Consider the following 57,671-nt stretch of genomic DNA (forward strand, 5'->3'; position numbering starts at 1 on the left):
AATATAGGATATATATCTATGAATTGTTCTAATACTAATACATGTGATGACAATAATTACAAGGTATCAACAGATTGGATTCCAAAATCAGCAAGACCATCATCTGGTTCAACAGGTGGAGGATGGAATGGTTCTACAATAGTTACACCACCAACTATACCAACATATTCTACAACTGTTACACCAGCAAATGGTGGAACACTTAATTATACATTTACTGATAATTCTAGTATTACTGTTGTAGTACCAGCTAATACTGTAATATCTAATACCACTATTACTGTAAGCGAAGGGTCATTAAGTACTGATAATACACCAAATAGTAGTACTGGTGCATTTATGATTGGTAATAGTATATTTAATATATCAGCAATTGATATTAATAATAGTTCTATTACATCATTTACTAATAATCTAACTATATCAATAACATTATCTAGTATTCCATCTGATACATCTAATCTAGGAGTATATTATTATGATACAACACTTGATAGCTGGATATTAGTAGAAAATGCTGTATTTGATACAGTTACAAATAAAGTTGTGTTTACTGTAAATCATCTAACAAAGTTTGCAATATTTAACATTACTGGAGTACCAGATACTATAGATACAAATGATGTAGAAAGTAGTATTCCACAATCATTCTGGACTACAGGTAAGTGGGTAAAGACAGAGGATAGAAGTACTGTGTACTTTGTAGATAGTAATAATGATAGACATGCATATCCAAATGAAAGTATATGGTATTCATATTTTGATAATGATTTTTCATTTGTTTCTACAATAACTAAAGAAGAACTAGCTACTTATACACTAGGAAAGAATGTTCCATATAATACTGGTATACTATTTAAAATACCAACAGTAGCTAAAGTATATCTAGTAGGAGTAAATGGACTTATACAATGGATAAAGACAGAAGAAAAAGCAATAGAACTATATGGAGCTAATTGGAATAAGTTAGTTCATGATTTACCAGATGAATTCTTTGGGGATTATACTGAAGGAGAAGAGATTGAATAATACCACCTCTGTATATAATTTATAATTGTTGCGGGATCCCGCTTCGCGGGATAGTATAATTGCGTAATAGATTAATTGATTAATTAACAAATATATATAATTTAAAATAAATAAATAATAATAAATAATTAATTCAGCTGATAGCTAATTACTAAGAGCTGAAAGCTAAATTTATGAAAACAAAAAACATCTTAAAAAACATTTCATTTGCAGTACTAGTAATACTTATTACATTTAGTATTACAAAGGCAGGAGATCTATTTCCGAGTGGTACAAGTATATTACCAACATTCTATACACTAGGAGATATATACGACAAATTAACAGACAATACAACATCCGCAGATGAAGGAGATCATGATCTTACATCATCAGCCACACCAGCATCTACATTTCATACACTAAAAGATATATATGAAGCAATACCAACTATTGATGCAGATAAAATGCTTACAACTGCAACATATATGGGTGTAACAGGGGCAATAGAAACAAAAACAATATCAAATACAACAGTAGAAATAGGTGGAGGATTTTATGATGCAACCAACTTAACCACCATAGATACAGACCTATCAGAAGGTAATATACTATCAGGAGTAACTATATTTGGAGTAGGTGGAACTGCTTTATCAAATATGTTCAATGGTACGGGACAAGGAATAACAGGCGGAGCAACTTCAACAGGTGGAGTAGATGATTATAATAATGGAGGAGAACCACCAGCAAATAGATATGAAGCAACTTGGACACAATGTAATCTTGCAAATACATATTGTGGAACAGGAGATAGTTTTGCACAAGCAAAGGACAACAATACAAATCTAATATGGGCACTACCATGTGCAGGAGTAGGATGTTCATCAAATAGTACAACAACAGCAACATATTATTCGTGGGATAATTCAGGTGTAGATAATGATGGAATGACCGCTCAAGAATTATGTTCAAGTTTAGGATTAGATTGGACCACATCAGAAACAATTAATGCAAGCATATATAGATGGTTCTTATGGTAATCTTGAATTTCCCGGTACAGGTGACAATTACTGGTCTGCTACGGCGTTTTCGGACTACACTGACTTTGCCTGGTACGTCCGTTTAGGGTACGGGAACACGGACGTCAACGGTAAGGGTGGGGCCGGCAGAGTTCGTTGCGTTCGCTTGGCAAATTAATCACGTGAGATAGGCATATTAAAACCTCATATCATTGTTTATCTTTGTATAATGTTAAAATATCAGTATATTAACAATTAAATTATCTCACGGGATTAATATTTGATTATTTGATGATTTGGATTATTTGATTATTTATTTATTTCATCCCGCTAGAGCGGGATGAAAAATTTAAATTTTATGGCTCAATATGATCATTTACAGATTTTTAGATCTTCATACAAATTAATTATATAAATTAAAAAGAACATTATTTATTGATTTCTTTTTATGTTATACAATATAATTATATAGTTTAATGATTTAAAATATAATATAAATTTATGTCTATTTTGCAAGAATTTAAGCAGTTCGCTATAAAAGGTAATGTTATGGATATGGCAGTTGGTGTAATTATAGGAGCTGCATTTGGAAAAATTGTAAGCTCTCTTGTTTCTGATATTATAATGCCACCTATTGGAGTGTTGCTTGGAGGAATAAATTTTTCCAATTTAGCAATTACATTAAAAAATGAGACTGAATTGGCAACTCCAATAACACTAAATTATGGACTGTTTATAAATACAATTATTGATTTTGTGATAGTGGCATTTTCTATTTTTATAGTTGTAAAACAAATTAATAAGTTAAAGAAAAAACAAGAAGAAAAAATACCTGGACCTAGTGAAGAAATTTTAATATTAAGAGAAATTAGAGATAATTTAAAAAATAAAATATAATTTATTTTTTTGAACTCAAAAAAATATAAAAACAAATAATTATAAAAATATTTAAATTTAATGACCTAATATTTGTTTTTTGTCAACTCTTTAAATTATCATAAAAATTGAGTATAATTATATCTATAATATGCTTTAATTTAGCTATTTTTACTTATTTATAAACCTTTAAAATTATGGAAGATAAGCAACCTATAAATCCTAGTGACGAGTACAAAATCAGAATAGAGAAATTAAAAAAATTAAAAGAAGTTGGTATAAATCCCTATCCAGCTATTTCAAAAAAAACTCATACAATCAATGAAGTTTTTTCTAATTTTGAACAATTTGAAAATGATAAAAAGCATATTTTTTTGACAGGCAGACTTAGAAGCAAAAGATCTCATGGAAATCTTTCATTTTGTCAGTTGCAAGATGATTCAGGATCAATACAATTGGCTTTTTCAAAAAAAGAAATTGGAGCAGATGAATATAAAAATTTTGAAAAATTAATAGATGTAGCAGATTTTATAGAAGTAAAAGGTGAATGTTTTGTCACACATAAAGGTGAAAAAAGTTTGATGGTAAAAGAGTGGACCTTACTTACAAAAACACTAAGACCTCTTCCTGAGAAATGGCACGGATTCAAAGATGAAGAAGAAAGACTTAGAAAAAGATATCTTGATATTTTGTGTAATACAGAAATAAAAGATATGTTTGTAAAAAGATCCAAGTTTTGGAATTCAATAAGAAAATTTTTATTGGACCGTGGATTTTTAGAAGTTGAAACTCCAGTTTTGGAAATTACAACTGGTGGTGCAGATGCAAAACCATTTATTACTCATCACAATGCGCTTGATGTAGATGTGTTTCTTCGTATTTCAACTGGAGAATTATGGCAAAAACAGCTTATGGTTGCTGGATATGAAAAAACATTTGAAATAGGAAGACAATTTAGAAATGAAGGAATGGACAGTGAGCATTTACAAGATTATACACAGATGGAATTTTATTGGGCTTATGCTGATTATAAAATGGGAATGGAACTTGTAGAAGAATTGTACAAATATGTAGCTCAAGAAACTTTTGGAACTTTGAAATTTCACACAAGAGGATTTGATATAGACTTGGGAAAAAAATGGGAAATTTATGATTATCGTGAAACTGTAAAAAAAATTACTGGTATTGATATTTTGAAGTCTGATCAAAAGGAAATAGAAAAAAAGTTAAAAGAATTAAAAATAGATTATGATAAAGATGGTTTCAATATTACAAGAGCTATAGATAATTTATGGAAATATTGTAGAAAGCAAATTGCTGGTCCTGGATTTTTAGTAAATATTCCAGAAGTAGTTTCTCCACTTGCAAAGAAGTTGGATGCTGATCCAAAGCTTACTCAAAGATTTCAGCCAATAATTGGAGGTTCTGAGCTTGGAAATGGCTATAGTGAGTTAAATGATCCAATTGATCAAGCAGAGAGGTTTCAGAGGCAAGAAAAGCTTAGAGATGAAGGTGATGACGAAGCTCAAATGTATGACAAGGAGTTTGTAGAGGCGCTTGAGCATGGAATGCCACCTACGTGTGGATTTGGGCTAAGTGAAAGAGTATTTTCATTTTTGCTAGATAAATCCATTAGAGAGTGTCAGATTTTTCCACTTATGAAGCCGAAAGATTAGTTTTGAATTATGCCTGCCTGTCCGGTAGGCAGGGTAGGCAAGAATTTTTAATTTCGAATAAATTTTAATTATTTAATTTTTTAAATAGATATGAAAAAAATAATTGTATTATCATTGTTTTTATTAATTTTTTTGTCTGGATGTAATAAGGTTAATAATGAAGAAAAATTAAACAAAAATAATATCGAAGAAAAACAAGTTAATAATTTACAAAGTGATAATATTATAATAGAAGAACAAAATACACCATCTTCAACAACAAAAATAATTGATAAAAAAGAAAATATGAAAATTGTAATGAAAACAAATAAAGGAAATATAGAATTGGAGCTCTATAAAGATAAAGCACCGATTACTGTAGAAAATTTTGTTAAATTAATAAATGAAAGATTTTATAATAACATAAAATTTCATAGAGTGATTCCTGATTTTATGATTCAAACTGGAGATCCTGCTACTCGTGGTGTAGAAGGAAAAGATTTTACCTATGATCCATACAACAATCCAAACAATTTACCAATCGCAGGTACTGGCGGTCCAGGATATAAATTTGAAGATGAGTTTAATAAAGATTTATTATTTGATCGTCCAGGAAGACTTGCAATGGCAAACTCAGGACCAAATACAAATGGATCTCAAATTTTTATAACTCATGTGCCAACTGATTGGTTAAATGGAAAACATACAATTTTTGGACAAGTAATAAATGGTCAAGACATAGTAAATTCAATTACACAAGGTGATTATATTGTTAACATCAATGTTGAAAAATAATTTTTGTCTATATTATAGAAACTTTATAACTTTCAACTTTAAACTTAATACTTAATATTATGTTAGACATAAACAAAATAAGAGAAAACAAAGAAGAAATAAAAAAAGCACTTTTAAAAAGAATGGATAATGTTGATTTGGATTTTATTTTAGAATTAGATGATAAAAGAAAAAAATTAATTTCTTGTATAGATGAATTTAAAGCTGAGAGAAATAAATTTTCAAAGACAAAGCCAAGTCAAGAAATTATAGAAAATATGAAATCTCTTGGAGAAAAGATAAAAGGTTTGGAAGAAAATTTAGAAGAAATAGAAAATGAATTCAAAGATAGATTATCATCACTTCCAAACATTCCGGCTGACGATGTTTCTTCTGGTGGAAAAGAAAATAATAAAGTTATTTATACATATGGAAAAAAATCAAAATTAGATTTTGAAATAAAGAATCATATAGATTTAGCTTCTTCTTTAGACCTGATAGATTATGAAAGAGCCACAAAAATGTCTGGATCAGGTTTTTGGGCTTATAAGGGTAATGGTGCTCTTTTGGAGTGGGCACTTTTAAATTATTTTAAAGATTTTCATGATAAAAATAAGTATTCATTTTTATTATTACCATATTTATTAAATAGAGAATCAGCTTATGCATCTGGCCATTTGCCAAAATTTAAAGAGGATCTTTTTTGGACAGATGATGATAAATTATGTTTAAATGCAACTAGTGAAATGATGATTTTAAATTATCATAGAGATGAAATTATAGATTCAAAAGAACTTCCGCTTAAATACTATGCATATTCTCCATGTTTTAGAAAAGAAGCAGGGGCTTATAGGTCTGAGGAGAGGGGAATGATGAGAGGGCATCAATTCAATAAAATAGAAATGTTTCAATTTACTGAGCCAGAAAATTCGTGGCGTGCATTTGAGGAACTAAAAAGAAATGCAGAAAAAATGGTTGAAGGATTGGGATTACATTTTCAAACATCTCTTCTTGCAGCAGGGGATGCAAGTGCTGCAATGTCAAAAACTATAGATATAGAAATCTATTTTCCAAGTTTGAATATATATAAAGAGGTAAGTAGTGTTTCAAACGGATTAGATTATCAAGCTAGACGTGCAAATATTAGATTTTCAAAAAATGGTAAGAAAAATTTTGTTCATACATTAAATGCATCTGGTCTTGCAACAAGTAGATTATTACCAGCAATACTTGAACAAAATCAGATGAAGGATGGATCAGTTGTTATTCCAAAAGTTTTAAGAAAATATTTACCATTTAAAAAATTAACTCCAAAAATTAAATAGAATTGAAATGGAATATCATAATTCTTGGATAGAAATATCTAGAAAAAATTTAGAATACAATATTAAAAGTCATAAAAAACTTTTAGACAAAAATGTAAAATTAATGGCTGTTGTAAAAAGTAATGCCTATGGTCATGGAATAGTTTTGATTTCAAAAATTTTGGATTCTATAAAAGAAGTTGACATTTTAGCTACTGTAAATTTAGAAGAAGCAATATTACTTAGAAAAAATAATATAAAAAAACCAATCTTGGTTTTGAGTTATTATGGAATCACTGAAAATAGAGAGGTGTTTGCTGATCAAATAAAATTTGCAATAAAAAACAATATATCACTTATGGTTTATGATATGAGTGTTGTAAAGATTTTTGATGACATTGCTTCAAAATTAAAAAAGAGAGTAAAAATTCATATAAAAGTTGAAACTGGTATGGCAAGAGTAGGAGTAAAATATGAAGATGCAATAGATTTCATAAAAACTATCAAAAAATTAAAAAATATTGACATAAAAGGTTTGGCATCACATTTTGCCACAACAGAGGAGAGTAATCAATATTTTGCAAATTATCAACTAAATAATTTTAAAAGTTTAATTGATAATTTGGAAAAAGAAAAAATAAATATTCCTATAAAACATATGGCTGCAAGTGCGGCTATAAATATGTCAAAAAAAAATCATTTTGATGCTGTTAGGCTTGGAGTTTCTATGTATGGACTTTGGGCGTCAGAAGAAAACAAAAAATTTATTAATAAGACAAATAATAGTTTCAAATTAAAACCAGTATTATCATGGAAAACAAAGCTATTTCAAATAAAAGATTTAAAAGCAGATGTACCAGTTGGCTATGGTTGTACATATAGAACAACAAGTAAAATTAAAATGGGGCTTATTCCTGTTGGATATTTTGAAGGATTGGATCGTAGATTTTCTAACAATGGGGAAGTATTAGTTAATGGTAAAATTTGTAATATAATAGGTAGAATTTGCATGAATATAGCCATGATAGATATTACTGGCTTAAAAGCTAAAGTGGGAGATGAGGTTGTAATAATAGGAAAGCAAGGTAAAAATATTTTAGATTTAGAATATCTGTCAAAAAAAATAGATACTATAAATTATGAGTTGGTTACAAGATTAAATTCAGAAATTCCAAGAATAATTATTGATTAAAAATTTATATTAATATGTATAATAATAACACTACAATTAGAAAAAATAATTTTAAATCTAGGCGTAGTTTATTTTCAAATAAAAAGAACTCTTTTAATAGAAAAATTGTAAATGAATATTTTTATAAAAGAGATAGTATAAAATGGCAAAGTAAGGTTATGATTTTCTTTTTAATATTTGTTTTTGTTTATTTTATATATTTATTTTTGTTTTCAAAATATTTTAAAATAGAACAGGTTATCGTAAGTGGTAATCAAGATATTCCGACAAAAGATATACAAATTTTGACACATGACTTTTTGAATAAAAGAAGACTAATATTTTTGAAAAATAATAATTATTTTTTATTTAATAGTAAAAAATTGAAATCAATTTTGTCATCAGATTATTCTCTAGTAGAATTAAACATTGATAAAAAATATTTTTCATCTATTTTTATAGAATTAAAAGAAAAACCATGCAAAGTTGTCTATGAGATAGGGGATGGAAAGTTTTTAGTGGATGAAGATGCTATTGTAGCTTCAAAAATAGAAAAATATGATAAAAAAGACTATATAATAATTAAAGAAATACCAAGGAGTATTTTGGCAAATGAACAAGAAATAAAAGATCAAGAATTAAAAATGGTAAATGATCCTATATATCAACATACAAGCTCTACTGTGTTTATAAGTAAAGAGGCAGAAGATGGAGGAGTTGTTATAGAAGAAGTCCCTAGAATACAAGAAGTCATGAAAGATGTTTATCCAGAATATCCAGAAATAGATAAAAATATTTTTGATAAAGAAATTTTAGAGAGAATAATGTATTTAGATAATAGCTATTTTGAAAAATTTGAACAACAGAAAAGAAAACATTATGAATTTCAAATAAATGATAATGGATATATCACAATGATCACTGATGGAGGTATTAAAATATATTTTAAATTAGATGATAGTTTGGATAGTCAATTAACTAATTTATATAGATATGTTGTAGAAGAAAAGAAATATGATCTAAAAAATGTTCAATATATAGATTTAAGACAAAAAAGTCAAATTATAATTAAATAATTCGCATTAAAATCGGGAAATATATTAGTCCCTACAATACAAAAATATGAAAAAAGAAATTATAGGAATTATGGGTTTTGGAGAGATAGGTAAATCAGTAGCGAAGGTTTATCCAAAAAATAAATATCAAATTTTATCAAAAGATTTGGATCATGATTTTTTGAATGATTCTGTGAGTATTTTACATATTGCAATCCCTTATGATAAAAATTTTATTCCTGATGTCGTAAAACAGGTAAAAATTTGTAAACCAAGATTTGTAATTATAGAGTCAACAGTTGATGTGGGAGTTACATCAAAAATAAATAAATTATTAAAAAACAAAATAGTAGTTCATAGTCCTGTAAGAGGTAAACATCCAAATCTTACAAAGAGTATAAAAACTTTTGTAAAATTTGTAGGAGCAGACGACAAAAATATTGGTGAGGAAGTAGTAAAACATTATGAACAAATAGGTGTTAATTCAAAATATTTTGTACCATCTAGTGTCACAGAATTAAACAAAATATTATGTACTAGTTATTATGGTTTGTGTATTGCTTGGGCACATGAAGTAAATGAAATTTGTAAAAAATTTAAAGTTGATTATTCTACCTTTGAAGAATTTAATGATACTTACAATGAAGGTTATAAAAAAATGCATTTACCAAATGTAATAAGGCCAACTTTAACACCTCCAAAAGATGGAATAGGGGGTCATTGCGTTTGGGAAAACGCAGTTATGTTTAATAAGAAAATGAAATCTAAATATTTTGATCTTATTATAGGTTTAGGTAAAGACAAAAATGCAAAAACTTTAAAATTAAGAAAAAAATAGATAATTTATATTAGAACATATTATATATATTTTGTCAAACAATAGAAATAGAGTGGAGTGTTTTATAAAAAATATTTATATAAAATTATAAATTTATTTTTTGCTGGTGTAGAGTGGGGTATTTATAATAATATAGATAATTTAGATATATTTTATAATCAAAATTTAAATTAAATAAATTTTGATTTAGAAATTTTTGAATTATTTTATATAAGTTTTGATATAAGTATCAACTAAGTTTTAAAAATATAAATAAAACCCTTTATTTAAGCCATAAAATAGAGGTTATATAAGGTATTTTAATGAATATTATAGTGATTTAGTTTAAAATAAGTGATAAGTAGTGAGGTAGTGTGGATTTATTATATTTTATTAATTTGAATGTTATTATAGATAATGCTATAATAACTGAGTGTAAGGGATATTATACGCAGTTAATATTATGCAAGTAAATAAGCCAAAAAAACAAAGTAATATAAAAAGTAGACCTACTCTTCCTCTGTTTGACGACTTCTTATTAAATTTACAAGTAAACAACTACTCTACTGAAACTATTTATAATTATGAAAGAGATGTAAATTCTTTTATAAATTTTTTAGAATCTGAAAGTTTGGATTTTGAAAAGCTTAATAAATTACATATTGATAGATACAAGGCCTATCTCTACTCTATCGATAGAACAACATGTAATAATAAATCTCAAGAAAAAAAATTATCATCTTTTTCTATAAATAGAATGTTATCCTCTCTTAGATCTTATTTAAAATATTTAATAGAATATGATTACAAAACATCAATTTTGCCAGAAAATATAAAATTAGTGAAGAATATAAAAAAGCATCCAAAAATTCCTGAATTTGATCAATTGGTAAAGCTTATAGAAGCTCCTACAAAATTAGAAAAAAATGAAATAGTAGCGTGTAGAAATAGAGCTATGTTGGAACTTTTGTTTTCTACAGGAATGAGAATATCAGAAATTGTAAATTTAAACAAAGATCAAATAGATAGTAATGGAAGAATATTTATACTTGGTAAGGGTAAAAAAGAACGTTTTGTTTATATTACAGAAAGAGCTAAAAGATATCTGGGATATTATTTATCTAAAAGAAAAGATAATTGTAAGCGTTTGTTTGTGCCACTTAGAGGTTTGAATTCATCAAAAAAAGATACAAAAGTATCTACAAATTATTTACAAGAAAGAATCAAATTTTATAGAGAAATTTTGAATATAAATGTTCCTATAAGTGCACATTCATTGAGGCATGGATTTGCTACTTATTTAGCAGAAAATGGAGCTAGCCCTGCCGCTATACAAATATTACTTGGTCACGAGTCACTAGATACAACAACTAGATACGTTCATGCATCTGATAGATTTGCAGAAAGTGCACAAAAGAAATTTCATCCACTTAGTAAATAACCAAGTCATCCGACCTGGTTATTTATTTGTAAGAATTTATTTTAATATTATTTCAAGTATATTAAAGGGTTTACTGGTGTACCATTTAACCTTACTTCAAAATGTAAGTGTGGTCCTGTTGTGAGTCTTCCTGCTCCAGGCGTGCCAGGAGTTCCACCAGATTTTCCTATTACATCTCCTTGTAACACAAAGTCTCCAGTTTTAACATTTATTTGAGATACATGTCCATAGACAGTGGAAATCCCATTGTTATGTACTAATGTTATATAGCTATATCCATATCCGTTGTCCTGTGCTATTGCTACATATCCTGAGGCAGTAGCTTTTATTGGGGTTCCTTGTGATGCTCTTATATCTATTGCGGGGTGTTCAAATATATTTCTAAATGGATAATCTGGATCATGAAAATAAGTTGTTACATATTGTGATGGTACTGGCCAAACAAATGTTCCATTATCTTTTATTAAGGTTTTATTGCTTTCAAGCATTCTTCTAGCCTTTTCTTCGTATAATTTTATAATATTATCAGCTTCTTGTTGTTCTTTTTTTAAAGATGATAAAAGATTTTGAAATTGTTGTTCATCGCTTTTGGTTGCTGATAAAAAATATAATTTTGTATCTTGTTCTTGTTTTAAACTTTCTTGCTCATTTACTAGTTTTTCTTGTAAACCTTCTAATTCTGTTTTTGATTGTTCTATATTTTTATTTTTTTGTTCGAGCCAATCTTTTAATTGTTTTAGTTGTTGTATTTTATCTTTTAAATCTGCTTGTAATGTTTTTAATTTATTTACCTCGTCAAAAAAATCACTCAAATTTTCTTTTACTATTAAAATTTTTAATATATTATTACTATCTTCTTCTTTATATAAATTTTGTAATGCCGTTTTAACTCTTTCTTTATTTGTGATTATTTCATTTTCTTTTTTTTCAATTTCAAGTTTAATAGATTCTAATTCTAGCTTTAAACCTTCTATTTGTAATTTATTTGTTTCTAAACCAATAGTTCTGGATGCTATTTGAGTGTCTAATATAGATATTTGGTTTTGAAATGATGCTTTTTCTTGTTGTTTTTTCTTTATTTTATCTTGATATATTTTTTTTTGTTGATTTAATTCATCTATTACTTTCTTTTTTTCTGAAATTAATTGTTCTATTTCTTGAACACTTTCAGATCTTGAAATTATTGGAAATAAAAAAATATTACTCAGTACTAGAATATTAATTAATATTATATTTATTTTGAATTTTATTTTTGTTTTCATTTATTTTATAGTCCCCTATTATATTATGTATTATGACATAAAAATGATAATTAGACAATATTTATTTTTCTAATTTTTCTATAGCTAAGTTTATTCTTTTTAAACTTTCATCTTTTCCCAAAATCCATAATATTTCGGCTGGGCTTGGACTTTTTTCTAGCCCTGAAAGTGCAAATCTAAGAGGCCAAAATATATCTCCTGGGTTTAGATTATTTTGTGTCATTACTTTATTTAATAGAGTATTTATTTGTTCTTCTATTAATTCATCATTCAATGATTCTAATGATTCTTTTACAATTTTTAAACCTTTTATTGTTAATTCTTTATTACTTTTTTTGAATATCAAATGATCTGCATTATAATTCTGTAAATTAAAGAAAAATTGTGAGTCCTCTTTTAATTGCTCAAAATAATTTAACCTACTTGATAAAACTATAAATATTTTTTCAAGCATTTTTTCATTTGTTGTTTCTTTTATGTAATTTGGGAGTATTTTTATAATTTCTTTGTATTTTTCTCCTTTTTCTTTAACAATATTTTTTATATATTCTGCATTTATCCAATTTAATTTATCTACATCAAATACTGCTCCAGCTTTATTTATTTTATCTACTGAAAAATCTTGTATTAATTCATCCATGCTGTATATTTCTTTTGTGGTTTTTGGATTCCATCCCAAAAATGCTATGTAATTTATAATAGCTTCTGGTAAATATCCCTTTTTTAAAAAATCTTCAGCAGCTACATCTCCTTGTCTTTTTGATAATTTTGATCTATCAGGATTTAATAATAATGGGAGATGTATAAATTTTGGAATTTCCCAACTAAACATTTTGTAAAGTATTATGTGTTTTGGTGTAGATGGTAGCCACTCCTCGCCTCTTATTATATGACTTATTCCCATATCATGATCATCTATAACAACTGCTAAATGATATGTAGGATATCCATCGGATTTCAAAAGTACTTGATCATCTAGATCTTTTGTATTTATTTTTACTTGTCCATAGACTTCATCTTCAAATACTACATCCTCATTCTCAGGGAGTTTTAACCTTATTACAAAACTTTCATTGTTATTTAATTTTTCTTGTATTTCTTTTTTTGATAAAGATGTGCAATGTCTGTCATATTTTGGTATTTGTTTGTTTTTTTGTTGTTCTTCTCTTAATTTTTCTAATCTTTCTTTACTGCAAAAACAATAATATGCCTTGTCCTCGCTTATTAATTGTTGAACAAATTTTTTATACAAATCTAATCTTTCTGATTGATAATACGGTCCTATGTCAAAATTGATTCCAAATGTTTTGAGTGTATCAATAATTTGCTTATCTGCATTAGCTATATATCTTTCTCTGTCAGTGTCCTCTATTCTGAGTATCATTTTTCCACCATATTTTTTGATAAATAAATAATTATACAAGGCGGTTCTAAGTCCTCCAATGTGTAGATATCCAGTTGGTGATGGTGCGAAACGAGTTTTATAATTCATAATATTATATTAAATATTTATCTATATTTTCTAAAATTATATTGAGTATTTCTTTTTTATGTGGGGTTAGATATTGTCTTATTTCATCTTTTTTTACCCATTTGTGATCTATTATTTCATTTTCTTCTGGGTCAAATTTTTCATCTTCAGTGTGTCTTAAAAAATATATTATTTGTTTTTGACCACAAAATTTTTGATTATATCTTTTTTCCCACTTTGGTATTCCATACCATTCCATTGGCCAATAATGGAAACTAGTTCTATCTGCCATTCCTAGTATTTTGACTTTTGTAAATCCAGTTTCTTCTTTTATTTCTCTAAAAATGGATTGTTTTATTTCCTCATTTTTTTCTATTCCACCTTGTGGAAATCTATATCCAATTTTATCGTAAATTTCTTTTGTTAAAAGTATTTCATTGTTTTTGTTTATTATTATCATTACAACATTATCTCTAAATGGTTTTAATAGATGTATTTTCCATTTTATTATATTTATACTATATGTTATTGTGGCATCCAATATTCTTTGTATTCTATTTGGTTCTATTATAAGCCTCCAAACCCATTCTAAACCTATTGCTCTTAATAACCTTGGGGCTCTTATGGCTTTTCCTGATATAAAATCTATAGAACCTCCTACTCCCATAGCAACTTTCACCTTTGATATTTTCCCCAAATTTTCATATATCCATTTTTCTTGAAATGGTGCGCCGTATGCTACAAACAAAATTTGTGCACAACTTTCATTTATTTTATCTATAATGTTTTTATTTTCTTCATTACTTATATTTTTTATATTTTCAAACCCATCTTCAGCTCCTACAATTTTTATATTTTTATATTTTAATTCTAGTTTTGTCTTTGCTATTTTTGATGAATTGTCTTTTCCGCCTAGTAAGAAAATTTTATATTCTTTTTGAGATGATAATTTACATATTTCCCAACACAGATCTATTCCTGTAATTTTTTTATATATTGGATTTCCTATTACCCAAGATGCTAGTATTATTCCAGTTCCATCTGGGACGGAAATATCTGCATTGTTTAAGACGGCTCTATAATAAGAGTCTTTTTGCGCCTTGAGAACTATTTCTGGATTTGGTGTTACTATATAATGCTGTTTGTCATCGTCAACAAAATTCTCTATTTTTTTCAGAGTTTCTTTTAATGTAATGTTATCTATATCTATTGTTAATATATTGGTTTTTGACATAATACTAGATTTCTAATTTATATTAGGTTCCTATTTCCCAAGATGACAAATATTTTTTTTGTTCATTTGTGAGCTTATCTATTTCTATATTCATTGAAGCAAGTTTTGCTTTCGCAATCCAATTTTCAATTTCTTCAGAAACATAATATATTTTGTTTTTCAATTTTTTGGAATTTTTTACAATATATTCAGTAGATAATGCTTGAGTAGAAAAACTCATATCCATAACGCTAGCTGGATGACCTTCAGCTGCTGTAAGATTTATAAGTCTTCCACCACCAAGTAAATATATAGATTTTTTGTCGTTTATTACATATTCATCAACAAAATTTCTTACATTTTTGTTTATTTTTTTGGATATTTTTGAAAGTGCATCTATATTTATTTCAACATTGAAGTGTCCAGAATTACATATTATTGCACCATTTTTCATCTTTGCAAAGTGTGTCCCATCTATAACATGTATATCTCCAGTAAGAGTACAAAATAAGTCTCCTATTGGTGCTGCCTCAATCATTTTCATTACTCTAAAACCGTCCATAACAGCTTCTAATGCTTTTATTTGATCTACTTCGGTAATTATTACATTTGCACCCATTCCTCTTGCTCTCATTGCAAATCCTTTACCACACCATCCATATCCAGCTACAACAACATTTTTGCCAGCCAAGAGTATATCTGTGGCTCTTATTATTCCATCTATTGTAGATTGACCAGTACCATATCTATTATCGAACAAATTTTTTGTTCGTGCATCATTTACAGTTATTATTGGAATTAAAAGTTTTTTTTCTTGTTCAAGTGCTTTTAATCTTATAACACCAGTTGTTGTTTCTTCCATAGAACCATAAATTTCTTTTACCTGATTTTTGAATTTTGTATGAAGTAAGGATATTAGGTCTGCGCCATCATCCATTGTTATATTTGGCCTATGTTTTATGGCAGATTCTAAGTGTTTGTAATATATTTTTTTGTCTTCCCCTTTTATTGCTTGGACTTTTATACCATAATCTTTTACAAGTGATGCAGCCACATCATCCTGAGTTGATAGTGGATTTGATGCACATAAAAATACATCAGCACCTGCTTCCTTTAGTGTTCTCATGAGATTTGCCGTTTCACATGTAACATGCATGCACGAAGATGTTTTTATTCCTTTAAGAGGCTTTGTTTTTTTGAATCTTTCTCTTATTTGTTTTAGAACTGGCATATCATTATCAGCCCATTCTATTCTTTTTTTGCCACTTTGTGATAATTTAATATCTGCGATATCATTTTGCATATTTTTTTTCGGATTAATTTATTTATATTAATTTTTCGTTGAAATTTTCAAAATATCTTTTTTTTACGGAATTAATAGAAAATTTGTGTGTTTGAGTTCCGTATTTTTCTACTGTGTATACTGATATTACACTTGCAAATTTACAAGTCTTTTCAATAGACCAATTTTCAATAATTCCTTTTATTAGTCCTGCTCTATATGCATCTCCTGCTCCAGTAGGATCAGATGTATTTTTTGGTTTTGCTGAGTTTATTTTGTATTCCGTATCTCTTGTATATATTATAGAACCTTCTTCGCCCAGTGTTGCTATTATAATTTTGGTATTTTTTAATAATTCACTAATTGAAAGTCCTGTTTTTTTTGATATTAAGTTTATTTCGTAATCATTTCCTATTAAGATATAACTACCATTTATACAATATTTAAGATCATCTCCTGATAATGATGATACTTGTTGCCCGGGATCAAATATAAACTTTATCTTTTTGCTTCTAAATATTTTAGATAATTTTGTCATATCTATTGGGTTTTGAGCTGATATTACAGCAAGATCTATATTTTTTTTTGCTATTGTATTTGTTGTTATTTTTTTTAACATTGCACCTGGATAAAATCCAGTTATTTGGTTATCTGCTTTATCTGTTATTATATATGCTGATGCAGTTTGTTGATTTTTTATTTTGTTTATAAGAGACAAATTTATATTGTTTTTTTTGAACCACTTTTCGTATTTATTAAAATCATTTGCACCAACATTTGCTAATATATATGATTTTTCTCCCAAGAGAGCTAAATTATATCCTATGTTTCCAGCCGTACCACCAAATGATTCTTTTAGTTCATGTACAAAAAAAGAAACATTTAAATTATGTATTTGATTTGGCAATATATTATCTTTGAAATAACCAGAAAAATTCATTATTCTATCATAAGCTATACTACCAGTTAGAAGTATTCTTTTGTTTTTTTTCATTTTTTTAATTGTAAATATTTATAAATGCTATTTGCCGCTACACTTCCTTCTGAACAAGCTGTGATTATTTGTCTAAAATTATCTGAACCATTTGTTATGTCTCCAGCAGCATATATACCTTCAATATTTGTAGATTGATTTGATTTTACTTTTATAAAACCATTTTCATCTGTTTCTATATTTAGTTGCTCTATAAGTCCATAATCTGGTTCAGACCCTATCTCTATAAATATACCATCAACATTTAATTCTTTTGAGTTATTATATTCTCTATCTAATTTAATTGATTGAACTTTTTTCTCTCCATTTATTTCTTCTATATTAGTATTATATATTACTTCTATTTTTTCATTTTTGAATATTTGGTCTTGCCACATATTTTCACCTTTTAATTTTCCTCCTCTATATATTTGATACACTTTTTTTGCAACATCAGCTAAATATAAAGATGCTGTCATAGCACTATTAGAACCACCTACTACAACAACAGTTTTGTCTTTATAAAACATCGCATCACATGTTGCACAATATGATACTCCTTTTCCTACAAATTGAGATTCATTTTTTAGACCTAATTTTCTATGTTTTGTGCCAATTGCAAGCAATATTGTTTTTGCTTTGTATTCTTTTTCATCTTGAGTTTTTATTTTAAATGAGTCTTTGTCTTTTTCTATGTTTAAAACTTTATCATTTATTATTTGAGTACCAGAATGTTCTACATTTTTTTTCATTTTTTCCATTAATTCTATTCCACTAATTTCTATTTCTGATGGATAATTACAAACTTTGTGAGCTATTGTTGCAAGTCCACCAGGTATCTCACCTATTATTATATGATTTGTTTTATATCTAGAGGCGTAAATTGATGCAGAATATCCTGCTGGTCCTACACCTATAATTATTAAGTCGTATTTCATTTATTTTATTTTAATATTTAATATAACCTTATTTTAGCATATAAATATAATTTTTCCATAACAAAAAATAGGCCTGTGCGATCTGCCTATTTTTTGTTGTTTTATATCAAATTTATCTCATTGGTTTTGCTTCATTGACTTTGATTCTTCTTCCTTCAACTTCTTGACCATCGAACATTTTGATAGCATTTTGAGCTTCTTCTTCAGTTGACATTTCTACAAAGCCAAATCCTTTTGAACGACCTGTCATTTTATCAGTAATAATTCTTACTGATACTACATTTCCAGCCTTTGAAAAAGCTGCTGTAAGAGATTCTTCGGTAGATGCATAAGCTATACCACCGACGTATAATTTTTTTTCCATTTTTCTTAGTTACCTTTTAAACTTATTTTATAATACATTTGTTATTTTATGTTTTTTCCATAAGATATCGCACGGCTACCGATAGGAATAGACATTAAAATAATAATTAAAGTATGCTTTATTGTAATAAAAAAGTCAAGTTAGAAATTAAATATACTTTGCGTTAATCCAATAGCTTTTTGTGGATTTTTGTTTGATGTTTTTTGTTTTGTATTTTTTATTATATTTAATTTTTCCATTTCAAAAAAACATTTCATACAGGCCTTTACATCAACCATAGCATCATGTGCATCTTCAAAATTTTTATTGAATAATTTTAAATATAATTCTTGAAGTTTTGGGTATTTATATTTTTCTTTTCCTGGAATTTGGCAAAAGTCTACACTTGACTTCATTGTACATATTTTTTCTATTCCAGACATTTTATTCTTTATATTTTTTCTAAAAAATTCTGCACCAATTACTTTTTCATCAAAATCTATATTATGAGCTATTAAAAATTTTATATTATTTACATCATTTGCAAATTCATTCAAAACTGCATCGAGAGCAACACCTTTTTCATTTGCTATTTCAGTTGTTATTTTATGAACCTTTGCTGCTTCATGAGGAATAAAAAAATTTTCAGGTTTTATTATGTAATTTCTAGACTTTGTTTCTTTTCCATTTTCATTGTGAATTACCCATGCTATTTGAACAAGTCTTGGCCAATTTTCAGAATCTGAAATTGGAGCATTCCAGCTTATAGGTAATCCAGTTGTCTCTGTGTCAAAAAATAAGTACATAGATTATCAGTTAGCTATCAGTCATCAACTGTTAGCAATATTAGATTTATTATGAATACATTTTACCATAAGGAATAATATTTAAGAAATTTAAAAATATTTATGTATAATTAAAAATTTTGAATATTGTTTTTTATAATTTTAAACCTTGTTTTTCATTATAGAAACGTTATAATGTAAATAGAAATATAGGAGGATATATGTAGAGAAAAAGATCACCACCAGATTTCAATGTTAAGAGCTCTAGTTAGATAAATATTATAGGAGAGTAAAACAAATGAAAACTAGAAAGTATACATTGAAATAGAAACAGTTTTTATTTGAATACAAATTGATGAATAATTTATTTGTTTGGAAAATCAAACCAAGCTTACAAAAGAAACATCGCTTTGTACTAAAAATAAAAAAATAATCACAAAAAGAGGTCACCGCAAGGAGACCTCTTTTAATAATAATTAAGAAAGTTTGAAATTATTAATTACAAGGACAAATTTATAACCTAAAAATTTTGCAGCACTACGACAAAGAATCATACGTTCTATAAATATTTCAAAATAATCCATAGGATTTGTAATTTTTATATCTATTTCTATTTTTAATTTAATTTCTTTTTTTTCTTTATTTACATAAAAATTATTTTTTAAAACAGCATAATTAACTCTATCATGAATATCTTTTTTTATGTCTGAAATTTTTTTTCTCTTTACTCTTGTTCTATGAACATCAGATTTATCCGCAAGTATCAATACGGCAGAAACGGAATTGACTATCTTCAATTTATTTTTATCATGAGATGCTATTGCTTGCATTATTGTTGTAATTTCTTCAGGATCAATATTTTCATTTAAAAAAGTATTCATAAAAAGAGTTGCTCCAAAATGATGATGATTAGTTCTTCCCATAAAATTTCCCATATCATGACAATATCCAGCAATTGCACACATTTCTTGGTATTTATTGGATAAACCAATAGATTTTGCAAGTGAACGGGCTCTATCGGCGACAATATTTATGTGTCTTTTCCCATGATCAGTATATTTTAAAGCATCTAGATATTTTTCAGATTTCAACACAAATTCTTTAATAAATTTATTATTTTTGATTTTTTCTAATGTTAACATATTGATTTTATTTATTTTTTATTTTAAATATTTTTTATCTTTTAATTTTTCTGGTAAATATGTTTGATTTTCTTTGTAATCAAAATCTGGGCTATATTTGTAATCTTTTCCATAGCCTAAATTTTTCATAAGTTTTGTGGGGGCGTTTCGTATATGAAGTGGTACTGGTAAATTTCCATATTTTATAATATCTTCTTTGACTCTATTGTATGTTATGTATAATTCATTGGATTTTTTGCATTTTGCCATATATACAACCGCTTGAGCTAAAATTATATTGCATTCTGGCATACCTATGAAATGGCATGCATTGTAGGCCGCTACAGCTTGTTCTAGAGCGCGAGAATTTGAAAGTCCTATATCTTCCGATGCAAACCTTACTATTCGTCTAGCGATGTATAACGGGTCTTCTCCCGCTTCAAGCATACGAGCAAGCCAATACAGAGATGCATCAGGATCTGATCCGCGCATTGATTTGTGAAGAGCTGAAATTATATTATAATGTTCTTCTCCATTTTTGTCATACATTAGGTATGATTTTTGGAATGCTTCTTTTATCTCTTCTAATGTTATAATTTTATCTTTACTTAAAGTAGATGCATATTCTAAAACATTTAAGGCGATTCTTGCATCCCCATTACTCATTGAGGCAAGTTTTTCTATAACCTTTTTATCTATTTTTAATTTTAATTCTCCCAAACCCTTTTCTGTGTCTTTTACTGCTGATTTTATAATTTTTGAAATTTCTAATTCGTCTAGTTGTTTTAAAACAAAAACTCTGCATCTTGAAAGCAATGCTCCTCTCACCTCAAAACTGGGATTTTCTGTTGTAGCACCAATTAGTGTAATAGTTCCTCTCTCAACATGTGGCAAAAGTGCATCTTGTTGAGCTTTGTTCCATCTATGAATTTCATCTATAAAAAGTATTGTTTTGTTTTTACTATCCTCTGCTTTTTTTATAATTTCTTTCAAATCTTTTACTCCACTACTTACTGCACTTATTTGAATAAAGTTTGATTTTGTTTGTTTTGCAATAATATATGCAAGAGTTGTTTTGCCACTTCCCGGTGGCCCCCAAAAAATAATTGATGGAATAGAATCTTGCTCAATAGCTTTTTTTAATAATTTATTTTCTCCTATTATTTCATCTTGACCTAAAAAATCAGAAAGTTTTTCTGGTCTCATACGTTCTGCAAGTGGTTTTGTATTTTTGTATTCCATGTATAAAGATTATCAATAAATCATTTTTTATTCAATTATATTTGCCTGGCTAGTGGATTTTGTAGAAATTTTGAACTTTACATATTTGGGTGTTTGTGGTAATTTGTAATATAAAAATAAAAAATAGATATTTGGAGGAATATCATGGAACATATTCAAGAAACTTGCTATCTGAAAGTTTTGGTATTGGCCTCTTTAAATAGAGAAGTCAATATAGTAACAGACGATTATAATTGGGAAGGCCTTTTTGGAAAAAAACTCAATGTTTTTTCTTTGAGAGAATCTGTAAAAAATCTCTCAAACGAAAAACAAAAATTCCATGTTATATGGAATGAAGGTGAAAATGAAGAGGAAATTTTTGCAAAGCATGTCAAGTTTAATGGGTGGGCTGGAAGCTCATTCAATATAGCAGATCATTTAAAATCCTTAGGGATGATAGATGTAACTCTTGCAGCGTTTGTGGATCAAGGCCCACAGCTAAAAGATTTACACGATTATCTTTCTCAGAGAGGTATAAAGTTTATACCACTTTGGGCATCTAATACAGGTGTAACCTTTGTTTTCGAAGATGAAGAAAGAAAGGCAGAGTCTATCGTTTGTATGGAAAAGCCTGCGAAGATAGAAACAAGTTACAATCGAAATAAATTACTTGAACAAAGTTGGGATGTAATAATCTGTTCAAGCACCCCAGAAAATATCAATGTCTTGAATCTTATGATAGAGATATTTTCAAACAACCCTAATGCAATCAAAACGTTAATGCCCTCCTTGAAGTTGATACAGTCCGAAGATCGAGACATTAAAAAAACTTTTCAGGAGTTGATATCCATGACAACAATTTTTCAGGTCAATGATTTGGAAGCAGGAAGATATCTCAGTCTATTAAATCCTGAATCTCCCCAGAAACCATTATATAGAAGAAAATTGGTAATGGATCTTGTAAAACAGCTCTATGTGCCAGTTCTTATTGTAACAATGGGAGAATGGGGAAGTGCTGTTGTTGTGTCAGATCATGAAAAAGAACCAAGACAAATTCATCAAGAGGCTTTGAAGCCAAAATGGAGTATTAAATCAACTGTGGGAAGTGGTGATGCTTTCCATGCAGGATTCGTAAGGGTTTATGCTCAAGCAGAAGAGAAGCACAATGATGATTCACTTGATCTTGCTACAAGGATGGGCTCTGAAATGGCTATACGTAATCTTTGCACTTGGGGCGCAAATATGTCTCAGGATGAAAGCAAAAAAATGCTTCCTATAGAATTTTTATCTATAGTAAGGAGCTATAGATAAAGAAAATATAACTAAGGCGTTCCGCTTCGCGGAACGCCTTAATTTTTTATTTTATGAATTTATTTTTTTTGTTAATTTGTAATAAGGATCATTTTTGAAGTCTTTATATTTTCCAAGTATTGGCTTCATATATTCAAAATATTCTTTTGTAGCTTCAAATTTGTCCCAATTAAAGTATTTATTATTTAGTGATTTGAATTTTGTAGTTTTACTGAGTTCTATATTTGATATTTCTAACTTATTACCTTTTCTTATAATATTTGCCATTTTTCCAAAAATTTTTTGTCTTACAAGTTTTATAGCTTCTTTTCCTAATTTTATAGAAAGTTCTGAATCAATTTTTGTTGCAGGTCCAGTTTGTAAATAATTTCCAGGATATAATGCTTTTACAGTTACATTTCCCATATATTTTTTTATTTCTTCTTGCAAACCAATACTTATATAATTTTTTCTTTTTACATTATAATCATCATTTTGTGTAAAATCAAAAGATTTTAAATTTATATCAAACTGTGCTTTTTCACCAACTACAAGTACGGCATAGTTTCCATTTTTTTCATATTTATCTAATAATACTTTTATAACTTTTTTGAAATTTACTTTTTTCTCTGGTGGAATAATGATATCTGCCCCACCATAACAAGCTGAAGCTGTAAGCCAAGCAGCATCTTGACCCATACCCTCTATTATAAACACACGAGAGAGAGAATATGCAGCATCATATTTTATTTCTTTTACATACTCACTAAAATAATGAGCTGCACTTGCAAATCCTGGGCAGTAATATGTGCCACTTAAATCATTATCAATTGTTTTTGGTATTGCTACTATATTTATTTTTTCTTCTTTGAATAATCTATTTGCTGCACCAAGAGTATCATTTCCACCAATTGCTATTATTGCATCTATATTTTTTTCTTTTAAATTTAATTTTATTTCATCAATATTTCCTTCATCTCCGAATGGATTTGTTCTACTAGATTTCAAAAAACTACCTCCTCTATTTTTTATAATTTCTGGGTAAATATTTGATATATCTACCATTTTTCCATTATTTAAAACACTTCTCCATCCATACAAACCGCCAAGCACTTTTATGTTGTATTTTTTTGCTTCTTTTAATATTCCATATAGCGTTGGGTTTAGTGCTGAAGTAATTCCTCCACCAGTAAATACTAATATAGTTTTATTTTTCATATATTTTTAAATTATTTAATAACTTAAATATAACAAAAAATCCTTTCAAAATAAAGGATTTTTTATGTGTTATTTTATATTAAACTTTTTTATAAACAGTTATTATAGTTTGGACTTTCATACCAGAACTGGGAGAAATTATACCAAGTTGTTTGCTTGATAATTTAGTTAATGATTGAAAAATTTCGTCCATTTCTTCACCTGAATAATGATGTATGAATCTTTGAACTTTTCCTTTATCAGGACCATCACTAAAAACTGCCGTTGCAATATTTTTTAAACCAGTTAGCTCTTTTCCAATTTTGTATCTTTCTTCATAATCTTTGGAATACGTTGCTTCACACAACCACAAAATACCATTAGTTTTCAATACTCTAATTAGTTCAGTAGCGGCATATTGTGCTTCTTCTTTATCAATAATACTTACAAAAACATATGGAACTGTTATGGCATCAAAAGTTGAATCATTAAAAGGTAATCTTTCCGTGATGTCTGCTTTAATATATGTAATATTTGAATTTCTTTGATTGTTTTCTTTTAAAGCATTTTTATTAATATCTATACCAGTAACTATATAATTTTTTTTATGTAAATATTCTGATACTTTTCCAGAACCACAACCAACATCTAATATTGTAGATTTCATTTTAATAAACTTTGTCAATTCTTCTCCTGGAAAATAAACTCCAGCTAATATTTTTTCTGGTTTTTCATTAGACCAATATTGTTTATTTATTTCATCTTCTTTCATATAAATTTCCCCCCATAATAGAATTTTAATAAATTATACAATTATTCTCGCATACTTTAATCTAAAAGTAAAACAAAAAAACACCATAATCGCTGGTATTTTCTTGGCATGCTGAGACGAGCCATCTCGGTCTCTTTGACCTCTCAGCTGATGGCAGAACGTCGTGAAGGATGTTAGAACAATAATAAAGAATTATGAGGGATATATCCATATTCCTGATTTGAGAGATGTGGAATAGTTTAGCCCCCCTACCCTGACTCACTATTGTTTTCTCAACCTTTCTTGACTTATAAAATTAACTGCTAAAATAGTTGCTATAGGGACAGCTAAAACAAGTCCAATACTACCAGTCAAAGCTCTAACGATTTCTGTGGCCATCATTTCATTGTCTATAACCTGATTAAATGTTAAAAATGGTTCTTGTTTAATACTAAATAAGATAAGAAGCGGTAAAGACGCTCCAGCATATGCTAAAAATAAAGTATTTACCATTGAGCTTAAATGAGAAACACCCACTCGCATAGCTTGTTTATAAATTTGATTTTTTGATAATTCTGGATTTGATATTTTTAATTCTTTAACCAGTGCTACTTGAGAAATAATTACATCATCTAAAACACCCAATGCACCAATAATAATACCCGCCAGCAATAAACCTTTAATATTTATATTTCCATCACCAAGCCCCACCAAGTAAGTAGCTTCTTCACTTGCAAAGCCAGTTAATTTTGTTATTGATGAAAACCAAATAGACAACAATCCTGTAATTACTAGAGAAATTAAAATAGAAAAAATAGAAATTGTTGAAGTTTTTTTAAGTCCCTCTGTTATGTAAACACCAAAAATTAGAATAAATAATGAACCAAGTATTGTAATAAAAAGTGGGTCTGCTCCAGATAATATTTTTGGAATAATAAATTTTAATATAACTAAAAATGTTAACAATAATACAACCAAAGCTCTAACCCCCTTAAATTTTCCAATAATTACTACAGTCAAAATAAATAATAAAACCAACCAATATATACTATTAGTTCTAGAGAATCCTATAACATAAAAATTTTCCGCTCCGTCTGGTTCAGCGCTGTAATGAACCAGAACTTTTTCTCCAACTTTGTATTCACTGGCAGACGAAACATCATATACTGTTCCATCAAAAACTATTTCTTTGTCTTTCCAATTATCTTCAAGTCCTATGAGTTTTAATTTTTGTTGAATTGATATTGAACCATCATCACGTGGTGTGTTTTTATTTTCAACTACCTCTACGACTCTGGCTTTGAAAATTTCTTCTTTTCCTTTATTTTGTAAATTTATTTCTTGAGGCATGTTTTCTTCTAATATCATTTCCTCATTAGAATTATCTATGCTATTCTCTTGTGCATTTACAAAATTTATATCTAAAAACAAACTAAATAAAAAGGCTGGAAATAAGATAAAAAATAATAATAATTTAATTTTCATATTGAATTAAAAATTAAATAAAAATAATTTTAAAAAAATTATTTCTTTTTTATCTCTTTATTGATTTCTTCTTCACTAAGTTTTTTTGTACAGAAAAACCAATCATAACAATGCATTTCTTCTTTATTTTCCATTCTTTCTTTTGCAACACCACATGAACCTGCGGTTGGAACAATTACATCATCGCCCGGTCTCCAATCTGCTGGTAATGCTACTGAAAATTTGTCAGCGGTTTGAAGTGCAATTAAAACTCTATATAGTTCATCAAAATTTCTTCCTAAACTTAATGGGTAATAAATTATTGTTCTTATGATTCCTTTTGGGTCTATAAAAAATACCGCTCTTACGGCCTTCGTGTTGCTTTCTCCTGGTTGTATCATTCCATATTTTGTTGCTACTTCCATTGTAATGTCCTCTATTAATGGAAACTTAACTTCGACATCTTTCATGCCTCTATACTCAATTTTTTCTTTGATTGTTCTAAGCCAAGCTATATGACTATACAAGCCATCTACAGACAATCCTACTAGTTTACAATTAGTTTCATTAAATTTATTCTCCATACTCGCAAATGTCATAAACTCAGATGTACAAACTGGAGTAAAATCAGCTGGATGACTAAATAAAATAACCCAACTTCCTTCATATTGTTCTGGAAAATTGATTTCACCCTGAGTTGTTACCGCCTTAAATGATGGTGCTTTTTCACCGATTCTTGGCATTGATACAGTTTCATTTGTTTGTTTTGCTTCTTCCATAATTTTTTATTTAATTATTAATTATTTCAAATTATTTTTTTATAATTTTAATTGCTTTTCCATTAATTAGTGCATCTGCTATTTTTTTATAAGCTGAATAAAGTATTCTCTGATATGTACTTGTTGATGTATGCATTTTTTTTGCTGCTTCTTGTTGTTCCAAATCATTTATATGACGTAAACGGTAGGCCTCTATTTCTTCAATAGTAAGATCTACAACCTCAAGTTCCCTCATAGGAATTCCCTGGGGTTTAAAATAAGTAATATTTGGATTAAATTCTATTTTTCTACAAAGTCTTGGTCTTGGCATATTATTTAGCTGTCCAACCACCATCAACATAAATGACACTACCAGTTACATAACTTGTTTCATCAGAAGCTAAATAAACAGCAGCGCTAGCAATATCCTCAGTTTTGCCTACATAAGCCAGTGGCGTTGATGATGTTATTAAATTATTAATTTCCTTTTGAGCTAAAACATCTTTTGTCATATTAGTTTCAATAAAACCTGGTGCAATAGCGTTAACCCTTATATGATAAGATGCTAAATCAAGTGCGCCAGCATGAGTAAGTTGAACAACCCCACCCTTAGAAGCACAATAAGCAATAGCCCCATTAAAACCAACTTTTCCTAAAATTGAACTTAAATTTATAATTGAACCCCCAACACCCTTAGTCTTCATAGCTTTTGCAGCAGCACGCATACCAAACATTGTCCCTGAAAGATTGATACTAATAGTTTTATCCCAACTTTCATCAGTAATATCTAGTATTCCACTATTTCCACCTATACCAGCATTGTTAACCATAACATCTAACTTTCCAAAATGCTCTATTGTCTTGTTAATTAAATCATCTACTTCTCCTGACTTTGATACATCACATTTTATAAACAAAGCCTTTTCTCCAAATTTTAATACTAGAGAATTATCATTATTTATATCAGAAAATACAACTCTAGCACCCTCACTAATAAATTTTTCAGCTATAGCAAAACCTATACCTGAACCCGATCCAGTAACTATAGCGACCTTATTTTCTAATCTCATATAATTTTATATTTTTAATACTAATACCAAATTAATTATAGCAAATTTTATAATCTATGTATGTAAAAGAAGGTGTTTCGGCCCCCTTTTTTATATAGGGAACCGGTTTCTGCACCTTCTTTTATTTTTCATTTTTTAATGCTTGCTTTTCTGCTTTAATTATTTCTAATTGTTCTAAAAGCATTTTTTCATCATCTTCTAATGCCTGTAATTCATTTTTTGGAGACATGAATCTTCTAAATCCGAAACTATTTCTACAACCATAACCCAATCCCATTCCATTTCCACAACGACCCATTCCGCGACCAGTCATTGGGCCTTGTCCCATTGGACCTGTTCCATTTAATCTTGGCATATATTTATTCCTTTCTATAATTAATTAAATTTAGGCAACCCGATCTTTATTTATCGCCTATTATGAGTATATACCCATAACTATATTATGTCAAACAATAATATTATATTTAGTTCTAACCCTAACTTAGAGTATTAAAAAAACACTGATTATATCAATGTTTTTTTCATGGCAGGGGCGGTAAGAATCGAACTCACGTTACTGGTTTTGGAGACCAGAGTCCTACCACTGAACGACGCCCCCATCACTTAATTATATAAAATAAACCCTCTGAACTAAATAATTCAAAGAGTTTAAATGTATAAGAATAAAAGAATTATTTAGTTTCTTTATGATCTGTGTGTTTTTTGCACCATTTACAATGTTTTTTTGTAAGTAGTTTTTCTTTGATCGTTTTTTTGTTTTTGTATGTGTGATAGTTTATTCTATGACATTCATTACATTCTAATTTTATCAAATTATCTTGTGACATATTATTATAATTATTTAATTATGAATTTTTAATTTTTAATAAATTATTTAATTTTGAATTTTGAAACTAATTCATAATTAATTATTAATCATTCAAAATTGTTTAGTGGAGCCATCTGTCGGATTCGAACCGACGACCTACGGTTTACAAAACCGTTGCTCTACCAACTGAGCTAAGATGGCATATATTTTTAATTACTATTTTTAATTTTATATCTACAAATCCAACTGTCGTAGCGAAGCGGAGATCCCGCAGAATGGAATGATTGCGGGAAGCTAAGATGGCATATATTTTTAATTATTATTTTCAATTTTGAAACATTACGAATATTGTATATAAAAAATTGTTAAAAATCAATATTGATAGTTTTAAATTGAAAATGTTGGTGGGCCGGGACGGATTCGAACCGCCGAAGGCGTAGCCAGCAGATTTACAGTCTGCCCCGTTTGACCGCTTCGGTACCGACCCAAATTTAATTAAATTTTTAAATGAACTTATGTCCGCTTCCGCTAAAGCTCCGGCGGATCATTCTTATCTCTTCTTTGAAGAGTCGAATGGCTCGCCATTCGAAGTCAAGCTAAGCTTGACGAAGAATGGAGCCGTTGCGCGGATTCGAACCGCGGACTTACTCCTTACCATGGAGTTACTCTACCAACTGAGTTACAACGGCATGGTGCTAATTTGACAATAAACATTGCTCGAAAAAAATAAAAATAATGTAAAAATTACATTTTTTCTAATTTTTCTCTAAATTCTTGTATTTTTTTATTTTCCGGTTCTATGTCTAATAGCTTAGATAATGTCTTATTCCCAAGCTCTCTATCTCCCATAATTATACTTAAATTTATCAAAAAGTCAAGAAATACAGTATTTTCAGGTTCTGTATTAATAGCATTATTTATATTCTCAAAAGATTCTTCTATTTTTTCTATTTTTAAATATGTTGTTGCTAGGTTGTAATAATAATTTGCATTATTTTTTGATTTTGATATTGCTATTTTGTATTGTTCTATGGTTTTATTTAAATCACCCATGCTTTTATATATATCCCCCAATTTGTTGTATGAATCATGGTCATTTTCTTCTATTTTGATTATATATTCATATGTTTCTTTTGCTTTTTCTAATTCTTTTGATTGGATATATAAATCAGCTAATTTTTTGTATATTTCTATATTATGTACATCTAACTTCAAAGCATTTACATACTCATTTTCAGCCAAAAGCCATTTTTTATTTTGTATAAATTTTTCAGCTTTTTCTATATGTCTTAATGTATGACTTTCATTTGAAATTTTATCTTCAAAGTGTATTTTTACTAGTTTTGTCCTATATTTTTCTTCTATTTTATATAATTTACTATATTGTTTTTTTAAAAAATTAGAAGTTAAATTTAATGTAGGTTTTACAAGAATTAAAAATTTTTGCCTAAAAGCACTTACATCTCTTGTAAATTTTTGTTCTAATATTGCTTTCTTTTTTTTATTTTCTCTATATTCATCTATTTTTTCAGGCTCAATTTTTTTTAATTGTGGTATTTTTTTGAAAATTATAAATAATACTATAGATATACTAATTATGAAAATTGTTATTAATAGTATGTTAATAAACATAGATTTTATTTTCGAGCCTAACCAGCTGAGCTGGTCTTAGATCGATTTATTTATTATATCAATCAATTTTATTATATTTTTGGATTTTGTGCTATAGCTACCTACCAATACTCCATTAATATTTTTTTTTGTAATTAATTCTTTTATATTTTTGTCGTTTACACTTCCACCATAGATTAATGTAATTTTTTTGTTAAATATTTGTTCTTTTATATTTTTTTCTTTTATTATTATTTCTTTTATCAAGTTGTTCATTTTGTCAGCTTCTTTTGGATCTATATTTATTCCATTGTTTGAACTTATAGCCCAAATAGGTTCATACGCTATGAATATTTTTTTTACTTTTTTTAGATCTATAGATTTGAGAGCGGATATTATTTGTTTTTTTATTATTTGTTGTTGTTCATTTTTTTTTCTTTGTTTTAAATTTTCACCAACACATAATATTGGAATTATTTCATTCCTAAGTGCATTTTGTATTTTTTTATTTATCATTTCGTCTGACTCTGATAAGTTTATTCTTCTTTCACTGTGCCCTATCATTGAAAATTCAGTATTAAACTTTTTTAAATTTTTTGTAAGAATTTCACCAGTGTATGCACCGAATTCTTCCCAAAAGATATTTTGACTAGATAATTTTAGATTACTATTTTTTATAATTTTTGAAGCATCTGGAATACTAATATAATCACAACATACTACTAATTGTATATTTTTTAATTCTTTAATTTTTTTGTCATTCTTTAATTTTTTTAACAAGTTCAAAGTTTCATTATAATCAAGTTGCATTTTTAAATTTGCAAATATGTATTTCATATATTTTTATTTTATTTATATTTTAAGCATAGATAATGCTCCTATTGTAATTAGAGTAACTATTATACCAGACACTATTATACCTATAAATATTGGCCAAAAAGCTTTTTTTATATTTATTCCGAACAACCAAGCGGCTATAGATCCTGTCCACGCACCTGTAAGTGGTAGTGGTATAGCAACAAATAAAAATAAAGCAAATAATCCGTATTTTTGAAATTTTTCGTATGTTTTTTTTCTTGTTCTTTTGAATATTGAGTTTATAAAATTTGTCCAAAATTTTGAATATCTACTAGATATTTCTACTATTTTGTTTAATCCTAAAATTAGTATAAATATAGGAATTGTATTGCCAATAATACTGAGTATTAGAGCAATGATTGGCTTGATATTCCACATGCCAATAGCTATCGGTATTGAACCTCTTAATTCTGTTATAGGTAATGCTGCATATATTATTGTAAGCAGTTCTTTTGATTCCAAAATTTTTTGTATTAATTCCATATATAATTATTAAATATCCAAGTGGATAATGTTTTTAAATCACCAAATCTTTCATAATGAGATTCACTGCCTAAAACTATTGTTCTTATTGGGCCTTTGTTTTCATATCCTACTTCAGATACTAAGCAAAAACCAGCTTTTTCTGTGTATCCAGTTTTTCCAGCATATATATTTAGATAATTTCCTATAAGTTCATTTGTATTTGAAACGGTAATCTCTCTAGAATTTGATACTTTGAAAGTGTAATTTTTTTTGGACGTTGATTCTTTTATAATTGGATATGAAAATGTTTTTTCTAGAAGTATTGTCAAATCTGATGCTGTCGATACATTTTCAGGATCTAGTCCTGTAGGTTCTTTGAAGCTTGTATTTTTCATTCCAATTTCTTTTGTCTTACTATTCATCATTTCAATAAATTTTTCTTTTTTTATACCACTATTTTTTATTAATGTTTCTATACCATTGTTTGAAGATGTTATTATAGATGCATTAAAAAGATCTCTTAATTTTATTGTATCACCTACGGATATTTTTAATTTATTAAAATCACCTATATTATCATTGTCATTGATTATTACTTCTTTTTCCCAGTCAAAATCTTTTATTTCTACAAGTACTAATCCAGTCATTAATTTTGTAATGCTTGCTATAGATCTAATTTCATCTTTATTTTTGGACCAAAGTATTTTTTTTGATTTTACATCTTGTACTAGTGCTGACTTTGCGGAAATTTTTACACCCAATGAATCATTTGCTTTTTTTATTGGGTAATTTGATTGATTTTCTTGTTTTATTATTTCAAAAAATGTTTTGTCTTGTATATTTTTTGTTTGGAAATAAAAACTATTATTTACAGGTAATGCAATAATATTTATTATAGGAAGTATATTTGCGATTATATAAAATAAGTTCATTTTTATTTTCTAAATATTTCTAAATCTTTTTTTAATAATTCATTATTCATAACATCTCTATATCCAAGATCAATGCTTTTTTGAATTTTATTTTTATTATTTTCAAATCTTCCTATAGTATTTTGTGATGGTGATATTACTACTATTTTTGTATATCCAGGATTTTTAATATGATAATCTAAAACTTTTTCGTTTAGATTGTTTTCATTTTTTAATTTTTGAATTATATTTTTTGAAATATTTGAACTTAATAAGAAAAACATATATTCAAAGAATCTTCTTCGCCAAACTAATGATTTTTTTATATCAGGGGTTAATAATAATATTTTTGTATAACCTTCGTCTAATATTTTTTTTATAGGTGGTCTTCCGCCAATTCCAGCGTCTATATATATATTATCATTTATTTTATAGTATTTTCCATTTATCCATGGAATAGACATAGTAGCTTTTAGTATGGTAAAAAAATCTTCTTCTTTGTCTGACATGTATTCAACATCTCCATTTTTATAATTCAAAACAGGAATTATGAGTTTATTTTCTATGTTTTTTATTTTTTCTAAATTGAGTGGTATTATCTTTTCAAATATTTCATTCACTAAATAATCTAAATTTAATATAGGTTTATTGTTGAAAATATTATTTATATTATATAATTTTTTACTTGGAATATAATTTGTCCATATATGTTCCATGTCTTCTTGTTGTCCTGCCATAAAATATGCAAGCGCCGGAGCTCCAGATGATGCACCAAGATACATATCAAAGTTATTTATTCCAAGTTCATGTAAAGCGCGTAGTACACCAGTGTAATATGTCGCTTTATATGCTCCACCTAGAGTTACTATTGCGGTTTTATCATTACTCATCTTGATTTTGTTGATTTATAATATCTTGAATTATTTGATTTTTGTTCAAATTTTCATAGTTTGGAAGTTCTTCTATGTTATTTATCCCTAAATATTTTAAAAAGTCAACTGTTGTATTATAAATATCAGACATTTTTTCTTTATCAAATTTACATTCTATAAGACCTTTTATAAGTAAATTTTTTAAAATTAAACTACAATTTATGCCTCTTATTTGTTCTATTTCAGATTTTGTTATAGGAGATCTATAAGCTATTATTGTAAGTGTTTCAAGTGATGCGTCTGTGAGATTGCTGTTTAACTCTTCTTTTATAATATCTTTTATAATATTTTCACATTCTGGGTTTGTTGTAAATTGTATTTTTCCCCATGATTCAATTAAATGTATGCCACTTTCTTTTGTATTGAATTTTTCTTTGATTTTTTCGATTAATTCTTTTGTATCTTTTGTGTTAATTTCTAATTTTTCTGATAAATATTTTGTGGATATTGGCTTGTCAGATATTAATAATATACTTTCTATATATTTTATATATTCATCCATATTTTTTATTTTTCCCGCTAAGCAGGATTATTTATTTAATTTTTAACTGGAGGCTGATTCCTACCTACCGGACAGCGGAAATTGTTATTTCTTCAAACATGTATTCTTGATTTACCATTATATCACGTTGTCTTATAAGTTCTAACATTGCAAGAAAAGATACTATTACTTCGGTTTTATTTTTTCTGTCTTTTATAAATTCAGAAAAAGATATATTATTTTTGGAATTTATAAGATTTCTAATATGATCTATCTTTTCTTTTATATTTATTGTCTTTTCAATTAACCTTTTTGGCAATATACTTATAGGTTTTAAGTTACTTATTAATAAATTGAATTTTTTTTCTAAAATTTCTTTATTTATATTGTTTGGTGCTATAAATCCTTGTTTTATTTTTACAAGTTTTGTTTCTCTAGAATATGTAAAATATTTTTTTCTAATAATTTTTTGTAAAATCTGTTTTGCGTCATAGTATTGTTTGTATATTTTTAGAATTTTTTCCAGGTCTTTGCTATCATCTTCATCAGTACTATTTATTATCTCTGGTAATATGAGTCTGGATTTTATATAAATAAGTTTTGCTGCAATTACCAAAAAATCTGCTATTTCATCAATTCCAAGATTTTCGGAATTATCTATATAGTTTATATATTGATCCGTAACTTGCGAAAGAGATACTTGACTTATATCAAGCTCATTTTCATCTATAAGTTTTAGAAGTAATTCTAAAGGACCTTCAAATTTTTCAAGCTTATATTCTAGCATTATTTTTTTACTTTCTTTGTAATTTTTTTAACTATTTTCTTTTTTTGAGTAACTTTCTTCTTGATTTTTTTAATTGGTTTTTTTGCATTTTTCTTAGGTTTTATAACCTTTTTTCCACCTCCACTTAAGTTTCGGCGGACAAGTATTTTTTTAATTTTTTTAAATTTTTTTGTAATTCCAAATTTAGCTACACTAGCTTCTTGATGTTTTACAAAATCACTTACTTTTATTTTCAAACTTTCTGTCAAACTTCCTGATGAAAATATTGCATCTTTTAATTTTGATAATTCATATTCCACAACAACTGGAATTTTGTAAATATCACCAAAAACATGAGCTGTTCCTGGTTTTATTCCTAATTTTTCCATCAAAACTTTTTCTTTTGGAATTTTTATATCAATTTCTTTAGCGCCAAATTGTTTTGCTAATTTTTTGAAATCAATATTTTTGTCAGCTGACAAAAGAACAAGTGCAAAATTATTTTTTACTTTTACAATTAGTGATTTTACAATTTGTTTTGGATGAACTTTTAATGTTTGTGAAGCATCATAAGATGTATAAACTTTTTTATGTGGGACTATTTCATGCTTCAAGTTTGTTTTTTGAATATGATTTATAATTTTTTTATCCATATTATTAGCTTTCAGCTGTTAGCTATCGGCTATCAGCTTTTGAATGCTGACGGCTTATTGCTAACGGCTATTTTTTGTATTTAATTGGTAAATGCTCTTGAATTCCTAATAATTGTTTTGCTAATTTTTTTCCATGATTTGTAAGTATTACTTTTTCTATAAATATTTTTTCTTTTGTTTTTTTACAATATGCAATTATGAGGTCTCTATCTATCAATCTATTCAAACTTTTTATAATTATATTTTCTATATCTTTTGGGATATTTTTTTTGTTTTCATAAAATTTGAAAAATATATTTTTATTTATATATCTATCTTTGCAATTAAAAGATATTTTTAATATATACTTTTGTAAGCTAGATAATTTTTCCATACGAATTGTAATACTAATATAAATATATTATTTTTTATTTTTCAATTTTTCATTTATTTCTAATCCCAATTCATCAAACTGACTTTTTGTAATTTCTGATGGACTATCCATCATTGGGTCTCGTCCATCTGAAGTAAGTGGAAATGCTATTACTTCTTTTAGGGTTTTTTCTCCCATCAAAATCATCATGAGACGTTCTACTCCAAGTGCAATTCCGCCATGGGTAGGTACGCCATATTTGAATGCTTCAAAATAATGTTTGAATTCACTTTTTTGTTTATCTGTGAAGCCAATTAAATCCCAAACTTTTTCTTGAATTTTCATATCATGAATTCTTATTGCTCCTCCACCAAGCTCAAATCCATTTAATGCTAAATCATTTTGATAAGATTTTACTTTTCCTGGATCTATGTCCAATAATTCAATATCAGACTCTTGAGGCGCAGTAAACATATTGTGAGATGGTGCCCATTTGTCACCAGCTCCAACAAATTTATCCTCATCAGATTGCTCTACAAATAGTGGAAAATTTACAATCCAAGTAAATGCTAATTCATTTGCATTGTTTTTGTCCTTTCTTAGGTCTGGTTTATCGCTACCATATTTTTCTACCGCTTCACTGTGATCAATTCTTGGCCAAGGTTTTTGTGTTATAGTTTTTTCAGGAAATAATTTTTCTACCATTTCACTAATCATATTTTCTATCAAATTCAAAATATCATCCTGAGAAAAAAATGATGTTTCAATATCAACTTGATAAAATTCTCCTGGAGATCTATCACTTCTTGCATCTTCATCTCTGAAACAAGGAGCTATTTGAAAATAACGTTCCATTCCGGCAATCATAAGTAATTGTTTGTATTGTTGGGGTGCCTGAGGAAGTGCAAAAAATTTTCCTTTATGAAGTCGTGATGGAACTATATAATCTCTTGCTCCTTCTGGGGTTGATTTTGTAAGAATTGGAGTTTGTATTTCTGTAAAATTTTTATTATGCAAATAATTTCTCAAAAAATGAATAACTTCATATCTACTTTTTAAATTTTTTATCATTCTTTCATGACGCAAATCCAAATAGCGATATTTTAATCTTAATTCTTCATTTGCTTGACGGTCCTCATTTTCTATTTCAAATGGCGGAACTTCTGATTTGCTTACAATTTTCAAATCTTTTGCGAGTAATTCTATTTCACCAGTAAGAATTTCAGAATTAATTTGTTTTTCCCCTCTTTTTTGAATAATACCTTTAATTTCAACAACCGTTTCACATCCCAAATCTTTTAAAATTTCTCCATCTGTCATTTCACTTGGAACACAAACTACTTGTAAAATTCCTGTTGAGTCTCGAAGATCAAAGAAAACAAGTTTTCCCATTTTGCGAAGTCTATGAATCCAACCAGCTACAACAACGCTTTGTCCCGGTTCTATTTTTATTGTTTCGTTAATGTAAGTTTTCATAAGTTTAATTTAAAATGATGAATTTAAAATTAAGAATAAATTATTGAATTAATTAATTTTGAAATTTAATCAAAATTCAAAATTAGAAATTCTAAATTACTTTTTAAGGTTTAAAACGATTTAATGTTCTAGGAAATGCAATTGTCTCTCTTATATGATGAACTCCTGTAATCCATCTAACCATTCGCTCAAGTCCAACTCCAAAACCAGAATGAGGAACAGAACCATATTTTCTAATATTCAAATACCACTCGTAATCCTCTACTTTGTATTTTCTTATATTTAATTCTTCCAATAATTTTTCATAGTCCTCTTCACGTTGACTTCCGCCAATTACTTCACGGGCTTCTTCAGGTGCTATCAAATCAGCATTTACAGCTCGCATCATTCCTCTTTCATCTTTGTATTTTTTCATATAAAATGCTTTTACTGCAAATGGATAATCTTCCACAAAAACAGGAACTTTATAAATATTACCAATTTCTGTTTCTTCTTCTGTTGTAAGGTCGTCATCATAGTCAACTTTCATTCCGCGATCTTCAAACATTTTTTTGATATCATAATGTTTTATTCGCAAAAATGGTTTTTCTATAATATCTTTCATAATACTCGTATCTCTTTCCAAAATTTCTAACTCTTGTTTACAATTATCCAGTGTATCTTTTAAAATTCTCTTTACAAGAGCTTCTTGAATATCTTCACTCTCTTGTCCACTGCAAAATGCCATTTCAGCATCCATCATCCAAAATTCGCTTAAATGATTTCTAGTTTTACTTTTTTCAGCACGAAAAACAGGACCAAAATCATAAGCTCTTCCAAAACTCATAATTCCTGCTTCAAGATAAAGCTGTCCTGATTGAGTAAGATACATTTTTTTCTCATCATAATATTTGAGACCAAAAAGTTCTGTTGTATCCTCACAACTTGTTGGTTGAAGTATAGGAGTATCAAATCTTATAAAGTTATTTTCTGCAAAGTAATTTGTAATTGATCTAAAAACAGAATCTCTAATTCGAAGTATTGCCCAAGGAGTTTTGCTTCTAAGATACAAATCACGATTATCAAAAAGAAAATCTGGACCGTGATCCTTGTTTGAAATTGGATACTCAGGTGCAATTTGTAAAATTTTCAAATCTTTTACTTGAATTTCATATTCTTCTTTTTTTGGATGTTTTGTGACTATTCCAGATAATTTTACAGAAGTTTCTTGTGTAATTTTTTCGCAATTATTCCAGACATCAGGATTTACATTATTTTTTGATACAATAGCTTGAATAAATCCACTTCCATCACGAAGTTGCAAAAAATAAATTTGTCCAGAAGATCTAAAATTATAAACCCAACATTTTATATTAACTTCTTTGTCTAAAAATTTTGATATATCTCCTAATAATATTTGCATAATAAATAGTTTATTTATAAATAGTATAATAACAAAAAGTAATGAAGAATCATCCTTTTTTAATTTATTTGTATTTTATTGTATTTATCTTAATTATAGTATCAATTTGAGTGCTTGGCAATGATAAAAAACAGAGCCCGCTGAATCTAATCAGCGGGCTTTATTGTTGTTTTTATGATACTTTTTTCTTTTTTTGAACAGCTGTGTTATTTTGCTGTCCATTTGTTGTGTGACAGCTCTTTTCAGTACCGTAGTGTTAACTACATTAGATAGTATTACAACTCTCCAAATTTCTACATCCAATGTTTTTCTCATAGCCTTGTAGAAGTTCAGATGATTTTTGGAAATCTCATTTTTTCTATGAATTAGATTTTCTCTCAAACCATTATAAAGACTATTTTGAGAACAGTAGTTAAAAATATAGAGAAAATCTGTGTGCCAATTGGCTATTATTATCCCCTTGTCATTTTCATTATTTAATCCTTCAATAAAATTCTCAACTTCTTTATTAGGTATTTTTGCAAGATGATGAGTTATGTTTTTACTCATAGTCTTTTTGTGGTCTTTATCAGTTATAAGTTTGATGCCTACTACAAGAGTTGTTAAAATGTCTTTATTCATTATTCCTCCATGTCGTCCGAAGCCTTGGCGAAGGATGACATTCCCTTTTTATTTTTTGTGAAATAGCATTATCACATATTATAGAAAAAAAATCAAGTATTTTTTATAAAAAAATTCAACATTTTGTTGAATTTTATTTTATGATTTATATTACAGTTTTTAAAAATACTCTACCCTATGCAATGTTATACTTTCTAATATTCCTATTGCCAAAAGACTTGTCCATATAGAACTGCCACCATAACTTACAAAAGGAAGTGGTAATCCTATAACAGGGGCTATTCCTATATTCATAGCTATATTTAAAAAAGATTGACTAAAAAACATAGCAAAAAATCCTATTGCCATAAATATAGCAAAGTTATCATTTGTACTTTTTGTTATAAAAACTATTCTAATTAAAATAATTATTATAAGAGATATTGTTAATATTGAACCTATAAAACCAAACTCTTCTGATATTACTGCAAATATAAAATCTGTCCTCTGCTCTGGTAAAAAATTTAACTGACTCTGACTTCCTAGTCCAAATCCACGACCAGTTATTTTTCCAGATCCAACAGCTGTTATTGATTGTGTAAGGTTGTATCCAGTTCCTAGTGGATCTTTTTCTGGATCAAGAAAAGTAAGTATTCTGTTTCTGTGATAATCTTTCAAAAAACCAAACCATCCAGCAAGTAAAAGTACGGCTATTAACAAAAAGATAGTTATTACTTTTTTCTTATCTATTTTTGTAAATAAAATCATTACTAGCCAAATTGCAAAAAGTATTAAAGCAGATCCCATATCTGGTTGAGCTGCTACAAACGCCATCATAGAAAAACTTACAAAAGCAGAAACTATAATTGGTTTCCAGCTATATATACATTCTTTTGCATGTCTGGATAGGTAAGTGGCTAAAAATATTATTAATGCTATTTTTCCAAGTTCTACTGGTTGAAATTGAAATCCAAAAATTTGTAACCATGCACTAGCTCCTCTTATTACTCGTCCTGTTAAAAGCACAAATCCAAGAAGAATGAATGTAATAATAATAAATAATTTATAATAAGATTTGAGAAATCTATAATCAGTAAAAGATACTATTGTTAATATTATTATTCCACTTAATGCAAATATTAACTGTCTATTGAAAAATATCATTTTTGTATCTACATTGCTTAGGGCTATACTATATATACTAAGCAATCCTATAGTTAACAGTAAAAAAACTGCAACTAGCAGTAAGATGTCTATTCTCGTGAAATTTCTTACAGATATCTTCATCTAGGTTTAATATAGTTATTTTTATCTAATATATTTGTTTCTGATTCTATTTTTAGCTTTATGTATGATGGTAATTTGTAAAACCAACTTGTTTGTAACTTTTTTTCTTCTCCAGAATAAAAATTTTGTGTATTTATTTGATTTACAGCTACTATCTTTGTACCTAAATACAAAAATACATAAAATTTGGATTCAAGCCATGAATATGTTGATTTATTTGTTACTGAAAATTCTGCTATACTCCTTGATTTTTCAGCATCATTGATTATAAGATTTTCATTACTTATTTCAAAAATATTTTGTGGTAATTGTTCTAATTCATAATCTAGAAATTTTTTCCATGTTATTGAAACTATTTCTATGTCAACTTTTCTTATTATACTTGTTTTTATATTGAAGTCTATTAATTTTTTTGTTTCATTTGGTAATATAAATACCTCTTTTGTTTCGCTATAATCTTTATCATTGTATATAAATCTATATTTTAGATTTGTTACTGCGATTTTTGGATTTGGATTTTTTACACTTATCACTACATCATAATATTCACTTCCTGATTTTATAATATCTTTGTTTCCTATTATTAAACTTTGAATTTGGTTTTTTTGTTTCCAAGATATAAAGTTTATAGAATTTTTTAATCCCTCTTGTATATTAATATTTTCTTTTTTTATTTTAATAAATTGATAAATGGATATGGAAAAAAATATAATGGAAATAATTATTATTAATAGCATTATTAATTTTTTTATTTTTGCTTTGTTTCTTATGTACCAAAGGCTTCTTTCTATATCTTTTTCTGGAGTTTGATCTTGTATTTGTATTATCATATCTTTATTTTACATTTTTTTAAAAAAAATGTGAAATGTGGTACAATAAATTTGTTAGATATTTAAAAAATAAAAATAAAAATATGATAGAAAGTTCAAAAGATATTTTAAATTTAGTTATAGCATTTTGTATTTTATGGTTTACGGTCTTTGTATGTTGGTTTATTTATTATATGATTTCTACAATAAAAAAAGTACACGATTCTATAAATTTTTTTCATACAACACTTTCATCTTTTAATGAGCTTGTTGAAACAGTTAGAGATAAGATTAATGGTTCAGCAAGTAATTTTAAATTGATTGGAATGCTTATTGAAAAAGGAGTTGAAATTATAAGTAAAAAAATAAAAAATAAAACAAAAACAAAATCTTCTTCTAGTATTTTTTCTGAAAAAAAATCGAAAAAATAGTTTGTTTTTGTTTTTTGATAATCAAAAAAGTGAGGTTGTTTCTCATTTTTTTGTTCCCATTCAGTAGAATGGATTGTAACATTTTTGTAATATTTTAAACGATATGAGTTTTATACATTTACACAATCATAGTCATTATAGTCTTTTAGATGGTTTGCCAAAAATAAAAGATCTTGTTTTGGCTGCAAAAAATCATGGTATGTCAGCTCTTGCTATTACAGATCATGGTGTTATGTATGGGGTAATAGAATTTTATCAAGAATGTTTAAAACAAGGAATAAAACCAATAATAGGTGTAGAATTTTATCTTGCAAGAAGAAGTAGAAATGATAGAAAACCAGGAATAGATACAAAACCTTATCATTTAATACTTCTCGCAAAGAATAATCAAGGATACAGCAACTTATTAAAACTTACTTCAATAGCTCATTTGGAGGGTTTTTATTATAAGCCAAGAATAGATTGGGAACTTTTGGAAAAATATCACGAAGGGTTAATATGTGCTACGGCATGCTTGAATGGTCAAATACCAAAAGCTATTTTATCTGGTGATACTGTTGGAGCTGAACAATTGACAAAAAAATATAAGGATTTGTTTGGTGAGGATAATTTTTATTTGGAAATGCAATATCACCCAAATGAGCCAGATCAACTAAAAGTAAATAATGAGCTTATAAAATTATCAAAAAAATATAATGTTCCTTTACTGGCTACAAATGATACTCATTATATAAATATTTCTGACTCTTCTGTTCAGGACATACTTATGTGTATGCAAAGTAAGAAAAAAATAGATGATAAAGATAGAATGAATATGACGGATTTTGATTTGTCTTTTATTTCTCCAGAAAAAATGATGGAAAATTTTTCGAGTACTCCAAGTGCTATAGAAAATACACAAAAGATTGCTGACATGTGTAATGTTGAAATAGAGCTTGGAACAATAAAATTACCCCACTTTGATTTACCAGAAAATGAAACTGCCGATAGTCATTTAGAAAAATTATGTAAAAAAGGTATTGAAACAAGATTTGGAAATAATCCAAAAAATTTGGATATAATAATAGAAAGATTAAATTATGAATTGGATGTTATAAATAAAACTGGTTATGCATCTTATTTTTTAATAGTAGCTGATTTTGTTAATTGGGCAAAAGAACATGAAATTGTTGTTGGTCCAGGTCGTGGTAGTGCAGCAGGATCTCTTGTTTCTTATCTCATGAATATAACAGATATTGACCCATTGAAATATAATTTGATTTTTGAAAGATTTTTAAATCCAGAAAGAGTTTCTATGCCCGATGTTGATATTGATTTTGCTGATGTAAAAAGAGCTGAAATTATAAAATATGTTGAACAAAGATATGGTTCAACTCATGTTTCTCAAATAATTACTTTTGGAACTATGGCGGCCCGTGCTGCAATAAGAGATGTTGGTAGAGTTTTGAATTTTAATTATACTTTTTGTGATAAGCTTGCAAAAATGATACCTATGTTTTCTACATTAGAAGAAGCTATGGTTATGAGTCCAGAATTAAAAGATGCTTATAAAAATGACAAAGATGCAAAGACTGTAATGGATTTTGCAAAAAAATTGGAAGGCGTAGCAAGACATCATTCTATGCATGCTTGTGGAGTGCTTATAAGTAAAGATGAACTTGATAAAACAGTGCCACTTCAATACGCTTCATCAAGTGATCAAACTGTAATATCTCAGTACTCACTTCATCCAATAGAAGATCTTGGACTTTTGAAAATGGATTTTTTAGGTCTTAAGAATCTTACAATTTTGGAAGATGTTATTGATATTATTAGAAAAATACATGGCAAAAAAATAAAATTAGAAGATATAAATTTAGAAGATAAAAAGACCTTTTCACTATTTCAAACAGGACAAACAACTGGAGTATTCCAACTTGAATCTTCTGGTATGAAAAAATATCTAAAACAATTAAAACCAAATAAATTTGAAGATATTATCGCTATGGTTTCTTTGTATAGACCTGGGCCTATGCAATTTATTCCAGATTTTATTGATGGAAAACATGGCAATAGAAAAATAATTTATGATGATTCTAGATTAAAACCAATACTTGAAGAAACTTATGGTATAGCTGTTTATCAAGAACAGGTCATGGAAATTGCAAAAAAATTAGCTGGTTTTTCTTATGCTGAAGCGGATGTTCTACGAAAAGCAGTAGGTAAAAAAATAAAAGAATTATTAGACGAACAAAAGGACAAACTTATATTGGGTATGACAGAAAATGGAATATCTTCAAATGTGGCAAAAAAAATATGGAATTCTATAGAACCATTTGCTTCATATGGTTTCAACAAAGCTCATGCTACTTGTTATGCTCTTATTGCATTTCAGACTGCATATTTCAAGGCAAATTATCCTACCGAATTTATGGCAGCGCTTTTAACAGCAGATCAAAATGATACTGAAAAATTGGCTTTTAAAATAAAAGAAACAGAAGAAATGGGCATAAAAGTTTTAGCTCCTGATATAAATAAAAGCTACTCTACGTTTACTGTTTTAAGGGATGAGCTTAGACAAGGTCATAAAAAAATTAGATTTGGTTTGAATGCTATAAAAAATTTGGGAGAAAATATAGTAAAAACAATTATTAAAGAAAGAAAATCAAATGGAGAATTTAAAAATATTGAAGATTTTTTATCTAGAATTCAAAATAGAGATCTAAATAAAAAATCCCTTGAGAGTTTGATAAAAGCGGGAACTTTAAATGATTTTGGAGATGCCAATGTTCTTTTGAAAAATTTAGACAAACTTTTGGAATTTAATAGAGTAAGAAGAAGAGAAAATGAAAGTAATCAATCTAATATATTTTCTGGTATTAGTTCCAAGGAAGATTTTTCTATAAAACTTACTCCTTATCCATCTGTTGATAATAGAGAAAAATTATCATGGGAAAAAGAAATGCTGGGTCTCTATATTACAGGACATCCGTTTAAATCTGTTTGTGCCAAATTAAAAGATAAAATTATTCTTATTGAAGAATTAAAAGATTTAAAATCTGAAGAATTGGTAAAAATAGGTGGTGTCGTAAATACAATTCAGAAAATTGTGACGAAAAAGAATAAAACAATGTTTTTTGTTGATTTGGAAGATAATACATCAAGTATAGAAATAGTAGTTTTTCCAAAAGTATTAATACAATTTCAAAGTTTAATTCAACAAGATGCTATGATTATTATAGAAGGTAGATTGAGTTATAAAGATGATAAAGCAAAAATATTAGCAGAAAATATTTGGGCTATAGATGATTTTTTGGAAAATGGTTCTATAAATGCACAACATAGTCCAGTTGTTATCAAAATAGATGATAAATTAAGAGAGGAACAAATAGCAGAATTAAAACAACTTTTTAGAGATAATAAAGGTATGTCCCAAGTATATTTTAGTATTAGAAATAATGGCAACTACAAAGAAGTTAAAACAGAGTTCAAGATTGCAAATTCACAAACACTGATGAATATAATAAATAGGATTTTATATGAGTAAAATCTTTTATAAAGTAGTTATTTGTATTATAATATAGTTATATAAAATAAATTCCAGAATAACTGGACAAAAAAATATGGAACAACAACAAAAAACAAAAGCTAGCTCAATAAGTGCAGCCTATAAAAAAATAGTTAGTGTTTTTATAATAATTGCTATCGTTTTAGTTTCTACAATATTATATTTTTCTTTGGCTAAAGCAAAGATTTATTTGAAGGTAAATAGTCAGCCAGCAAAGATAGATTTTACAACTCAAGTAAAAGAAAATGTAGAAGACAATAATTATTTAGAAACAAATATTTTACCAGGTAGAATTTTGGAATTAGTTATTGAAAAAACAAAAGAATTCAAAGTTGTAAAAAAAGAAAAAGCATCTGATAAATATGGTGGAATTATGACAGTTACAAATAATCAAGGAATAAGTCAACCACTCGTTAAAAATACTCAATTTCAATCTGAGAATGGTAAAATTTTTAGAACCCAAGAGGCTATTGTTATTCCAGCAAATGGCAAAATTGATGTTTATGTTTTAGCTGATGGAACTGGAGATGATTACAAGGCAGAACCAGGAAAGTTTGTGATAATAAAACTTAAATCAGAAACACAAAAATTTGTTTATGGAGAAACAAAAGAAGAGATGGCTCAAAAAGCATTTACTACAAATGAATTAACAGATTCTGATATAAAAGAGGCAAGTGTAGAACTTACAGAAGATTTAAAAGCAGACGCAGCTTTTAAATTAAAAGCGTTATTGTTAAAAGATGAAAATCTTCCAGATTCAGCAATTATAACAGATATAATTGCTGAAGAATCAAATAAGAATGTTGGTGAAGTTGTAGATAGTTTTGAATATACTATAAAATTAAAAGTTGTAGGAGTTGTATTTAATCAAGATGAGCTTTTGACATTAGCTCAGACATTTTTGAACAATCAGTTAGATAAAACTCAAAAGCTTTTAAATTATGACAACTCATCTTTTTCATATAAAATAGCAAATTATAATGAAGATGAAAAAAATGTTTCTCTCGAGGTTCAATTATCAGCAAATGTTGTACAAGATTCTAGTGCAGAAATATTTGATAAAAATAAATTCAAAGGTTTGAATCAAGAAGAAATAATAGATTATTTCAAAACAATACCAGGGATAGAAAGTGTTAGAGTGCAATTTTCCCCTTTTTGGGTAAAAAAAGCTCCAAAAATGTCAAATCATATAGAATTGATTTTTGATTAAAATAGTTGACATTTGGTATATTTTTGAGTTAATATAAATACAAGGTGATTGATTGGTCTACCAAACCAATATTTAAAAGAATTACGCCTAAAGCGTACTAAGCCTTGAGACAATTTGTAAAGTGCTTTCTATATTTTTAGAGAGAACTTGGGTGGAACCACCCTTCACTCACTTCATTTCATTCCGTTCGCTTCTGGTGGCAAGCCACCTAATTAAAGTGAGATTTGGGTCCCGAGATTATTTATAGTCTTGGGTTTTTTTATTTGGGTTTAAATGTTTTTTCGTATATATTGTATTTTCGTATTTAGAAGTATAATTTAATTATTCAAGTTAGAGTGCAATACCAATTACGAATGCATACTAATTATACAAATAAAATTATTAATGTTCATTTATTAACATAAATTAGTTATGAAAAGTATAATATTTGATTGGGCTGGGGTTATAAGTAATTCATTTGAAACAAATTCAATATTAATTAATGCTGTGCTTGAAAGATTTGGTGCAAAAAGAATGTCTTTGGATGAAATAAGAGAAAATTGGGAAATGCCATATATGAAGTTTTATAATAAATTTTTGCCAAATTTGACAATAAAAGAAGAGGCCGAGGCTTTTTCTGAGTTTTTTAAAGATTCTAAGAAAGCGAATATTTATCCAGGCGTAAAAAATATATTAGAAAAATTTTATGATAATAAAATAAATATGTTTGTTGTAACTGGAGATTTGGATATTTCCTTTAGAGAAGATATGAATAGGTATGGTTTGGGTAATATTTTTACAAAAATATATACAAATGTTCATGATAAGACAAAAATTATTGGACAAGTAATTAATGAGAATAAATTGGATATAAATAATACATATATAATAGCAGATACTACTCATGAAATGGAAATTGGAAAAATTTATAATATAAAAACAGTAGCTATCACCTGGGGATTTCAATCTCGTGAAAAATTAAAATTATCAAATCCAGATTATCTTATAGATAATTTTGAAGAATTTGAAAATATAATATTAAATAATAACAAGTAAAAATATGAAAGAAACAGAAATAAATATTAAAAGACATTCACTTGCTCATGTTATGGCAAGTGCGGTATTAAAACTTTATCCAAAAGCAAAATTTGGTGTAGGTCCAAATATAGAAAATGGTTTCTATTATGACATTGATTTGGGATCTACAATTACAGAAGAAGATTTAGGTAAAATTGAAAGAGAAATGCAAAAAATAATTTTATCACTTGTTAAATTTGAAAGAGAGGAAATGAAATTAAAAGATGCAGTAAAATTGTTTACAAAATTAAAGCAGGATTACAAAATTGAATTATTAAAAGATTTAGAAAAAAAAGGAACAACAAAAATTACAGAAGATGAAGTTTTAGAAAATGTTGAAAAAATTTCAATCTATAAAACTGGAGAATTTGTTGATTTGTGCCGTGGTCCTCATGTTGAAAATACCAAGGAATTAAAAGATTGTGCATTTAAATTGACAAAGCTTGCTGGTGCTTATTGGCGTGGAAGTGAAAAAAACAAAATGCTTACTCGTATTTATGGAATAGCATTTGAGAGTCAGCAAGAATTGGATGAATATTTGAAATTACTTGAGGAAGCAGAAAGACGTGATCATAGAAAACTTGGAAGAGAATTGGATTTATTTAGCTTTCAAGAAGAAGCACCTGGTATGCCTTTTTTTCATGCAAAAGGAACAATTATTTGGAATAAATTGGTAGAATTTTTGACAGAGAAAATGTATGAAAGAAATTATGAAATAAACAAGACTCCAATAATTTTGAACAAATCTTTGTGGCTACAATCAGGACACTGGGATCACTATAAAAATAATATGTATTTTACAAAAATTGATGAAACTGATTTTGCGGTAAAGCCAATGAATTGTCCTGGAAATATTCTAATTTACAAAGCTCATCAATATTCATATAGAGATTTGCCACTTCGTGCTGGAGAATTTGGAATATGTCATAGACATGAATTGTCGGGAGTTTTATCAGGACTTTTTAGAGTTAGATGTTTTACTCAAGATGATGCTCATGTATTTTGTACAAAAGAACAAATGAAAGATGAAATTGCAGATTTGATAAATCTTGCCGATGAAGTTTATAGTGCATTTGGTTTTTCTTATAATATGGAATTGTCCACTAGACCAGAAAAAGCTATGGGAGACCCAGAGCTTTGGGAACTTGCAGAAAATACTTTAAAAGACGTACTTGATGCAACAGGAAAAGAATACAAATTAAATGAAGGCGATGGCGCTTTTTATGGACCAAAGATTGATTTTCATTTGAAAGATGCAATTGGGCGTACATGGCAATGTGGGACAATTCAGCTTGATTTTCAAATGCCAGAAAAGTTCAACCTAACTTATGAAGGGCCAAATAATCAAAAATTACAACCAGTAATGATTCATCGTGCAATTTTGGGAAGTGTTGAAAGATTTTTGGGAATTCTAGTAGAAAATTTTGCAGGAGCATTTCCTCTATGGCTATCCCCTGTTCAAGTGAAAATAATTTCTGTTGGTGAATCTCACATTGATCATTGTAAAGAATTGGCAAATGAATTTAGAAAGTCAGGACTAAGAGTTGAAATTGATGATACAAGTGAAACAGTGGGAAATAAAATTAGAAAATCATCTCATGAAAAAATTCCTTATGTATTAGTCATTGGTGATAAAGAAATAAATTCTCCAAAATTGTCAGTGCGCGTAAGAGGTGAAAAAGATTTAGTAGAAATAGAAAAAGATAAATTTGTGAAAGATATGTTGGAGAAAATTAAAAATAGAGATTTGAATTTGTAATCGCTCCGCTTGTAGGGAAATTAAATTTTATTGTAGAGACGTAGCATTGCTACGTCTCTACATTATTTGTGGTAAAAAACATTGTTTATCAAACAAACATTGGCGGGGCTGGAAATGAAAAAGCATTGAGTTTCCCCAACGCTTTTTTGTTTGATTTTGAGATTATTGTTACGGCATTGAATATGCCCTGATTATATAAAATCTTTTGTTGTCTCCTGTAATTTCTGTATATGTAGAATTAGTTGTTGATCCAAGTAGGATCCATCCAGGGCTATTTGGCCTAGTGCTATAATAAATATTATAGTACGCAATTGTAATAGGATTACCGTATATATCCACAATAACCGGATCCCACTCTATAATTACGCTATCCCCTGAAATGCGAATAGTCACATTTTCAGGCGCCTTAGGTTCAGTTCTATGTATAGCTTTTAGTTCTTCTGCTATTAAAGCAAAACAAAGAACTATTAAGATTGATATTATAAATATCTTTTTCATCATTTCCTCCTGATGACTAAAATGTTCAATTTGCCTATACATTACAATAATAATTATTATTTGTCAAATAAATAAATTTATTTTCCATTTATCCAAAAATATAGTAAACTTATTGAGGTTAGCCTTCGACTTTTAGTTGTTAGCTAACCATAAGTAATCTAATTATTTATTTATAGTCAAATTTATGGAAATAAGAACAGCTCTTACATATGATGACGTATTAATCGTTCCAAAAAAGTCTTTTATAAAATCAAGAAAAGACGTTGATACGTCGTGTAAATTATCAAAAAATCTTAAATTAAATATTCCAATAATTTCTGCAAATATGGATACTGTTACAGAAAGTCGTATGGCAATTGCAATGGCAAAATTAGGTGGAATTGGAATTATTCATAGATTCTGTTCTATTGAATCTCAAGTAAAAGAAGTTTTGAAAGTAAAAAGATATCAAAGTATGATAATTAGACGTCCATTTGTAGTAAATCCAAACAATACTATAAAAGAATTAAAAGCAAAGGTTAAAGAGTTTGGGTATTCTGGTTTTTTGGTAAGTGATGATGAAAATGTAAAGTTACTTGGGATCATTACCAAAAGAGACTATATTCTTAGTCAAGATGATGATTTATTAGTTAAAGATCTTATGACTCCACATACAAGACTTATTACTGCAAATAGTGAAATATCTATTGATGGAGCAAAAGAAATTTTTTCTAAACATAAAATAGAGAAACTTCCTATTGTTGATGAAAATTTTAATATAAAAGGACTTATTACAAAAAAAGATTTGGTAGAAAATTTTGATTATAATTTAGCAGCCAAAGATAAACAAAGTAGGCTTTTGGTTGGAGCAGCTATTGGAGTAAATGGAGATTTTATGGAACGTGTTGATGCTCTCGTAGAAGCTGAAGTGGATATAATTGATTTAGACATTGCTCATGGTCACTCAGTGATTGAAATAGAAGCACTAAAACTTATAAAAGCAAAATATCCAAATTTGGAAATAATGGCAGGAAATATTGCAACATCTCAAGCTGCAAAAGATTTGATAGAAGCAGGAGCTGATTGTGTAAAGGTTGGAATTGGTCCAGGATCAACTTGTACAACAAGAATTACAACTGGCTTTGGTGTACCACAACTTACTGCAATAATGGATATTTACCCAGTGTGCAAGGAATTGGGAGTTCCAATGATTGCCGATGGCGGAATAAAACAGCCAGGAGATTTGGTAAAGGCAATGGTGGCAGGTGCTGATACAGTAATGCTTGGTGGACAGTTGTCAGGAACTGAAGAAACACCAGGACCAACAATAAATTACAATGGTAGACAATACAAAATTTCTCGTGGTATGGCATCTCTTACAGCAGCATTGTCTCGTCCAGGAGCAAATGAGAATGTAAATCAAATAACTCCAGAAGGAGTTGAGGCAAAAGTTCCATATCGTGGAGCAGTAAAAGAAGTAATTGGTAGATATATTGGCGGACTTCGATCGGGAATGAGTTATGGAAATTCAGAGACGATAGAAGAGCTTAGAGAATGTGAGCTTATTAGAATTACAAACTCAGGAATGAGAGAATCAAATTCACATGACAATGAAGTTTTATAAGTTATCAGTACCAAGTTATAAAGTTAAAAGTATTTGTCTTTCAACTTTATAACTTTCTAACTTTATGAACTATTATATTAAATATTTTGGTTGTGATATGAACAAATCAGACGCCGAGCGCGTGTCCTCTATTTTGGAATCTTTAAAATACAAAAAAACAGACAATATTTTAAATGCTGATGTAATTGTTGTTTTGGCTTGTAGCGTTAGACAAACTGCTACAGATAGAATTTATGGAATTTTCAAAGACAAAAAATTAAAAAAGTCAGTAATAAAAATTCTTACTGGCTGTGTGCTAAAAGAAGATACAAAAAAATTACAAAAAAGGTTTGATATCATAATTGATATTACAAAGATTAATAATCTTTCAAAATTAATAAGCAAAAAAAGTGAATATAATTATGATCCAAAGGATGTAAAGTATTTTAATATTATTCCAAATCATAATAACTATTTGGCGCTAGTCCCAATATCAAATGGTTGTAATAATTTTTGTACATATTGTGCTGTACCATATACAAGAGGTTTGGAAAAAAATAGATCTGCAAAAAGTATTATAAATGAAATAAAGAGTCTACCAAAAAATATAAAACAAATAATGCTATTAGGGCAAACCGTGAACTCTTATGTAAATCCAGATAAAAGTTCCAATATAAAAGATTTTAGTGATTTATTGGAAGCTGTTGCTATTTTAAAACCAGATACTTGGATTACTTTTATTTCACCTTATCCTACAAAATTTGATGACAAATTAATAAAAGTTATAGCAAAATATAAAAATATTTCACATCATATTCACATTCCTCTTCAATCTGGAAATGACAGAATACTCCAAATGATGAATAGGAGGTATGATTCAAGTGAATTTTTGGAAATAATAAGTAAAATTTATAAAAATATTCCAGATGCAAACATTACAACAGATGTTATAGTGGGATTTCCTACTGAATCTGAAAAAGATTTCAATGATACTTTGGCAGTTTTGAAAAAAACAAAAGTTACTTTGGTTTATAGTGGATTATATTCTCCTCGACCTGGTACAGTTTCTTATAAAATTTATAAAGATAACGTAGAAAAAATTACAAAGAGAAAACGAGATGAAAAAATGACAAAGATAATAGCAAGTCAATCACTGCAAAGAAATAAAAAATATTTGGGTAATATTGTAAAAGTTTTGGTGCAAAATAAAAACAATAAACAAGAATATCTTGGAAAAATGCAGACATATGAAACTGTAAAAATAAAGGGAATAAATGATAAATATATTGGACAATTTGTTGATGTAAAGATAGATAAGGCTTTAAACTGGCGCCTAGAAGGAGAAGTAATAAAATGAATAATAAAAAAATAATTTGTATAGTGGGACCAACAGCATGTGGCAAAACAAAATTGGGAGTTCGTCTTGCAAGAAAATTTAATGGTGAAATTATTTCTGCAGATTCACGTCAAGTTTATACTGGTATGGATATTGGTACTGGAAAAGATTTGAAAGAATATGGAAAAATACCATATCATATTATAGATATTTCAAATCCAAAAAAACAAGTAACATTATCTCTTTGGCAAAATTTGGCAATAAAAAAAATAAAAGAACTTCAAGAATATGGAAAAATTCCTTTTGTTGTTGGTGGTACGGGATTATATATAAACTCAATTGTTGATGGGTATATTTTAAATGATGAAAAGATAAACAAAGAATTTAGAAAAAAATTAAATTCTACTTCTCTATTAGAACTTCAAAAAATACTAAAAAAATTAGATAAAATAGCTTATTCCAAAATTGATATAAATAATAAAAGAAGAATCATAAGAGCAATTGAAATAGTAAAAGCAGGCTCCTCTATTTCAAAATCAAGAAGAAAAAAAATATTTGATTCGCTTGTTATTGGAATAACATTTGATAGAGATGTAATAAACAAAAGAATAGATAAAAGACTAAAAGACAGAATTGCTGATGAGAATATGATAGAAGAAATTGCAGGACTAAAAAAATTAGGACTTTCATGGAAAAGATTGGAAGATTTTGGACTTGAGTATAGATATGTTGGGAGATATTTGAAAAAAGAATTAGAATTTGACGAAATGATAAATCAACTTGAAATAGCTACTCATCAATTTGCAAAAAGACAAATGACCTGGTTTCATAAAAGAAAAGATATTATTTGGGTAAAGGATTATAAAGAAGCAGAAAAATTGGTTAGTAGTTTTTTAAACAAATAAAAATATGGCATTTATTTATGAAACAGAAAATTTTATAGTCGAGGCATTTGATAAACCACATGTTACAAGGCTTGATGGTGGTCATATAAAAATTATGCCAAAAATAAAAGTTCTTGATCGCTCAGAATTAAGTCCAAAATTAGCTATTGAATTAATGAGATTAACAATGATTATTGGAAAAGCTTTTAAAATAGCAATGACAAATCGTGGCGTAGAAATAATGCGTGTTAATTATCATGACATGGATAATTGGGCATATAAAAAAGATGAAAAGCCATATTTTCATATTCATTTATATGGAAGAGCAAAAAATGCAAAATTTCAGCCATATTATGAGGCAGTTCAATTGCCAGATAGAAATACTGGATTTTATGATAATTTTGAACCGCTGTATGAAGATGATGTAAAAGAAATCCAAAAACAAATAAATATAATTTTGAAAGAAAGAAATTATAGTAACAAAGAATGGGGCTTGTAGGTTCCATTTTTTGTTTGATATAATGTTTAAAAAATTTTGAGCCAGATCATTCGATCTGGCTCAGTTTGGTTTTGAAAGCTATTTGTGTTTAGATAACGATTTTTACATCATCTATCTTATATTCCCTACCGCAATATTTGCATTTGAGGAATATTTCACCACTTCTTTTTGTGATTATAAATTCGGTATCAGAGTTTTTATCAATACTTGTAATGCATTTTGTATTATTACAAATAATGATACGAGATACTCTTTCCGGAAGCTCTGTTTTTATCTTTCTGAAAACTTTTCCGTCTCTTATTATTGAGACTGTTACGCTAGGAGCTATAAGTGAAAGAATGTTTATTTCTTCCTCTGTCAGCTCTTTGCCCTCTATTTTGATAATATCCTTTTTGCCATCGGGTGATTTTTCACTTTTTAGTCCACTTCCCATAAGGTATGGATATTTACCGTTAAGACCAAAAAGTTTAATCAAAATTACTGCTTTCCCAAATGGGATATGATCGAATACAGACCCAGTGATTATTGCTGTTACTTTTTCATCTTTCATTTTACTTCCTCCAATATACAAGTGTATATTATGGCTTTTCTTATTGGTATTCCACCATCCAGTTGTTCCCAGTAATATGCGTAAGATGTTGTATCTACATCACGAGCTATTTCATCTACTCGTGGTAATGGATGCAAAATCTTCAGATTTGGTTTTACATTTTCAAGCATAGATGCTTTTAGTATATAACTTCCTTTTACCCTGTTATATTCTTCCTCTTCATTGTCACCAAATCTGTTCCTTTGAATTCTGGTCATATAGCAGATATCAAGTTCATTTAAAACATCTTCTATTTCTGTAAGCTCTTCATATTCTACCCCTTGTTCATCTAACTCTCTTGTAAATGAAGCGGGTATTTTTAAAGATGGATCTGAAATAAACTTGAATTTTGGATGGAAAAAGGACATAGCTTGCACAAGTGAATGTACAGTTCTGCCATTTTTAAGATCGCCAATAAATCCAATGGTAAGGTTTTCCAATTTACCTTGGGTTTTTTGGATTGCATATACGTCAAGTAATGCTTGTGAGGGGTGTTGATTTGCACCATCTCCCCCGTTAATAATAGTTTTGTTGATGATTTCTGATGCAATCCTTGGGAGTCCTTCTTCTAGGACTCTCATTACAATGAAGTCTCCATAAGCCGCCATTGTTCTTATAGAGTCTCGTGCGTCCTCACCCTTGTTTATGGAATTATTCTCTTTTCCAAGAAATGAGATTATTTGTCCATTCATTTCTAAAACAGCACGTTGAAACGATCCTACTGTTCTAGTAGATTCTTCAAGAAACGCTATGACGCATATTTTTCTATCCAAATCTGGCTTTAGTGTGCCGGCTTCGATTTGTTCCGCAAGGTTTAAAATATGAAGTATTTCTTCCCTGCTTAAATCACTGATTGAAATAAGATTTTTCACTTTACCTCCATTTTTGAAAAAAGCGCCCTATGGGTGCTTTTCTTTTTTTCTGTTGAAATTATACCAGTATTTGAATTTTTTGCAAATTTTATTTTACAAAAAAATCTCCCTATTAAATTAATGTCTAAACGAGGGATTTTTTATAATTTATAAATCTAATTTTTTAATAAAATACTAAGTATTTATTTGAGTTTTTCTTTGAATAATTTTTCCGCTATTTCAGGATTTGCCTTGCCACTAGTTTCTTTCATAGCGACTCCTACAAAATATTTCATTAGGTTTTCTTTTCCTGATTTGTATTGCTCTACCTGTGTAGAGTTTTCTTTTATAACTTTTTCTACAATATTGTTTATTTGTTTTTCATCATTTATTTGTCCCAGGTCATATTTTTTTATAATTTCTTCTGGATCTTTGCCACTATCAAACATTTCTTTTAATATTTTTTGAGCGCTAGAGCTGTTTACTTTTCCAAGATAAACTATTTTTATAAATTGAGCCATGTTTTCAGGAGTGATTTTGATATTTTCAATACTTAAATTTTTCTCATTCATTAATTTGAAAAGCTCAGAAGTTAGCCAACCATTTATAAGTTTTATAGACTTTTCTTTGTTTTCTTTCCAAACTTTTGTATGTTCATCTTTTTTGTGTTCTAGTTCTAATTCCAACCATTCTTTAAATTCCGAAATAATACTTTCAAAATATTTTGCCATAGCAATTGTACTTGTAAGTATTTCTGCATCTACTTTTGATAAGTCATATTCTTTTATAAATCTTTTTATTTTTTCATCGGCAAGTTCTGGTAATTCTTGTTTTATTTTGTCTATTTGTTCATTTTTTATAATGATTTTTGGTATATCTGGTTCTGCAAAATATCTATAATCATTTGCTTCTTCTTTTGTTCTTTGAAGTTCTGTAATTTGTTTTGAATCGTTCCAACCTTTTGTAGTTTGTATTTTTGGTGGAGTTCCATTTTCCCAAAGTTTTGTTTGCTCCTCTATTTCATATTTTATTGCACGTTCTACCGATCTAAAAGAATTCAAATTTTTTATTTCTGTTTTTGGATATAAATTTTTGTCTCCACATGGTCTAAGAGAAATATTTACGTCACATCGAAGTTGTCCTTTTTCCATATCTGCATCTGAAATACCCAAATACCTACATAATTGTCTTAATTTTTGTAAGAACAATCTAGCTTGCTCCTGTTTTCTAATATCAGGACGAGTTACTATTTCAGCAAGTGGAGTTCCTGCACGATTGAAGTCGATGAGAGAATAATCTTTGTTGTGAAAATTTTTTGCTGCATCATTTTCAAGATGTAATCTTTCTATTCCTATTCTGGTTTTTTCATTTTCATTTTCTAATATAAAATATCCATCGCTTGATAATGGTTTTTCAAATTGAGAAATTTGATAACCTTGTGGTAAATCAGGATAAAAATAACTTTTTCTTTCAAATATACTTTCTTTGTTTATTTTTAAATTCAAAGCAAGTGCAAGTTTTATACCATAATGAAGTACTTCCTTATTGAGTACTGGAAGTGCTCCGGGATGACCCAAACATACTGGACAAATAAGTGTATTTGGAGCTTTTCCTTCAGATTCATTTGAACAACTACAAAACATTTTTGATTTTGTTTTTAGCTGAACATGTATTTCTAATCCTATTATTGATTCCAAGAGCATATTATTTTGTAATTAATTTATTGTTTATATTCCAATATACGAATGTGTACTAATTA

General features: G+C 27.9%; 56 protein-coding genes and 4 tRNA genes. 20 read left to right on the forward strand and 40 right to left on the reverse strand.

The window, feature by feature from the left end:
- The 10 genes from PHZ07_03045 to PHZ07_03090 all read left to right on the forward strand — a co-directional run.
- Positions 1 to 1,029, forward strand: a 1,029-nt coding sequence (locus PHZ07_03045) for a hypothetical protein (GenBank protein ID MDD3284546.1), incomplete at its 5' end; no start/stop codon positions are given.
- A gap of 173 nt (positions 1,030 to 1,202) precedes the next feature.
- Positions 1,203 to 2,048, forward strand: a complete 846-nt coding sequence (locus PHZ07_03050; protein ID MDD3284547.1) for a hypothetical protein — start codon at positions 1,203 to 1,205, stop codon at positions 2,046 to 2,048.
- Positions 2,049 to 2,528: 480 nt separating this feature from the next.
- Positions 2,529 to 2,924: a large-conductance mechanosensitive channel protein MscL gene (gene mscL, locus PHZ07_03055; protein ID MDD3284548.1), complete on the forward strand. Its 396-nt coding sequence runs from the start codon at positions 2,529 to 2,531 to the stop codon at positions 2,922 to 2,924.
- Between the two features lie 176 nt (positions 2,925 to 3,100).
- Positions 3,101 to 4,579, forward strand: coding sequence for a lysine--tRNA ligase (gene lysS, locus PHZ07_03060; GenBank protein MDD3284549.1), 1,479 nt, complete (start codon positions 3,101 to 3,103; stop codon positions 4,577 to 4,579).
- 90 nt (positions 4,580 to 4,669) lie between these two features.
- A complete protein-coding gene (locus PHZ07_03065; GenBank protein MDD3284550.1) occupies positions 4,670 to 5,353 on the forward strand; it encodes a peptidylprolyl isomerase in 684 nt (227 codons plus the stop codon).
- Positions 5,354 to 5,412: 59 nt separating this feature from the next.
- The gene (gene serS, locus PHZ07_03070; GenBank protein MDD3284551.1) at positions 5,413 to 6,657 is read left to right on the forward strand and encodes a serine--tRNA ligase; all 1,245 of its coding nucleotides are present in this window, start codon (positions 5,413 to 5,415) and stop codon (positions 6,655 to 6,657) included.
- 7 nt (positions 6,658 to 6,664) lie between these two features.
- The gene (gene alr, locus PHZ07_03075) at positions 6,665 to 7,828 is read left to right on the forward strand and encodes an alanine racemase (protein MDD3284552.1); all 1,164 of its coding nucleotides are present in this window, start codon (positions 6,665 to 6,667) and stop codon (positions 7,826 to 7,828) included.
- 14 nt (positions 7,829 to 7,842) lie between these two features.
- Positions 7,843 to 8,883: a hypothetical protein gene (locus tag PHZ07_03080; protein MDD3284553.1), complete on the forward strand. Its 1,041-nt coding sequence runs from the start codon at positions 7,843 to 7,845 to the stop codon at positions 8,881 to 8,883.
- Positions 8,884 to 8,929: 46 nt separating this feature from the next.
- Positions 8,930 to 9,700, forward strand: a complete 771-nt coding sequence (locus PHZ07_03085; GenBank protein ID MDD3284554.1) for a hypothetical protein — start codon at positions 8,930 to 8,932, stop codon at positions 9,698 to 9,700.
- A 442-nt stretch (positions 9,701 to 10,142) separates the two neighbouring features.
- Positions 10,143 to 11,120, forward strand: coding sequence for a tyrosine-type recombinase/integrase (locus PHZ07_03090; GenBank protein ID MDD3284555.1), 978 nt, complete (start codon positions 10,143 to 10,145; stop codon positions 11,118 to 11,120).
- A 47-nt stretch (positions 11,121 to 11,167) separates the two neighbouring features.
- On the opposite strand, the gene PHZ07_03095 is transcribed toward PHZ07_03090, so the two are convergent.
- The 10 genes from PHZ07_03095 to PHZ07_03140 all read right to left on the reverse strand — a co-directional run bounded on the left by PHZ07_03095 (position 11,168) and on the right by PHZ07_03140 (position 21,750).
- A complete protein-coding gene (locus PHZ07_03095; protein ID MDD3284556.1) occupies positions 11,168 to 12,382 on the reverse strand; it encodes a peptidoglycan DD-metalloendopeptidase family protein in 1,215 nt (404 codons plus the stop codon).
- Between the two features lie 61 nt (positions 12,383 to 12,443).
- A complete protein-coding gene (gene gltX, locus PHZ07_03100) occupies positions 12,444 to 13,874 on the reverse strand; it encodes a glutamate--tRNA ligase (protein MDD3284557.1) in 1,431 nt (476 codons plus the stop codon).
- Positions 13,875 to 13,878: 4 nt separating this feature from the next.
- A complete protein-coding gene (locus PHZ07_03105) occupies positions 13,879 to 15,087 on the reverse strand; it encodes a WecB/TagA/CpsF family glycosyltransferase (protein ID MDD3284558.1) in 1,209 nt (402 codons plus the stop codon).
- Between the two features lie 22 nt (positions 15,088 to 15,109).
- Positions 15,110 to 16,369, reverse strand: a complete 1,260-nt coding sequence (gene ahcY, locus PHZ07_03110; protein MDD3284559.1) for an adenosylhomocysteinase — start codon at positions 16,367 to 16,369, stop codon at positions 15,110 to 15,112.
- Positions 16,370 to 16,391: 22 nt separating this feature from the next.
- Complete coding sequence (locus PHZ07_03115; GenBank protein MDD3284560.1) at positions 16,392 to 17,342, reverse strand: carbohydrate kinase family protein; 951 nt, start codon at positions 17,340 to 17,342, stop codon at positions 16,392 to 16,394.
- Positions 17,339 to 18,259 (reverse strand): FAD-dependent oxidoreductase, encoded by a 921-nt coding sequence (locus tag PHZ07_03120; protein ID MDD3284561.1) that lies wholly within the window; start codon positions 18,257 to 18,259, stop codon positions 17,339 to 17,341. The genes PHZ07_03115 and PHZ07_03120 overlap by 4 nt, the downstream gene beginning before the upstream one ends.
- A 112-nt stretch (positions 18,260 to 18,371) precedes the next feature.
- Positions 18,372 to 18,623, reverse strand: a complete 252-nt coding sequence (locus PHZ07_03125; GenBank protein MDD3284562.1) for an RNA-binding protein — start codon at positions 18,621 to 18,623, stop codon at positions 18,372 to 18,374.
- A gap of 140 nt (positions 18,624 to 18,763) precedes the next feature.
- A complete protein-coding gene (locus tag PHZ07_03130) occupies positions 18,764 to 19,408 on the reverse strand; it encodes a 3'-5' exonuclease (protein ID MDD3284563.1) in 645 nt (214 codons plus the stop codon).
- A 455-nt stretch (positions 19,409 to 19,863) separates the two neighbouring features.
- On the reverse strand, positions 19,864 to 20,529 hold the full coding sequence (locus tag PHZ07_03135; GenBank protein MDD3284564.1) for an HD domain-containing protein: 666 nt from the start codon (positions 20,527 to 20,529) through the stop codon (positions 19,864 to 19,866).
- A gap of 18 nt (positions 20,530 to 20,547) precedes the next feature.
- On the reverse strand, positions 20,548 to 21,750 hold the full coding sequence (locus tag PHZ07_03140; protein MDD3284565.1) for a replication-associated recombination protein A: 1,203 nt from the start codon (positions 21,748 to 21,750) through the stop codon (positions 20,548 to 20,550).
- 144 nt (positions 21,751 to 21,894) lie between these two features.
- On the opposite strand from PHZ07_03140, the gene PHZ07_03145 reads away from it, so the two are divergent.
- Positions 21,895 to 23,040 (forward strand): PfkB family carbohydrate kinase, encoded by a 1,146-nt coding sequence (locus PHZ07_03145; GenBank protein ID MDD3284566.1) that lies wholly within the window; start codon positions 21,895 to 21,897, stop codon positions 23,038 to 23,040.
- A 51-nt stretch (positions 23,041 to 23,091) separates the two neighbouring features.
- Here the strand turns inward: PHZ07_03145 and PHZ07_03150 are convergent, their stop codons facing one another.
- The 26 genes from PHZ07_03150 to PHZ07_03275 form a co-directional block, all read right to left on the reverse strand.
- Positions 23,092 to 24,237, reverse strand: a complete 1,146-nt coding sequence (locus tag PHZ07_03150) for a 6-phosphofructokinase (protein MDD3284567.1) — start codon at positions 24,235 to 24,237, stop codon at positions 23,092 to 23,094.
- 79 nt (positions 24,238 to 24,316) lie between these two features.
- On the reverse strand, positions 24,317 to 24,988 hold the full coding sequence (locus PHZ07_03155; GenBank protein ID MDD3284568.1) for a class I SAM-dependent methyltransferase: 672 nt from the start codon (positions 24,986 to 24,988) through the stop codon (positions 24,317 to 24,319).
- A 261-nt stretch (positions 24,989 to 25,249) separates the two neighbouring features.
- On the reverse strand, positions 25,250 to 26,452 hold the full coding sequence (locus PHZ07_03160; GenBank protein MDD3284569.1) for a YibE/F family protein: 1,203 nt from the start codon (positions 26,450 to 26,452) through the stop codon (positions 25,250 to 25,252).
- A gap of 38 nt (positions 26,453 to 26,490) precedes the next feature.
- Positions 26,491 to 27,210 carry a peroxiredoxin gene (locus PHZ07_03165; protein MDD3284570.1) on the reverse strand — a complete coding sequence of 240 codons (720 nt, stop codon included), beginning with the start codon at positions 27,208 to 27,210 and terminating at the stop codon, positions 26,491 to 26,493.
- Positions 27,211 to 27,241: 31 nt separating this feature from the next.
- Positions 27,242 to 27,520 (reverse strand): DUF134 domain-containing protein, encoded by a 279-nt coding sequence (locus PHZ07_03170; protein ID MDD3284571.1) that lies wholly within the window; start codon positions 27,518 to 27,520, stop codon positions 27,242 to 27,244.
- 1 nt (position 27,521) lies between these two features.
- Positions 27,522 to 28,259 carry an SDR family NAD(P)-dependent oxidoreductase gene (locus PHZ07_03175; GenBank protein ID MDD3284572.1) on the reverse strand — a complete coding sequence of 246 codons (738 nt, stop codon included), beginning with the start codon at positions 28,257 to 28,259 and terminating at the stop codon, positions 27,522 to 27,524.
- 121 nt (positions 28,260 to 28,380) lie between these two features.
- Complete coding sequence (locus tag PHZ07_03180; protein ID MDD3284573.1) at positions 28,381 to 28,614, reverse strand: DUF5320 domain-containing protein; 234 nt, start codon at positions 28,612 to 28,614, stop codon at positions 28,381 to 28,383.
- A 169-nt stretch (positions 28,615 to 28,783) separates the two neighbouring features.
- Positions 28,784 to 28,857 (reverse strand) — tRNA-Trp (locus PHZ07_03185).
- Between the two features lie 73 nt (positions 28,858 to 28,930).
- Positions 28,931 to 29,086 carry a 50S ribosomal protein L33 gene (gene rpmG / locus PHZ07_03190; protein MDD3284574.1) on the reverse strand — a complete coding sequence of 52 codons (156 nt, stop codon included), beginning with the start codon at positions 29,084 to 29,086 and terminating at the stop codon, positions 28,931 to 28,933.
- A 106-nt stretch (positions 29,087 to 29,192) separates the two neighbouring features.
- Positions 29,193 to 29,268, reverse strand: a tRNA-Thr gene (locus PHZ07_03195).
- A 201-nt stretch (positions 29,269 to 29,469) separates the two neighbouring features.
- Positions 29,470 to 29,554, reverse strand: a tRNA-Tyr gene (locus tag PHZ07_03200).
- A gap of 126 nt (positions 29,555 to 29,680) precedes the next feature.
- Positions 29,681 to 29,756 (reverse strand) — tRNA-Thr (locus tag PHZ07_03205).
- A gap of 55 nt (positions 29,757 to 29,811) precedes the next feature.
- The gene (locus PHZ07_03210; protein ID MDD3284575.1) at positions 29,812 to 30,699 is read right to left on the reverse strand and encodes a tetratricopeptide repeat protein; all 888 of its coding nucleotides are present in this window, start codon (positions 30,697 to 30,699) and stop codon (positions 29,812 to 29,814) included.
- 36 nt (positions 30,700 to 30,735) lie between these two features.
- Positions 30,736 to 31,515, reverse strand: coding sequence for a triose-phosphate isomerase (gene tpiA, locus PHZ07_03215; protein ID MDD3284576.1), 780 nt, complete (start codon positions 31,513 to 31,515; stop codon positions 30,736 to 30,738).
- Positions 31,516 to 31,530: 15 nt separating this feature from the next.
- A complete protein-coding gene (locus PHZ07_03220) occupies positions 31,531 to 32,019 on the reverse strand; it encodes a small multi-drug export protein (GenBank protein ID MDD3284577.1) in 489 nt (162 codons plus the stop codon).
- Entirely contained in the window at positions 32,010 to 32,933 is a 924-nt protein-coding gene (locus PHZ07_03225; protein MDD3284578.1) for a serine hydrolase, read from the reverse strand. Before PHZ07_03225 ends, PHZ07_03220 begins: the two co-directional genes overlap by 10 nt.
- A 2-nt stretch (positions 32,934 to 32,935) precedes the next feature.
- Positions 32,936 to 33,802, reverse strand: coding sequence for a patatin-like phospholipase family protein (locus PHZ07_03230; GenBank protein MDD3284579.1), 867 nt, complete (start codon positions 33,800 to 33,802; stop codon positions 32,936 to 32,938).
- Positions 33,795 to 34,346 (reverse strand): SMC-Scp complex subunit ScpB, encoded by a 552-nt coding sequence (gene scpB, locus PHZ07_03235; protein MDD3284580.1) that lies wholly within the window; start codon positions 34,344 to 34,346, stop codon positions 33,795 to 33,797. The genes PHZ07_03230 and scpB overlap by 8 nt, the downstream gene beginning before the upstream one ends.
- A 64-nt stretch (positions 34,347 to 34,410) precedes the next feature.
- Entirely contained in the window at positions 34,411 to 35,112 is a 702-nt protein-coding gene (locus PHZ07_03240) for a segregation/condensation protein A (GenBank protein MDD3284581.1), read from the reverse strand.
- Positions 35,112 to 35,744, reverse strand: coding sequence for a YbaK/EbsC family protein (locus PHZ07_03245; GenBank protein MDD3284582.1), 633 nt, complete (start codon positions 35,742 to 35,744; stop codon positions 35,112 to 35,114). Before PHZ07_03245 ends, PHZ07_03240 begins: the two co-directional genes overlap by 1 nt.
- Before the next feature lie 67 nt (positions 35,745 to 35,811).
- On the reverse strand, positions 35,812 to 36,117 hold the full coding sequence (locus PHZ07_03250; GenBank protein MDD3284583.1) for a hypothetical protein: 306 nt from the start codon (positions 36,115 to 36,117) through the stop codon (positions 35,812 to 35,814).
- Between the two features lie 27 nt (positions 36,118 to 36,144).
- Positions 36,145 to 37,572: an aspartate--tRNA ligase gene (gene aspS, locus PHZ07_03255; GenBank protein MDD3284584.1), complete on the reverse strand. Its 1,428-nt coding sequence runs from the start codon at positions 37,570 to 37,572 to the stop codon at positions 36,145 to 36,147.
- 103 nt (positions 37,573 to 37,675) lie between these two features.
- Entirely contained in the window at positions 37,676 to 38,974 is a 1,299-nt protein-coding gene (asnS, locus tag PHZ07_03260; protein MDD3284585.1) for an asparagine--tRNA ligase, read from the reverse strand.
- A gap of 150 nt (positions 38,975 to 39,124) precedes the next feature.
- Positions 39,125 to 39,595, reverse strand: coding sequence for a hypothetical protein (locus PHZ07_03265; protein MDD3284586.1), 471 nt, complete (start codon positions 39,593 to 39,595; stop codon positions 39,125 to 39,127).
- A 159-nt stretch (positions 39,596 to 39,754) separates the two neighbouring features.
- The gene (gene rodA, locus PHZ07_03270; GenBank protein MDD3284587.1) at positions 39,755 to 40,861 is read right to left on the reverse strand and encodes a rod shape-determining protein RodA; all 1,107 of its coding nucleotides are present in this window, start codon (positions 40,859 to 40,861) and stop codon (positions 39,755 to 39,757) included.
- Entirely contained in the window at positions 40,858 to 41,691 is an 834-nt protein-coding gene (locus PHZ07_03275) for a hypothetical protein (protein ID MDD3284588.1), read from the reverse strand. The genes rodA and PHZ07_03275 overlap by 4 nt, the downstream gene beginning before the upstream one ends.
- Before the next feature lie 83 nt (positions 41,692 to 41,774).
- On the opposite strand from PHZ07_03275, the gene PHZ07_03280 reads away from it, so the two are divergent.
- The 5 genes from PHZ07_03280 to thrS all read left to right on the forward strand — a co-directional run bounded on the left by PHZ07_03280 (position 41,775) and on the right by thrS (position 49,673).
- The gene (locus PHZ07_03280) at positions 41,775 to 42,101 is read left to right on the forward strand and encodes a hypothetical protein (GenBank protein ID MDD3284589.1); all 327 of its coding nucleotides are present in this window, start codon (positions 41,775 to 41,777) and stop codon (positions 42,099 to 42,101) included.
- Between the two features lie 103 nt (positions 42,102 to 42,204).
- On the forward strand, positions 42,205 to 45,627 hold the full coding sequence (locus tag PHZ07_03285; GenBank protein MDD3284590.1) for a DNA polymerase III subunit alpha: 3,423 nt from the start codon (positions 42,205 to 42,207) through the stop codon (positions 45,625 to 45,627).
- 76 nt (positions 45,628 to 45,703) lie between these two features.
- On the forward strand, positions 45,704 to 46,858 hold the full coding sequence (locus tag PHZ07_03290; protein MDD3284591.1) for a hypothetical protein: 1,155 nt from the start codon (positions 45,704 to 45,706) through the stop codon (positions 46,856 to 46,858).
- Positions 46,859 to 47,269: 411 nt separating this feature from the next.
- Positions 47,270 to 47,893, forward strand: coding sequence for an HAD family hydrolase (locus PHZ07_03295; GenBank protein MDD3284592.1), 624 nt, complete (start codon positions 47,270 to 47,272; stop codon positions 47,891 to 47,893).
- Between the two features lie 4 nt (positions 47,894 to 47,897).
- Positions 47,898 to 49,673 (forward strand): threonine--tRNA ligase, encoded by a 1,776-nt coding sequence (thrS, locus tag PHZ07_03300; protein MDD3284593.1) that lies wholly within the window; start codon positions 47,898 to 47,900, stop codon positions 49,671 to 49,673.
- A 168-nt stretch (positions 49,674 to 49,841) separates the two neighbouring features.
- On the opposite strand, the gene PHZ07_03305 is transcribed toward thrS, so the two are convergent.
- Positions 49,842 to 50,213 carry a fibronectin type III domain-containing protein gene (locus PHZ07_03305; GenBank protein ID MDD3284594.1) on the reverse strand — a complete coding sequence of 124 codons (372 nt, stop codon included), beginning with the start codon at positions 50,211 to 50,213 and terminating at the stop codon, positions 49,842 to 49,844.
- 142 nt (positions 50,214 to 50,355) lie between these two features.
- Here PHZ07_03305 and guaB point away from each other — a divergent pair, with 142 nt between their 5' ends.
- From guaB to PHZ07_03325, 4 genes are all read left to right on the forward strand, one after another.
- The gene (gene guaB / locus PHZ07_03310) at positions 50,356 to 51,774 is read left to right on the forward strand and encodes an IMP dehydrogenase (protein ID MDD3284595.1); all 1,419 of its coding nucleotides are present in this window, start codon (positions 50,356 to 50,358) and stop codon (positions 51,772 to 51,774) included.
- Positions 51,775 to 51,838: 64 nt separating this feature from the next.
- Complete coding sequence (gene miaB / locus PHZ07_03315) at positions 51,839 to 53,110, forward strand: tRNA (N6-isopentenyl adenosine(37)-C2)-methylthiotransferase MiaB (protein MDD3284596.1); 1,272 nt, start codon at positions 51,839 to 51,841, stop codon at positions 53,108 to 53,110.
- Positions 53,107 to 53,994, forward strand: a complete 888-nt coding sequence (miaA, locus tag PHZ07_03320) for a tRNA (adenosine(37)-N6)-dimethylallyltransferase MiaA (GenBank protein ID MDD3284597.1) — start codon at positions 53,107 to 53,109, stop codon at positions 53,992 to 53,994. The genes miaB and miaA overlap by 4 nt, the downstream gene beginning before the upstream one ends.
- A gap of 4 nt (positions 53,995 to 53,998) precedes the next feature.
- Positions 53,999 to 54,472 carry a hypothetical protein gene (locus PHZ07_03325; protein MDD3284598.1) on the forward strand — a complete coding sequence of 158 codons (474 nt, stop codon included), beginning with the start codon at positions 53,999 to 54,001 and terminating at the stop codon, positions 54,470 to 54,472.
- Between the two features lie 88 nt (positions 54,473 to 54,560).
- Here PHZ07_03325 and PHZ07_03330 read toward each other — a convergent pair whose 3' ends face one another.
- The 3 genes from PHZ07_03330 to gatB form a co-directional block, all read right to left on the reverse strand.
- On the reverse strand, positions 54,561 to 55,022 hold the full coding sequence (locus PHZ07_03330; GenBank protein ID MDD3284599.1) for an aspartate carbamoyltransferase regulatory subunit: 462 nt from the start codon (positions 55,020 to 55,022) through the stop codon (positions 54,561 to 54,563).
- Positions 55,019 to 55,933: an aspartate carbamoyltransferase gene (gene pyrB / locus PHZ07_03335; protein ID MDD3284600.1), complete on the reverse strand. Its 915-nt coding sequence runs from the start codon at positions 55,931 to 55,933 to the stop codon at positions 55,019 to 55,021. Before pyrB ends, PHZ07_03330 begins: the two co-directional genes overlap by 4 nt.
- A gap of 182 nt (positions 55,934 to 56,115) precedes the next feature.
- Entirely contained in the window at positions 56,116 to 57,615 is a 1,500-nt protein-coding gene (gene gatB / locus PHZ07_03340) for an Asp-tRNA(Asn)/Glu-tRNA(Gln) amidotransferase subunit GatB (protein MDD3284601.1), read from the reverse strand.
- Positions 57,616 to 57,671 lie beyond the last annotated feature (56 nt).

This window comes from Patescibacteria group bacterium, from assembly GCA_028692545.1.
In the GTDB taxonomy this organism is placed as follows: domain Bacteria; phylum Patescibacteriota; class Patescibacteriia; order UBA1558; family S5-K13; genus STD2-204.

Coding starts and splice junctions, on each gene's coding strand:
- PHZ07_03240 (MDD3284581.1), bottom strand. CDS start 35,112: ATGCTAGAATATAAGCTTGAAAAATTTGAAGGTCCTTTAGAATTACTT.
- PHZ07_03245 (MDD3284582.1), bottom strand. CDS start 35,744: ATGGATAAAAAAATTATAAATCATATTCAAAAAACAAACTTGAAGCAT.
- PHZ07_03135 (MDD3284564.1), bottom strand. CDS start 20,529: ATGTTAACATTAGAAAAAATCAAAAATAATAAATTTATTAAAGAATTT.
- PHZ07_03175 (MDD3284572.1), bottom strand. CDS start 28,259: ATGAGATTAGAAAATAAGGTCGCTATAGTTACTGGATCGGGTTCAGGT.
- PHZ07_03150 (MDD3284567.1), bottom strand. CDS start 24,237: ATGAAAAATAAAACTATATTAGTATTTACTGGTGGAGGAATTACTTCA.
- serS (MDD3284551.1), top strand. CDS start 5,413: ATGTTAGACATAAACAAAATAAGAGAAAACAAAGAAGAAATAAAAAAA.
- guaB (MDD3284595.1), top strand. CDS start 50,356: ATGGAAATAAGAACAGCTCTTACATATGATGACGTATTAATCGTTCCA.
- PHZ07_03115 (MDD3284560.1), bottom strand. CDS start 17,342: ATGAAAAAAAACAAAAGAATACTTCTAACTGGTAGTATAGCTTATGAT.
- PHZ07_03165 (MDD3284570.1), bottom strand. CDS start 27,210: ATGGAAGAAGCAAAACAAACAAATGAAACTGTATCAATGCCAAGAATC.
- PHZ07_03265 (MDD3284586.1), bottom strand. CDS start 39,595: ATGAATAAAGACATTTTAACAACTCTTGTAGTAGGCATCAAACTTATA.
- PHZ07_03120 (MDD3284561.1), bottom strand. CDS start 18,259: ATGAAATACGACTTAATAATTATAGGTGTAGGACCAGCAGGATATTCT.
- PHZ07_03180 (MDD3284573.1), bottom strand. CDS start 28,614: ATGCCAAGATTAAATGGAACAGGTCCAATGGGACAAGGCCCAATGACT.
- tpiA (MDD3284576.1), bottom strand. CDS start 31,515: ATGAAATACATATTTGCAAATTTAAAAATGCAACTTGATTATAATGAA.
- PHZ07_03210 (MDD3284575.1), bottom strand. CDS start 30,699: ATGTTTATTAACATACTATTAATAACAATTTTCATAATTAGTATATCT.
- mscL (MDD3284548.1), top strand. CDS start 2,529: ATGTCTATTTTGCAAGAATTTAAGCAGTTCGCTATAAAAGGTAATGTT.
- PHZ07_03140 (MDD3284565.1), bottom strand. CDS start 21,750: ATGGAATACAAAAATACAAAACCACTTGCAGAACGTATGAGACCAGAA.
- PHZ07_03290 (MDD3284591.1), top strand. CDS start 45,704: ATGGAACAACAACAAAAAACAAAAGCTAGCTCAATAAGTGCAGCCTAT.
- PHZ07_03305 (MDD3284594.1), bottom strand. CDS start 50,213: ATGTATAGGCAAATTGAACATTTTAGTCATCAGGAGGAAATGATGAAA.
- PHZ07_03085 (MDD3284554.1), top strand. CDS start 8,930: ATGAAAAAAGAAATTATAGGAATTATGGGTTTTGGAGAGATAGGTAAA.
- miaB (MDD3284596.1), top strand. CDS start 51,839: ATGAACTATTATATTAAATATTTTGGTTGTGATATGAACAAATCAGAC.
- PHZ07_03090 (MDD3284555.1), top strand. CDS start 10,143: ATGCAAGTAAATAAGCCAAAAAAACAAAGTAATATAAAAAGTAGACCT.
- PHZ07_03230 (MDD3284579.1), bottom strand. CDS start 33,802: ATGAGTAATGATAAAACCGCAATAGTAACTCTAGGTGGAGCATATAAA.
- PHZ07_03065 (MDD3284550.1), top strand. CDS start 4,670: ATGAAAAAAATAATTGTATTATCATTGTTTTTATTAATTTTTTTGTCT.
- alr (MDD3284552.1), top strand. CDS start 6,665: ATGGAATATCATAATTCTTGGATAGAAATATCTAGAAAAAATTTAGAA.
- asnS (MDD3284585.1), bottom strand. CDS start 38,974: ATGCAAATATTATTAGGAGATATATCAAAATTTTTAGACAAAGAAGTT.
- scpB (MDD3284580.1), bottom strand. CDS start 34,346: ATGGATGAATATATAAAATATATAGAAAGTATATTATTAATATCTGAC.
- PHZ07_03145 (MDD3284566.1), top strand. CDS start 21,895: ATGGAACATATTCAAGAAACTTGCTATCTGAAAGTTTTGGTATTGGCC.
- PHZ07_03275 (MDD3284588.1), bottom strand. CDS start 41,691: ATGATAATACAAATACAAGATCAAACTCCAGAAAAAGATATAGAAAGA.
- PHZ07_03095 (MDD3284556.1), bottom strand. CDS start 12,382: ATGAAAACAAAAATAAAATTCAAAATAAATATAATATTAATTAATATT.
- ahcY (MDD3284559.1), bottom strand. CDS start 16,369: ATGCAAAATGATATCGCAGATATTAAATTATCACAAAGTGGCAAAAAA.
- rpmG (MDD3284574.1), bottom strand. CDS start 29,086: ATGTCACAAGATAATTTGATAAAATTAGAATGTAATGAATGTCATAGA.
- PHZ07_03125 (MDD3284562.1), bottom strand. CDS start 18,623: ATGGAAAAAAAATTATACGTCGGTGGTATAGCTTATGCATCTACCGAA.
- PHZ07_03250 (MDD3284583.1), bottom strand. CDS start 36,117: ATGGAAAAATTATCTAGCTTACAAAAGTATATATTAAAAATATCTTTT.
- PHZ07_03050 (MDD3284547.1), top strand. CDS start 1,203: ATGAAAACAAAAAACATCTTAAAAAACATTTCATTTGCAGTACTAGTA.
- PHZ07_03155 (MDD3284568.1), bottom strand. CDS start 24,988: ATGAAAGAAGATGAAATAAATAAACAATATTGGTCTAATGAAAAACCA.
- PHZ07_03160 (MDD3284569.1), bottom strand. CDS start 26,452: ATGAAAATTAAATTATTATTATTTTTTATCTTATTTCCAGCCTTTTTA.
- aspS (MDD3284584.1), bottom strand. CDS start 37,572: ATGAAAACTTACATTAACGAAACAATAAAAATAGAACCGGGACAAAGC.
- thrS (MDD3284593.1), top strand. CDS start 47,898: ATGAAAGAAACAGAAATAAATATTAAAAGACATTCACTTGCTCATGTT.
- PHZ07_03170 (MDD3284571.1), bottom strand. CDS start 27,520: ATGCCAAGACCAAGACTTTGTAGAAAAATAGAATTTAATCCAAATATT.
- PHZ07_03220 (MDD3284577.1), bottom strand. CDS start 32,019: ATGGAATTAATACAAAAAATTTTGGAATCAAAAGAACTGCTTACAATA.
- rodA (MDD3284587.1), bottom strand. CDS start 40,861: ATGAAGATATCTGTAAGAAATTTCACGAGAATAGACATCTTACTGCTA.
- gltX (MDD3284557.1), bottom strand. CDS start 13,874: ATGAATTATAAAACTCGTTTCGCACCATCACCAACTGGATATCTACAC.
- PHZ07_03295 (MDD3284592.1), top strand. CDS start 47,270: ATGAAAAGTATAATATTTGATTGGGCTGGGGTTATAAGTAATTCATTT.
- PHZ07_03130 (MDD3284563.1), bottom strand. CDS start 19,408: ATGTACTTATTTTTTGACACAGAGACAACTGGATTACCTATAAGCTGG.
- gatB (MDD3284601.1), bottom strand. CDS start 57,615: ATGCTCTTGGAATCAATAATAGGATTAGAAATACATGTTCAGCTAAAA.
- PHZ07_03080 (MDD3284553.1), top strand. CDS start 7,843: ATGTATAATAATAACACTACAATTAGAAAAAATAATTTTAAATCTAGG.
- miaA (MDD3284597.1), top strand. CDS start 53,107: ATGAATAATAAAAAAATAATTTGTATAGTGGGACCAACAGCATGTGGC.
- lysS (MDD3284549.1), top strand. CDS start 3,101: ATGGAAGATAAGCAACCTATAAATCCTAGTGACGAGTACAAAATCAGA.
- PHZ07_03105 (MDD3284558.1), bottom strand. CDS start 15,087: ATGTCAAAAACCAATATATTAACAATAGATATAGATAACATTACATTA.
- PHZ07_03330 (MDD3284599.1), bottom strand. CDS start 55,022: ATGAAAGATGAAAAAGTAACAGCAATAATCACTGGGTCTGTATTCGAT.
- PHZ07_03325 (MDD3284598.1), top strand. CDS start 53,999: ATGGCATTTATTTATGAAACAGAAAATTTTATAGTCGAGGCATTTGAT.
- PHZ07_03225 (MDD3284578.1), bottom strand. CDS start 32,933: ATGAACTTATTTTATATAATCGCAAATATACTTCCTATAATAAATATT.
- PHZ07_03285 (MDD3284590.1), top strand. CDS start 42,205: ATGAGTTTTATACATTTACACAATCATAGTCATTATAGTCTTTTAGAT.
- PHZ07_03280 (MDD3284589.1), top strand. CDS start 41,775: ATGATAGAAAGTTCAAAAGATATTTTAAATTTAGTTATAGCATTTTGT.